This is a genomic window from Streptomyces sp. NPDC036815, assembly GCF_055609205.1.
In genome coordinates this window covers 1-54,951 of the sequence record NZ_JBVJPW010000018.1, presented here as the reverse complement: position 1 = coordinate 54,951, position 54,951 = coordinate 1, and the positions used below count along the sequence as shown (strand labels likewise).

Genomic DNA, 54,951 nt, shown 5'->3' with positions numbered 1-54,951 from the left:
TGAAGTCGGCGAGCATCGTGTCGGACTCGTCGTCGCTGCTGTTGACCGCCGCATCCAGGGAGACCGCGTTGTAGCCGTTGGACGCCTTCTGCGCCTCGGTGACCTCCGCGGGTTCCAGCTGCATCAGCTCGGCGAGCTCGGCCGTCGACGGCAGACGGCCCAGGCGGGTGCGCAGCTCCTCCGTGGCCTTGGACAGCTCTATGCGCGCCTCCTGCAGACGGCGCGGCACGTGCACGGCCCAGGAGGTGTCGCGGAAGAACCGCTTGATCTCACCGGTGATGTACGGGACGGCGAAGGAGGTGAATTCGACCTCCCGCGTCAGTTCGAACCTGTCGATCGCCTTGATCAGGCCGATGGTGCCGACCTGGACTATGTCTTCCATCTCCTGCTGGCCGCGGTGCTTGAACCGCGAGGCCGCGTACTGCACAAGGGAGAGGTTGATCTCGATCAGGCAGTTGCGTACGTACTGATACTCGGTCGTGCCCTCCTCGAGTTGGGTCAGGCGGTCGAACAACCGCTTGCCTACCTCTCGAGCATCCTTGGGTGCGATGGAAGAGGGATCCGTGTACGCACGCTCCACGAGATCCGCCTCAGCCTGGTTGCCCTGGGCCTGTTCCCGCGCCGCCACGGTGATCATTGAGTCCCACCCTTTCGAATTCGGACCTGCTTGCCATCCCCGTAGCGGCGCGGTTACCCGCGAAACGGCGGTGTATACCTGCAACTTGCAATGACTCTTCCGATCGCGGTGCGGATGTTTCCCTGACGGCTGAGTGGCCAGACGGACTGGCAGCACATGATGTCGACGCCAAGGAGCGTGAGCGGACGATGACCGCCAACGAGAAGGCCAAGGCGAAGTTCGAGCAGGCCACCGGCGCTGCCGCGCAGGCCGCCGGACGGGCCGTGGGCAACGAGAGCCTCGTGGCCAAGGGGCACGCCCAGCAGATGAAGGGCGACGCCCGCGAGGCCAAGGAGAAGACGAAGGACGTCGGCAAGCACTGACCGCGACACGACACACGCCGTTGGGGCGGCCCTGGTGAAGGGGCCGCCCCAACGGCGTGTGCGGCTACCCGGCGGCGAGGCCGAGTAAGGTTCAGTCATCGTGTTCACACATTACGGAAGGACCTGCATGGACGCCGAGCTCATACGTTCCTGGGTCGACGGGTGGGTCGTCTCGCGGGGAGCCGCGCCGCCGGTTGCCGAGCCCTGGGGCTTCACCGTCGACGTCGGGCTGATCGGGCACGTCACTCGGCACGTGCTGACCGACGCCGACGAGCCACTGGTCCGCAAACTGACGGAGACGGCCACCGCCCCCGGCACTTGGCTCAAGGTCTTCCTGCCGCAGCAGACCGTCGCCCCGTGGGTGGCGCCCGGCTGGCGCTTCGACGACGACGGCTACCTGATGTCGGCGCCACTGCACCCGACCGCCGTTGAGACCCCCGACGACTACCAGCTGCGTACATGGACGCGGGGCGGTGTCACGCGGGCGCTCGTCCTGACCAGGGACGGCGCGTTCGCCGCCCGTGGACAGGCCGCCGTACCGGGACCCGGGCGCACCGCGGTCTTCGACCAGATAGAGACCTCGGTGGCGCACCGCCGCAAGGGCCTCGGAAGCCTGGTCATGCGCGCGCTGGCGAACACCGTCGCCGCCGAGGGCTCCCCCACGGCCGTGCTCGGCGCGACGACCGAGGGCCGGGCGCTGTACGAGTCCCTGGGCTGGCGCACGCACGGCCCGCTGACCAGCCTGGTCCGTGAGGCCCCGCCGCAGGCCCCGTAGACACCACGGGCCCCCACCGACGTGCCCCCGACATCGCCGCCCGTCCGCCCGGCACTTAGGCTCGGTCGCCGTACCGCACGGACACGGGGGATGACATGAGCCAGGTGCTCTATACGGAACAATCGTGGAATCCGCTGGCGCGGACCGTCGAGCTGACGGAGGAACACCTGCGCCGTGGCGGCAGGGCCACGCCGCTGAGCGAGCTGAACCTGGCAGCCATGGCCGAGGCGTTCCAGCGCGGCCACTGGCTGGGCGGGGGCGGCTCGGAACGTCCGCTGGACCGCGTGACCGACGGCAGCGGCATCGTCCCGGTCACGCGCGTCACCGGCACCACTGTCCCCGTGAAGGTGCGCCGGGCGACCGCGTTCACCCAGGAACTCGGATCGTTGGCGGTACGGCACTGTGGCGGGCCCGCGCAGGTGAACGCGCTGGCCGAGCTGGCGCGGGCGCAGGACGTTCCGCTGTGGATGGCCCGACGGTACGCGGACGGGCCGGCAGGACAGGTGGCCGTGGCGGTGGACCGTCGGCTGGTGCGCGTGGACGTGTGGGGGCCGGGCGCTCCCCGCGTACGGATACGGGCGCCGCACGGTTTCCTGAGCAGCACCGCAGACCAGGCGCAGGGCCTGCGCATGACCGTCGGGGACGCGTCGGCCGTCCTCGTGTTGCAGAAGAAGAGGCTGCGCAAGTCCCGGAGCTATGTACGGGCACGGCTGCCCCAGGGCATCTGGGAGTTGCGGCGGGAGAACGGCAGGAGTTCCTGGCTGCTGCGCGACGAGCGGAGGGTCGCCCTGCTGCAACGGCCGCCGCGCCGCCCCGACCTCGTCCCCGGCACGGTACTGCTGCCCCTTGCGCCCGTGCGCCACGAGAGCCCGGACCCGCTGGACGCCGTCATGGCCCACGCCTTCGCGACCGCGTTCGGCCTGGGCGACACCACGGGCACGGCCCGCTTCCGACTCCAGCGCCCGCACGCCGGCGAGCCGGTCGCCGGTGACGACACCTGGGACCGCCCCTGGTTCAGCAATCTGGGCAGCGGCGGCGACGACAACGAACCGGGCGGCTCGGACGGCTGGGGCTCCGACGGAGGAGACGGGGGAGACGGCGGGGACGGGGGCGGCGACGGTGGCGGGGGAGACGGCGGCGGGGACTAGGGCGTTTCTCTCGGCTCCCCGCCGGGTTGGCCTGCGGAAGAGTTACCTGTTCCCGCCGACCGCCAACCGGTACTGCTCGTCGACCATGGCCACGAAGCGCTTCTTGCGTTTGGAGTGCGTGGCCTGCGCTATGCGTCCCCAACTCAGGTGGACCCTGGCCCAATAGGTGCGGCCCACTTCCCCTCTGAAGAACGTTTCCAGGCTGATGGCGAGTTCGGCCTCGCCCAGTTCCTTGAGGACGTACTGAGTCTGCCACCAGGTGACGATGAGATTGGCAAACATGACCTGGCGAGCCTGGTCGTCGGGGAGTTCGTTGCTCGGGCTCCCCTAACACGCCCGTAGAACCGGGTCGTTGAGGCTCAGCATCAGCAGCTCCCGATGTGAGGCGCGGATGCTTCCGTCCTGGGAGATGCGCGTCTGGCGGGACTGGTAGACCAGCGACACCAGAACGCCGACGAGGGCGGCGGCGGAGATGATCAGCGATAGCGAAGCCATGTATGGACGATGCCCATGAGGGGCGCCGCCCAGCCGACCCGGCGCTCGGCATCGCGGCCGCCGCGGCCGTACGAGCGCGGCGCTGCGCCTGGCTCTACGCGGCCGGTGCCGCCAGGCGGAAGCCCACGCCGATCGCTGCGAGGTCCGGCTCGTAGGCGCCGTGCCGACGGGCGCACCGGGCCAGGTCCCGGTCGTGGCGGAAGGCGCCGCCTCGGGTGACGTGCCGGTCGAAGGCCCAGTCCTCGGTGCGCGGCACCTCGGCGGGCGCGCCGGGGTAGGGGGCGTAGAGGGTGGAGGTCCACTCGTCGGTGTTGCCCGCCATGTCCAGCACCCCGAACGGGCTGGCCCCCGCAGGGAACGAGCCGACGGGCGTCGTGGTCCCGATCCCGAGGTCCACCAGATTGGCCAGCCCGGTCCGGTACTCCTCACCCCACGGGAACTCCCGGGCGTCGTCGCCCCGCGCGGCACGCTCCCATTCGTCCTCCGAGGGCAACCGCACCGCGACACCGAGCCGTTCCCCGAGCCACCCGCAGTAGGCCGTCGCCGCCTCCCAGGCGACTCCGACGACCGGATGGTCCGCAAGCCCCGTTGGGGCTGGCCGCCCGGTGGCCTCTGCGAAACGCGCCCACTGGCCGACCGTGACCGGCGTGCGGGCGATCCGGAACGCGGGGACATGGATCTCCGCGCGCGGTGCTTCCTTCACGTACCACTCCACCGGCACCCCGGTGTCCGCGTACCGGCGGGCCACGGCCGCCACTTCGTCGACCGGTGTCCCCCGACGCAGCACCCCGGCCGGAATGTCGACCCAGTTCACCTGCTCCACCTGTTCCGCCTGCTCCACCTGCATGGGTCTCCTTGGCTTGAGCGAACACCCAGAATGATCACTACGGAGCCCGGGGTGCGCGTCGGCCGATGGACCGATCTCCACAGCGACCTTGGACCCAGGGCCTTGGGCCACGGGGTGGCTGCGTACCGGCGTGGCGGCTATGGACGGTTGCCCGGCAGGGAGGCGGTCCGCATCGCGGTGCGGTGCACCAGGCCGTCCAGGATGAGGGTCAGACCGGCCTCGAATGCCGACTCGTGGTCGATCACCGGCATGTCCGCGGGCAGCTCCGTGTCGTCGCCGGAGGCAGCGTCCGCCTGTTCCTCCAGGACGCTGCCGACCGTGTAACGGCCCGCGGCCAGCATCGCCATCTGCGCGTCCCGCTCGGGCACTCCGGAGGCGACCAGGAAGTCCATCTTGCGGCGGATTCGATCGAGGTCGCTGACAGGGGTGCTGCCCGCGTGGAGGCGTGCGCCGTCCCGGCGCATCAGCAGGGTGCGCCGGAAGCTTCGCGTGTTGTCCAGGAACCAGTCACGCCAGTCGTCGTCGGGCGTCGGCAGCGGGGTGGCCGCATGCGGGGCCATCGCCGCCGCCGCCATGGCGGCGAGGAGGTCCTTCTTGGTGCGGAAGTACCAGTAGAGCGAGGGCTGTTCGACGCCCAGCCGCTGCGCCAGCCGCCGCGTACTGACCGCGTCGAGGCCGACCTCGTCGAGCAGGTCGAGCGCTCCGGAGACGACGATCTCGCGGTTCATCTTGGTCACGTTGACAAATCTATCACTGATAGATGACTCTGCCCCCGAAGGCGAATCATTCACTGATAGATTTTCGGGGTGATGGGCTGATGGGAATGGCCGACGGGTCCGGAGCGCGCTTACTGAGGGTCCTTGTCGCCGGTGGCGGGACAGCGGGCCAGGCGCTGGCCTTCTGGCTCACGCGGGGCGGCCACAAGGTGACCGTCATCGAACGCTTCCCGGCGCTGCGGGCCACCGGGGCGCAGGTCGACCTCCGGGGGCAGGGCATCGAGGCCGTCGAGCGGATGGGGCTTCTCGACGCCGTCCGCGGCAAGCTCGTGGACGAGGCGGGTGTTGCCTTTGTCGACGCGCGCGGCAGGGCCAAGGCGACGATCAGGGCCAACACCTCCGGCCGCGGTCGGCAGACCCTCACCTCCGAGTACGAGATCATGCGCGGCGATCTCGTACGCATCCTGCACGACGCCTCGAAGGACGACGCCGAGTACGTCTTTGGCGTGAGCGTGGACGGCTTCGAGCAGGACGAGCAGAGGGTCATCGCGCACTTCTCCAACGGCTCCTCCGGCGAGTTCGACCTTCTGGTCGGCGCGGACGGACAGGGATCGCGCATCCGCCGGGCGATCCTCCCCACGGACGTCGACCCGTACTGGCGGGTCGGCATCCACATGGCCTACTGGTTCATCCCGCGTGCGGCGTCCGACAGCAACATCCGGGACACCTACATGGTCCCGGGCGGCCGTCAGATCATGCGGCGCAGCCACAACCCGACCGAGACCCAGGTGTACTTCGTGCTGCGGGAGGAGTCCGAGGAGGTCTCGGCCATCCACCGGGAACCCGTCGAGCGCCAGCGGGAGTTCTGGGCGCGCAGGTTCCGCGACGCGGGCTGGCAGACCGAGCGCTTCATCGACGGGATGCGGGCGAGCCCCTTCTTCTACTCCCAGGAGATCGTCCAGGTCCGGACGGACACCTGGTCCAAGGGCCGCGTGGTCCTCGCCGGCGACGCCGCCCACTGCGCGTCCCCGTACAGCGGCATGGGCATCTCCGGCGGCCTGGTGGGCGCCCACGTCCTGGCGGGCGAGATCAACCGGCACCCGGGCGACATACCGACCGCGCTGGCGCACTACGACAGTGTGCTGCGGCCCTTCGTGAACGAGATCCAGGGCGAGGTGAAGCCGCGTCTCCTGCGCCTGGGCATGCCGATGACCCAGCGTGCGATCGACGCCTTCCAGACCGCCACCGCATTGGCCTGCTTCCTGCGCATCCCCGATCTCGCCGCGCGCTTCGCGAAGGAGGACCGCGGCGGCAGCTGGCGACTCCCCGAGAACCCGGCGCCGATCGGCGGCGTCTGACAGCGGCCGGGCGTGGGCAGAACGGGACACGGGACGATCGGCCCGAGGGAGGAATTCGGTATCCGTCAGGGCATTTGGTTGGCAGGCTTGAGCAATGAACTCCCGGCCCACCGACGAGAGTGGCTACTCCTGGCTCGGCGCTCCGATCGACGCCCGTTCTCTGTTTGCCCCGGAGCAGGCCGCGCTAATGGTCACGCTCCGGGGCCTTGCGTCCGGCGACGGGAGCAGAGACTCCGATACCGTCCGGGTATCGCCGCCCTCCCGTGCTGTCCGTCGTTACTGGGAGCGGTAGTACGTGCTCCCGCGGTCATCGCTGCTGACGCGCCGCAGGCCGTCTTCGCCCACCGGGGTCAGCGTCGAGGTTGTGCCGGGCCGGCACGAGGCGCGCGGTTTCGCCGAGGTCACCGTCGAACCGCTCATCACGATGGCACCGGCCTTGACCGATTCCAGCCGCGCTTCGAACACGCAGCGGTAAACGCCCCCGTCATCTGCCGTTCCGACCGCCAGCAAGGTCATCACGGGGTCGCCCACTTCGCCCTGTCGAATCACCATCCACCGGGTGTTGCGACCGAGGTCACTTTCGATCGTGCCCTTCCAAGTGCCGAGGTACTTCTTCGGTATCGCACCTGTTGGCGGCGCTTTGTCCGTCGGCGTTTCCGCGCCCGTCGGGGTCGCCGTGGGCGCGTCGTTCGCAGGCCCTTCCACGGCAACGTTCTCGTGGTAGACGTAGACACCGAAGGCGATGGCCATGATGGCGGCGGCCGAGGTCAGGACGAGTGTGCGGCGCGGCGGTCGTTCCCTGGCCAGGACGCGTCCCCTGCGCGGCGGCTGTCTCCTGACCCGGTAGTCCTCGGGCGCGCCGGGGGACCCCGCGGCGAGGGTGACCAGGGGGAGTTGCTCGGAACGTGAGTTCTCGCCCGCGCCCTTCACGTTCGTTTCCTGCGCCGGTGCTTCGGCTTTCGCCGCCGGGGGCAGACGGAACACGCGAACGCCGATGATCGCGGCAGCGGCTCGGCGCATCAACGTGAAGCCCTGTGCAAGAGGCCGGGTGCGGGCCCGACCCGGGCGGCGGTCGACTCCGATCGCGGCGGCGGCAGCGCGACGGAGCAGCGTGGGCCGGGTCATTCAGCGCCCCGCGGGCCTGTGGTCGGACGGCGGGGGGCGGCTTGCTCGTTCGGCGGCCCGCTCGCCGGTGGCTGGGCGGCCTGCGGTTGGGCGTCCGGTGACGGGGGGCGCTGCGGTGCGGCGGGGTCACCGATGACGATCTCCGCCAGTCGTGTGTGCTTGAGCTGGACGAGGATCAGGGGCGCCGACGCCCCGACGGCGAACGTCGCGACGCCACCGTTGACTTGCCCCCAGGCCGCCATGAGCACGGCCACCCCGGCGCCCATGAGGATGTGCACCACGGCTGCGATGCTCTGGCCCGCGACATCGTAGAACTCACCGAACGCGGGCGGCGACGCCCCGGCCTCGGAGTGCTCGGAGTGCCGGAACTCCTGTCGTCGCAGCAGCCATTCGGACATGCAGTCGTATGCGTGCACGACTCCACGCACCGCTCCGCCTGCCGCGCCGATCAGGAGCAGACTCGCAGTGTCCACGTGTCCTCAGCCCATGCGGAGAGTCTTGGACGGTCGACACAAAAGGCTACGGACCTCTTCATCACAAGAGAAGAGCACCAACGCACCAACCGAACCATGCAGGCCAAAGACCTCTGCCCAGAACTCCGCTGCAGGGCCTGCGCGCCGGGACCCCGTCGACGGCCGCCCGATGAGGCAGACACGGGTGGATCCGGTCCCGCGCCCGGCTGACGGCCTTGGCTGAAAAGCCGGAACCGGCCACGCCCGAAAAGGGCGTGGCCGGGACAAGCGAAATGGCCACGGTGCGGAGATGGCCATCAGTTTGCCGAGTTATCGGCGCCTATTTACCGGAGCCCTTGGCTCGTCACAGGATTTCGATGTCCTTCACCTTCGGCGGACGGTGCGGGAAGGTGATGTCGGTCCACCGGTTGACGCGCACGGAGTCGCCATTGGCGTCGTAGTAGATCAGGTCGTTGTTGCCCGTGGAGATGCGGTCGACCCACCAGTTGCCGAAGCCGGTCCGGCCCTTGTTGGCATAGCAGTCCACGCTCGAGCGGCCGTCACCGCTGTGCGACCAGATCTTTAAGAAGTTCTCGCCGCCACGGCATTCGACGTGGTCGATGGCGAAGGCGTTGCCGCTGGGCATCACCACGGTGAACGCGGCGGCCGCGGCGATCGCCACGGTCGCGGAGCGGGCGACCCTCTTGGTTTTCGACAGCACAAGTACTCCCTGATTTCGGGCCCGTACGTGGCCATTTGACGGCCATTTCCGGGAAACGTTTTGCGCTTGCACGATGACGATCCTGTAGGACGCCTGTACATGGCAATCTTTGAAATGCCGCACGACCGAAACGTGTCGCCCAATGTCCTGATCGGCGCCATTGGGGGTGTTTTGATGACCCTAAGGCCAAGATTTCGGGCAGAGCGGGCGAGAGGAGTGGGGCGCGCGCGTGTATCTGCAACTGTCCGGAGATGACGCGGTGGTGACCGGCCCGAGCCCCGGCATCGGTCTCACGAGGTCCTCGGCGCCTCGGTGGAGCCGTAGGCGCTCAGTTGGACACGCGGCGGGTGCCGGGTGCCGGGTGCCGGGGGCCGGGATGAGGGCGGTGAGCTGCCGCAACCGATGACCGGTACCACCCGCACCGTTTATCGGATTGGTAAAGAAGCCCCGCCGCGTCTGTTCTCGGCGACCTCACAGGCGCAAGGATCCCCCGTACTGATCGAATCTGCTCGAATCGATGTGCGGGAGGCCCCACTTGAGAAGGACCCCAGGGACCAGACGGACGGCGGTGCTCGGGTCGGCGGGTGCTCTTGTCGCGGCGACGCTCATAGCCGGGGCCGTCGCGGCTCCGGTGGCGAACGCCGATGCCGAGGCGGGTGGGAAGAGTGCCACCGCGTCCCGTTCCGGCAAGGACCGGGAGGCGCGCGGCGCCGCCCTCGCCGCTCAGCGTGCCGCGACGGCCGGCATCGACTGGCAGGACTGTCCAGCCGACTGGGGCCTTGAGAAGCCCATTCAGTGCGGCTGGGTCACCGTCCCGCTCGACTACGCCAAGCCGAACGGCAAGAAGATCAAGCTCGCCGTCGACCGCATCGGCAACACCGGCGGCAAGGAAGAGCGCCAGGGCGCCCTCGTCTACAACCCCGGCGGCCCCGGCGGCTCCGGTCTGCGCTTCCCGCGCCGCGTCACCACGAAGAACGAGATCTGGAAGAAGACCGCGAAGGCGTACGACTTCGTGGGCTTCGAGCCCCGTGGCGTCGGCCACTCCGCGCCCGTGTCCTGCGTCGACCCGCAGGAGTTCGTCAAGGCGCCCAAGCTCGACCCGATCCCCGACAGCGAGGCCGACAAGCGCGCCCAGCGCAAGCTCGCCGCCGAGTACGCGGACGGGTGCCAGGAGCGCAGCGGCCACCTCCTCCCGCACATGACGACGCCCAACACCGCTCGTGACATGGACGTCATCCGTGCCGCGCTCGGCGAGAAGAAGCTCAACTTCCTCGGCGTCTCCTACGGCACCTACCTGGGCGCCGTCTACAGCAACCTCTTCCCGTCCCACGTGCGCCGCATGGTCTTCGACTCCGTCGTGAACCCCTCGACGGACAAGATCTGGTACGAGGTCAACCTCGACCAGGACGTGGCCTTCGAGAAGCGCCTTGCCGACTGGATGAAGTGGGTCGCGAAGAACGACGCCTCCTTCCACCTCGGCACCACCTACGGCAAGGTCCGCGCCGCCTGGAACGAGCTGCGTGCCACCGCGAAGAAGCACCCCCTGAACGGTGTCGTCGGCCCGGCCGAGCTGAACGGGTACTTCCAGAACGCGCCGTACTACGACTCCTACTGGGTCGAGATCGCCACGAACTGGAGCAAGTACGTCGCCGGCGACCCGAAGCCGCTCATCGAGGCGGCCAGCCCCGACATGGCGGACAAGGCCGGCAACATCGCCCAGGAGAACAGCAACGCCGTCTACACCGCCGTCGAGTGCGCGGACGCCAAGTGGCCGCGCAGCTGGCGGAAGTGGGACCGGGACAACACCCGCATCCACCAGACGAGCCCCTTCCTCACCTGGGCCAACGCCTGGATGAACCTGCCGTGCGCGACCTGGTCGAGCAAGCAGCAGACCCCCCTGGAGATCCGTACGCACGACGGACTTCCGAAGACGCTGATCGTCCAGTCGACGCGTGACGCGGCCACGCCGTACCCGGGCGCCGTCGAACTGCACAAGCGCCTCAAGGGCTCCCGTCTGCTCACGGAGAAGGGCGCCGGTTCGCACGGTGTGACCGGCCTCGTGAACTCCTGCATCAACGACCGCGTGGACCGCTACCTGCTGTCCGGCAAGCTCGACGCCTCCGACACGACGTGCGGCCCGCACGCCACGCCGAAGCCGTAGGAACGTAGGGACCGGACGACACTCGCGGCCGACCGCGAGTGTCGTCAGGTCTCTGGCCCCATCAGGACGTGCGGCTCGCCAGCCACGCGTCCTCCGACGCGTAGTCGAAGAGGTCCGGGGACATCTTCGGGAACGCCTCGCGCCAGTCCCGCCCCTCCAGCCGCCCGACGAGCCAGCGGACGGTCTCGTCGAGGGAGTCGGTGTACGTCGTCACCGCGCGGTAGCCCAACTCCCGCTCCGCGGCCGACATGTCGTACACCACCGGGTGCGCCGAGGACCAGGGCGTGACGCCGACGTTCGGGGCGGGAGCCTCGCCCGGCACCGTCACCGTCTCGACCTCCACCCCCATCACGGAGTCGATCGCCGCACCGATCTCCGCCACCGTGGGAGCGTCCGGATCGCCCGCGTTGAGCACCCGGGAGCCGGGGCGCGCGCCCGCGAGCCGTACGAGCTCCGCGATGTTGTGGACGCTCACCGGGTGGAAGCGGCTCAGGCCCCCGTGCGCGAGGACCCGGGTCCGTCGGCCGTCCAGGTTCCGCTTCACGAAGTACAACTCACGCGGCCCGCGGCAGTGCGGTCCGTGGATCGCCCCGGCCCGCACCATCGTGACCGGCAGCCGCCCGCCGAGCGCGAGCAGCTCACGCTCCAGTGCGATCTTGCGGGTGCCGTACGTCGAGTCGCCGGGCGCCACCGTGCGATGGGTCTCCGGGATCGGCACGGGGTACCGGGGGAAGCCGTCGGGCTGGTCCTGGGTGTCGAAGCTGCGGCCCCGCTCGTCCTCGTACACCGCACCGCTGGAGATCACCACGGCCGACCCGATCCGGTCGGTGAGGGCGGCGTACTGCCGGGCGTGCGCCGCGGTGAAGGCGGCCACGTCGACCACCAGGTCCACGCCGTCGCCGAGTGCGTCGGCGAGTGCCGCGTCGTCCTCCCGGTCGAGGCGTACCTCTCGTACTTCCCCGGGCCACCGTTCGTCGCGGCCCGCTCCCCGCGACGCCGCCGTCACCGCCCAGCCGTCCTCGGCGAGCGCCCGCACGGCCGCCCGCCCGATCTGTCCTGTCGCACCGATCACCATCGCGTTCTTCATGATCGGACCGTACGGTCCCGCGGGCGGCCGCCGGAACGAAATCTGCTCCCGGCAGAGGAATCCGTGCGCGGCGGAGGACGCGTCAGCTCAGCGGCATCCTCGGAAACTTCCGCTGCTCCCTGGTGCCCGCCGCGGCCCGCTCGGCCTCCTCCGCCTTCACGACCGCCGCGTACTTGTCGACGTATTCCTGCCCGGAGAGCCCGAGGATCGCGTACATGATCTCGTCGGTGACCGCTCGCAGCACGGCCTTCTCGTTGTCCATGCCGACGTAACGGGAGAAGTCGAGGGGCTCGCCGAAGCGGATCGTCACCCGCTTCAGGTTCGGGAGCTTCTGGCCGGGCGGCTGCGCCTCGAACGTGCCGATCATGGCGCACGGGACCACCGGCACCTGGGCCTTGAGCGCCATCGCCGCGACGCCGACCTTCCCCTTGTACAGCCGCCCGTCGTGCGAGCGGGTGCCCTCCGGATAGATGCCGAGCAGCTCGCCCTTGCGCAGCACGCCGAGGCCCTCGCGGATCGCCGCCTGGCCCGCCTCCTTGCCGGAGCGGTCCACCGGGATCTGCCCCGCGCTGCGGAAGAACGCGGCGGTCAGCTGGCCCTTGATGCCGGGACCCGTGAAGTACTCGGCCTTCGCGAGGAAGGTGATGCGGCGCTTGATGATCGCGGGCATCAGGAAGTGATCCGAGAACGACAGATGATTGCCCGCGACGATCGCCGCTCCGTTGTCGGGCACATGCTCCAATCCCTCGATCCTGGGCCGGAACATCAGCCGGAGCAGCGGGCCGAGGATCACGTGCTTGAGCAGTAGGTAGAACATGGCTGCAGCCTTCCCCCTGGTCCCGGTGCCGACGCACAGTAGCCAATCGACAGCGCGGACGCGAGAGCCCGTTCGGACCCTTGCGTGCGCCCGTGCGGGGGACCGGTCGGCGCGGCGGCTCGACGAATGGCGCGCACGAGGGGTGCCCTGGCCTCTGCCCGGCGCCCCGACGCCCGCCACGGAACGTCACCGGCTCCCGGCAGCGCTGTCGGTAACGACAGAGCCACCGGCACCGGCTCGCCCGACGACACCCCACCCCGGAGGTCCCCATGCGCCCCTTCCCCCTCGCGGCCGCCACCCTGATCGCCCTCGGCGCCGCCCTCCCCGCCCAGGCGGCGGACGCGGCCCCGGCGCCCCGGCGCGGTCTGGTCCTCACCGTCTCGGGCGCCCAGAACACCTGGATCCGCGGGGTGCTGCTGCGCTGCGCGCCCGAGCCCTCCGGGCACCACCCGCGGGCGGCCGAGGCCTGTGCGGCGATCGATCGGGCGCGGGGTGACTTCGACGCGCTGCCGCGCGACCCGCACGCGTGCACGAAGGAGTTCGAGCCGGTCACCGCGACCGCCACCGGCACGTACGAGGGCCGGGCGGTCGGCTGGCACAAGACGTACCCGAACGTCTGCGCCCTGGATGCGGACACCGGTCACGTGTTCCGCTTCTGAGCGGCGCCACGGCCTGGATACGGGCCTTCCCGGCGGGCCTCAGGGAGTGCCGCGCGACAGGACCATGGCCAGGGTGATCAGACCGACCACCACCCAGCCGAACCACAGCCAGCCGTTGCTTCCGAGCGTCACTGTGTAGGCCGTCACCATGACCAGGCCTCCGATGGTGAACCCGCCCATGGTCTTCGTGGAACTGGGCATCGCACAGCCTCCTCCCGGCAGCCTGCGGCGACGTCGCGCCGAGACCGCGGTCCGAAGGCCATCGTGACCCGGGAGGACCCTCCCGCGCTAGCGTCCGCGAGCGGCCAGTGAGGCCAGATAGGCGTTGTACTCCTCGAGCTCCTTGTCGCCGTCCCGGTCCGCGGCACGGTCCTTGCGCCGTGCCTCACGGTCCTCGGAGCGCCGCCACTGGAAGAGCAGGGCCACCAGGACCACCACGGACGGGATCTCGCTGAAGGCCCACGCGATGCCGCCGGCCGCCTCCTGGTCGGAGAGCGCGTCGATGCCGAGCGAAGCGGGCGGGTGCATGTAGGTGCCGATCATCGGCTCGGTCGCCATCATCAGCGCGATGCCGAAGAACGCGTGGAACGGCATGCCCGCGAAGAGCTCCAGCATCCGGAAGATGTAGCCGGGCCGGTGCGGCCCCGGGTCGACGCCCATGATCGGCCAGAAGAAGACCAGGCCGACGGCGAGGAAGTGCACCATCATCCCGATGTGGCCCGCCTTGGAGCCCATCAAGGTGTCGAAGAGCGGCGTGAAGTACAGCGCGTACAGGCTCGCGATGAAGAGCGGGATCGTGAACGCGGGGTGCGTGATGATCTTGACGTACCGGCTCTGCAGCACCCAGAGGAGCCACTCGCGCGGGCCCTTGTGGCCGCGCGCCGCCACCGGCAGTGCCCGCAGCGCCAGTGTGATCGGCGCGCCGAGCAGCAGCAGGATCGGCGACAGCATGCTGATCACCATGTGCTGGGACATGTGCACGCTGAACATGACCATGCCGTAGTCGTTGAGCTTGGTGCACATGACGAGCAGCACGGTGAGAATGCCGAGCACGAACGAGATCGTGCGGCCCACCGGCCACTTGTCACCGCGCCGCACGAGCCGCGCCACGCCCCACCCGTACAGGGCGAGGGCCACCAGGCAGCCGATGAGGAAGAAGGGGTCGGCGGAGGGTTCCAGGCCTCGACCCAGCGTGAACGGCGGCAGATCCATGTTCATGCCGTGCCCGCTGTGATCCATCCAGTGGCTCCTGATTCGTGCGGATTGTGCGACGTGTGTCGGCACCAGAGTAGAACTGCCCCCGGCCGCTGACACGACCGGGGGCGAGTAGGACGACGGGCGACCCGGCTAGAGCACGCACTCCGCCTCGGCGTAGCGCTCCTCGGGCACGGTCTTCAGCGTCTCGACCGCCTCGGCCAGCGGCACCATCGTGATGTCCGTGCCGCGCAGCGCCGTCATCCGGCCGAACTCGCCGCGGTGCACGGCCTCGACCGCGTGCCACCCGAAGCGGGTCGCGAGGACGCGGTCGTACGCGGTGGGGGTGCCGCCGCGCTGGACGTGGCCGAGGATGACCGGCCGGGCCTCCTTGCCGAGGCGGTGCTCCAGTTCGAGGGAGAGCTGCCGGGCGATACCCGCGAACCGCTCGTGGCCGTAGATGTCCTTGGCGCCCACGTCGAACTCCATGGAGCCCGCACGGGGCTTGGCGCCCTCGGCGGCCACGACGATCGCGAACTTCTTGCCCGCCGAGAAGCGTTCGCCGACCTTCTTCGCCAGCTCCTCGATGTCGAAGGGGCGCTCCGGGACGACGATGGCGTGCGCGCCGGCGGCCATGCCCGAGTGCAGGGCGATCCAGCCGGTGTGCCGGCCCATGACCTCCACGATCAGGACGCGCTGGTGCGATTCCGCGGTGGTCTTGAGACGGTCGAGGGCCTCGGTGGCGACGCCGACGGCCGTGTCGAAGCCGAAGGTGACGTCGGTGACCGCGATGTCGTTGTCGATGGTCTTGGGCACCCCGACGATGGGCAGGCCCGCGTCGGAAAGCAGCCGGGCCGCCTTGAGGGTGCCCTCACCGCCGATCGGGATGATCGCGTCGAGGCCGAGTTCGGCGACGTGTCCCCGGGCGCGCTCCACACCGTCCCGCAGGTGTGCGGGCTGTACGCGCGAGGAGCCGAGAATCGTTCCGCCGCGGGCGAGGATGCCGCCCACCGCGTCGAGGTCGAGCTTGCGGTAGTCGCATTCCAGGAGGCCTTTCCAGCCGTCGTGGAAGCCGATGACCTCGTCACCGTGGTCCGCCACCGCGCGGTGCACGACGGAACGGATGACGGCGTTCAGGCCGGGGCAGTCGCCGCCGGAGGTCAGGACACCAATGCGCATGGCCCGGAATACCTTTGCAACGTGGGTCGATGACCGGACCACGTCGTCCGGCTGGATCCCCGCCACCCTATAGGCGGCGGGGGGCGGGGCCGCATCAGGCGTCCGAGGGCTGGACTGCCCCGCTCACATGTGCGGGCGGGGCGTCAGGCGGGCTCCGTGCCGGGGTGTTACGCGGGCTCCTTGGCGGCGGCGATGCGCTCGGCGCGCAGCGCCTCGTACCACCGGTCGTCCGTGGGCGGCAGCGCGTTCACGTCGAGGGCCAGCTTCAGGAGCAGGTCCGCGATGAGCGGGTTGCGGGCGAGGACGGGGCCGTGCATGTACGTACCGAAGACGGTGCCGTTGTACGCGCCCTCGGTGCCGTCGCCCGTGCCGTTGCCCCGGCCGAGCGTGACGCGCGCCAGCGGCCGCGCGGACGGGCCGATGTGCGTGATGCCCTGGTGGTTCTCGAAGCCGGTCAGCGGGGGCAGGCCCAGCTGCGGGTCGATGTCGCCCAGGACGTCGCCGACGCACCGGTCGCCCTCGCCGCGGGTGGAGACCACGTCGAGCAGGCCGAGGCCGGGCTCGCGCTGGCCGAGGTCGTTGATGAACTCGTTGCCGAGGATCTGGTAGCCGGCGCAGACCGAGAAGACGATCGCGCCGTTGCCCACGGCCCGCTGCAGGCCGCCGTCGCGGCGCAGCCGCTCGGCCGCGAGACGCTGCGGACGGTCCTCGCCGCCGCCGATCAGGTAGATGTCGCCGGAGGTCGGCACCGGCTGGTCGCTGCGCACGTCGTAGCGCTCGACCTGGAGTCCGCGCTGACGGGCGCGGCGCTCCACGACGAGGGCGTTGCCCTGGTCTCCGTACGTGCTCAGCAGGTCGGGATAGACCCACACCAGCCGCAGGCTGTTGTCGCTCATGCTCATGTCCTTATCCGGGCGGGTCAGTTGCCGACGCGGCGGCGCAGGTCCTGGAACGCGGTGTAGTTCGCGATGGTCTCGATGCGTCCGGGCGGGGCGAGCTGCACCGCTTCGTCGAGGCTCTCGCAGACCCGGAAGTCCAGGTTCGCGACCTCCAGGCGCACGGCGAGGTCCAGCTTGCGGTCGCCGAGCACGAAGATCGGGTGACCGGCGAGCCGGGTGTAGTCGACGTCCCACAGCCACGAGGTGTCCGTGCCGTCCGCGCCGCGGGCGTTGACGGACAGGATCACCGGGGTCGGCGGCGGGTCGATCAGCGAGAACGTCTCGAGCCAGCCCGCGGGGTTCTTCGCGAGGAGCAGGCGCAGGTCGCGGCCCTGGAACTGCACCACGTCGTAGCGTCCGGCGACGGCCTGCACCTGGTACATGCGTTCCAGAGCGACCTGCGGGGGCACTCCGAAGACGGCGGCGACGGCGGCCGACGACGCGGCGTTGGCCTTGTTCGCGCGGCCGGGCAGCTGGAGGTGGATCGGCCAGGCCGAGCCGTGCGGGTCGAGGACGTGGTCGCCGGAGAGCACCCAGCTGGGCGCCGGGCGGCGGAAGCCGCACTCGCCGCAGAACCAGTCGTCCCCGGGGCGCTGCATGACGCCACCGCAGGAGGGGCACGACCAGGCGTCGTCCTTCCACTCCTGGCCCGCGGCCACCCACACCACGTTCGGCGAGGAGGAGGCCGCCCAGACGACCAGCGGGTCGTCGGCGTTGGCGATGACCACGGCCTTGGAACCGGCCAGGCCCTCGCGCCAGTGCTCGGCGAGCATGCGGGTCTCCGCGGCGCGGTCCAGCTGGTCGCGCGAGAGGTTGAGCAGCGCGATCGCCTTGGGGTCGACGTCCCGGGCCACGCCCGCGAGGTACTTCTCGTCGACCTCGATCACACCGAACCGCGCGTCGGAGCCGCCCGCGAGGGCGGAGGTGATTCCGGCGGGCATGTTCGCGCCCAGCGCGTTCGAGACGACCGGGCCGCTGGCCCGCAGCGCCTCGGCGATCAGACGCGTGGTGGTCGTCTTGCCGTTGGTGGCCGACACGAGGACAACGTCCAGGTGCGTGGCGAGCCGTCCGAGCAGTTCGGGGTCGAGCCTGAGCGCGACCTTGCCGCCGATCACCGATCCGCTGCCGCGGCCCGCCGCGCGTGACACCGCCGCGGCCGCCTTGCCCGCCGTCACGGCCAGCTTGGCCCGCGGCGACAGCGGGTCCGTGTTGCCTGACATCTGTCGAGATCCTCCTTGCGTACGGCGCCGCGCCTGCCCCCGGCATCGATTCGTTGCTCAGCCTATCGAGATCCACTGGCAAGCCCGAATCACGGCACCACCTCGGCACCTCGCCGGTGCCGCTCCGTCCCCTGGACCGTACTCTTGCCGCCATGCGACACAGCACGATCCCGGGCGCCTCGGGGCGCGTACGACCTCTGACCCTGCTCGGTGACCCCGTGCTGCACGCGGCGTGTGAGGAGGTCACCGACTTCGGACCCGAACTGGCGGATCTCGTCGAGGACATGTTCGCGACGATGTACGCGGCACGGGGCGTGGGACTCGCCGCGAACCAGGTCGGCCTGGGCCTGCGGGTGTTCGTGTACGACTGCGAGGACGACGACGACGTCCGCCACCTCGGGCATGTGGTCAATCCGACGCTCGTCGAGGCCGATGGAGTGATCGTGCGGGGCCCGGAGGGGTGTCTGTCGCTGCCCGGTCTGGAGGCGGGCACGCCGCGCTTCGACCATGCCGTGGTCGAAGGCTTCGATCTGCGCGGGGAGCCGATCCGGGTGCACGGGACGGGCTGGTTCGCCCGCTGCCTGCAGCATGAGTACGACCACTTGGAGGGCGGCGTCTACACCGAGCGCGTCACGGGCTGGCGGCGCCGCAGGGTGCTGCGGGCCGCCGCCAGGGCCTCCTGGAACGTCTGAGATCCTGTCTTTGAACCGGGGTTCGAAGACAGGATCCGAGGTCAGAACCCGGGGCCGCCGACGCGATTGCCCGCCGCGGCGAGCCGGCCCCACAGCAGGTCGGCGAGGCTGCGCACCAACTGGGCCCGCGGGCACGGTCGTTCACCGAGCCACCAGTCTCCTGCCGCGTGCATCATGCCGACGATGCCGTGTCCCCACACGCGGGCCAGCTGCGCGCTCTCCGGGCCGAGGTCGACGCGTTCCTCGATGACCTCGGCGAGCTCCTCGCCGAGGCGCCGGAGCAGCGGGGCCGAGTGCAGGCCGACGTCGAAGCCCTGCTCGCCGGGGGAGGGGGCCTCCGACGGATGCATGAGGAAGCGGTAGACCTGGGGGCGTGCCTCGATCGCCGCGAGATAGGTGTCGAGGGTGGCCTCGACGCGCTCCCTGCGCTCGGCGGGGGCGTCGAGCGCGGCGCGCAGCGCTTCGAGGAGCGCGTCGGTGTGCCGCTTGGCGAGCGCGGCGTACAGCCCGCCCTTGTCGCCGAAGTGGCGGTAGAGGATCGGCTTGGTGATGCCCGCCTCGGCGGCGATGGCGTTCATCGACGCGCCGGGGCCGTCGCGGAGCACGACCCGGTCCGCGGCCTCGAGCAACTCGCGCCGTCGGTGCTCCGCGGACCGTTGCTGATCGGTCCGCTGCGTGGTCTCCATCGTTTCTCCCCGCCCGTGCTGTATCGGTGACGCACGCGCAACGTAACACCCGCCGGTCGGCGCGTATCGAACGGGCTGCCGGGAGTTGACATGGACTACTGGCCGGTAACAGACTGCGGTTACCGCAAGTAACGCCGCAGTTGATCGCAGGTCCTGGAGGGGTCATGGCCGAGTTCACCATGGAGCTCAACGACGAACAGAAGGAGGTCCGGGACTGGCTCCACGGGTTCGCCGCCGATGTGATCCGCCCCGCGGCCGCCGAGTGGGACGAGCGCGAAGAGACCCCGTGGCCCATCATCCAGGAAGCGGCGAAGCTCGGGATCTACTCGCTGGATTTCTATGCCCAGCAGTTCTTCGACCCCTCGGGCCTCGGCATCCCGATGGCGACCGAGGAGATCTTCTGGGGTGACGCGGGCATCGGCCTGTCCATCATGGGGACGGGTCTGGCCGCCGTCGGTGTGCTCGCCAACGGCACCGAGGAGCAGATCGGGACCTGGATCCCGCAGATGTACGGCGACGTGAACGACGTGAAGGTCGCCGCCTTCTGCTCCTCCGAGCCCGACGCCGGATCCGATGTGGCGGCCATGCGGACCCGCGCCGTCTACGACGAGGCCAAGGACGAGTGGGTCCTCAACGGCACGAAGACCTGGGCGACCAACGGCGGCATAGCTAACGTCCACGTCGTCGTGGCGGTCGTGGACCCGGAGCTCGGCTCCAAGGGGCACGCCTCCTTCATCGTCCCGCCCGCCACCCCCGGCCTGGCCCAGGGGCAGAAGTTCAAGAAGCACGGCATCCGCGCCTCGCACACCGCCGAGGTCGTCCTGGAGGACGTGCGCGTGCCCGGCCACTGTCTGCTGGGTGGCAAGGAGAAGCTGGACGAGCGCATGGCCCGCGCCCGGGAGCGCGCCAAGTCGGGGGGCGAGCGGGTGAAGAACGCCGCGATGGCCACGTTCGAGGCGTCCCGCCCGGCCGTCGGCGCCATGGCGGTGGGCACGGCCCGTGCCGCGTACGAAGAGGCACTCGAATACGCCAAGACGCGTACGCAGTTCGGCCGCCCGATCATCGACAACCAGGGCGTCGCCTTCCAGCTCGCCGACATGCGCACCCAGATCGACGCGGCCCGCCTCCTGGTGTGGCGCGCCTCCTGGATGGCCACCACCGGCAAGAAGTTCGAGTCGGCCGAGGGCTCCATGTCGAAGCTGTACGCGAGCGAGGTCGCCAAGAAGGTCACCGCGCAGGCCGTGCAGATCCTCGGCGGCAACGGCTTCACCCGCGAGTACCCCGTGGAGCGCATGCACCGCGACGCCGCGATCTACACGATCTTCGAGGGCACGAGCGAGATCCAGCGTCTCGTCATCGCGCGGACGCTGTCGGGGATGCCGATCCGCTGACGCCGCCCGCATCGCGAAACGCTCCGCGTGAAACATCCGCTCCCGCCCCTGTGGCGAGGGCGGATTTTCGCGTTCCGGGGCACTGGATGGATAGCTGGATAGACAGGTAAGTTTGCAAGTCTGCCTGCTCAAATCGTAGAGTGGCGACATGAGTGGACACCATGGCGACCCCACGCCGCAGGACATCGCCGCCGATCTCACGAACGTCGTCGGACGCCTGGTGCGACGGCTGCGCGGGGCTTCGCCCGGCAGCGGCCTCAGCCCCTCGCAGCGTTCCGTGCTCTCCCGGCTCGACCGCGAGGGCCCGGCGACCACCGCGGGCCTGGCGCGGGCGGAACTCGTGCGGCCGCAGTCGATGCGGATGACCGTGGGCGCGCTGGAGACCATGGAGCTGATCGGGCGGACCCCCGACCCGAACGACGGGCGGCAGTCCGTGCTCTCCCTGACCGACAAGGGCCGTCGCACCCTCGCCGCCGCGCGGGCCGCCAAGCAGGACTGGCTGGCGGAGGCCGTCGCCGACGAACTCGACCCGGCCGAGCGCCGCCGGCTCGCCGACGCGGTCGAGCTGCTGGAGCGACTGGTGCGCAAGTGAGGGCGATGAGGACCACGCCCGCCGCGCGGGCGGAGCAGGCAGGGGAGGAGCGGCCCGGTTTCGGCGCGCGGCTCACCGCGCCCCTGCTCCTCGGCTCCCTGCTCAACCCGCTCAACACCACGATGATCTCCACAGGCCTGGTGGCGATCGGCCACGACTTCGGCGTCGGCCCCGCCGACACCGCCTGGCTCGTCTCCGTGCTCTACCTCGCGAGCGCCGTCGCCCAGCCCGTCCTCGGCCGCCTCGCCGACAGCGTCGGACCGCGCCGCGTCTTCCTCGGCGGGCTCCTGGTCGTCGTCGCGTCCGGTCTCGTCGGGACGCTCGCCCCCGGCTTCGGCTGGCTCCTCGTCTCGCGGCTGCTGCTCGGCGTCGGCACGTCCGCCGCGTACCCGGCGGCGATGGCCGTCCTGCGCGCCGAGTCCGCGAGGCTCGGCCGGCCCACCCCGCGCCCCGTCCTCGCACGCCTCTCCTTCGCGGCGCTCGGCAGCGCGGCGGTCGGGCCGACGCTCGGCGGGCTCCTCGCCGCGACCGCGGGCTGGCGCGGCATCTTCGCCGCCAACGTGCCGGTTGCGCTCCTCGCGTACGGCAGCGCCCTGCGCTGGATCCCCCAGGACGCGCCGGGCACGGAGCGGGCGGGCCGGGGGAGTGCGGCCGGTGACGGTGACGGTGGCGAACAGGCCGAGGGCGGCGGCCGGTCCGGCACGCTCGATCCGCTCGGCATATTGCTCTTCACCGGCGCGCTCAGCTGCCTAGTCGTCTTCCTGCTCGACCTGCGCCACCCGATGTGGTGGCTGCTCGCCCCCGCGGTCCTGCTCGCCGCCGTGCTCACCGCGTGGGAGCTGCGCCACCCGAGCCCCTTCATCGACCTGCGCATGCTGGGCGCCCACCACGCGCTCGCCCGCACCTACCTGCGGCACGGACTGAGCTACCTCGTCGTGTACTGCGTGATGTACGGCTTCACCCAGTGGCTGGAAGAAGAGCGCGGCTACTCCTCGCTGCACACCGGTCTCGTCATGTTGCCGATGTCCCTTGCCGCGCTGGCCTGTTCGCTGATCGGGGCGCGCACGAAGGGCATCCGCGCACCGCTCACCGTCGCCGCGGTGCTCCTGGCCGTCGGCAGTGCGCTGCTGCTCGGCACGAACGATTCCACTCCGCTGGCCGTGCTGCTCCTGGCCGGTGCCTGTTTCGGCATCCCGCAAGGACTCATGGGCACCGGCAACCAGGCGGCCGTGCAGCAGTACGCGCCCGCCGACGCCATCGGGGCGGCGGCGGGCCTCCAGCGCACCGCCCAGTACCTCGGCGCCATCACGGCCTCCGGACTCATCGGCCTCGCCTACGGGCAGCGGGCCGACGACGGAGGGCTCCACCTCATGGCCACGGTCGGCGGCGCCCTGGCGCTGGCCCTCGTCGCCCTGACCGCCACGGACCGCGCACTGCGGACCCGCGACACCGATACAGGCAACACAGATACAGGCAGCAAAGCCACTCGCAGCCAAGTCACTCGCAGCACAGCCACCGGCAGAACAGCCACAGCCAAAACCGGTACAGAAAGGCACAACTCCCATGACCGCCACCGTCCTTGACCCCACCACCGCCCTCGTCCTCGTCGACCTCCAGAAGGGCATCACCGCCCTGCCCACCGCCCACCCCTCGCAGGAGATCGTCGACAGGGCCGCCGCGCTCGCCGACGCCTTCCGCGAGCGCGGTCTGCCCGTGGTCCTGGTACGGGTCACCGGCGGCGCCCCGGGCCGTACCGAGGCCCCCACGCGCGGCGGCGAGGTGCCCGCGGACTGGGCGGACCTCGTGCCCGAACTCCGGCAGGCCGACGGCGACATCGTCGTCACCAAGCAGCAGTGGGGCGCCTTCTACGGCACTGATCTCGACCTGCAGCTGCGCCGCAGGGGCGTCACCCAGGTCGTGGTCGCAGGCATCGCGACGAGCATCGGGGTGGAGTCGACCGCCCGCGCGGCGCACGAGCACGGCTACCACGTCACCGTCGCCGTGGACGCCGTGACCGACATGGACGCCGACGCCCACCGCAACAGCGTGGAGAAGATCTTCCCGAGGCTCGGCGAGACGGACACGGCGCAAGCCATCGCCGAGCTGCTCGGCTGAGCGGTCGCTCCCGGCACTCGGTCGGCGCGGTCCCGTCCTACGGGCGGTACACGTACGGCGTGGTCGTGCAGAGTGTGGCGAAGCCGAGCCGGTCAAGGATCGGGCGGCTGTCGTCCGAGGCGTCGACCTGCAGATAGCGGTAGCCGCGGGCGACCGCGATCCGGGCGCGGTGGGCCACCATCGCGCGGTAGATCCCCTTGCCGCGCCACTGCGGGTCGGTGCCTCCGCCCCAGAGGCCGGCGAAGTCGGTGCCCGGGCGGAACTCCATCCGCGCGCCGCACACCGGCCGGTCACCGGCCATGGCGACGACCGCGACGATCTCGTCCGGTGTCTCGGTGATCCGGTCGAGGACACGCCGGGCGAGGTGCTCGCTGAGCGCCGCGTCGTCCGCTCCGAAAGCCGCCAGGTGGGCCTCGGCCATGAGCCGCACGCCCGCCGCGTCGGTCACCGGGAGCAGCCGGATGCCGTCGGGCAGACCGGGGTCGTCGAGCAGGGTGTCGGCCTCGGCGACCATGACGGTCTCCAGCGGCTCGGCCTCGAACCCGGCGGCGACGAGCCGCTCGGCGAGGTCGGCGGGGCGGTCGTAGGAGTGCAGCTTCCACTCGAACTCCCGCCCGGCGTCGGTGTAGTGGCGCACCTGCGCCGCGATCACCGGGTCGGCCGTCGCCGTGTCGATGTCCGCCCACAGGACGCCGTTCCAGTCGTGGGCCGAGCCGGTCACGCGCACGACACCGCCGGTCCGCTCGACCCGCGTGCCCGCGCCCTCGCTCCCCGCGTCGTGTCGCAACTGCCGGTCGTACGCGGCCAGTACCGCTTCATGATTCATACGGTCACCTCAGCAGGGAGGCGGGAGGGCGGCAACGGGATTTCGGCGGAGGCGCAGGCTCTAGCCCTGGCTCCGCCAGTGGCAGCGCAGCGCCGCCGTGGCGAATCCGGGGCCGAAAGCGATGACCGCGCCGTCCGCGCCGTCGTCCGGCGGATCGGCGTGGGTGCGCTCCAGGACGCGCAGGATGCTCACGCCGCCGAGGTTGCCCTCGTGACTGAGGGTGTCGAGGGAGTGCCGTGCCGCGTGGTCGTCCAGGTGCAGGGCGGCCACGGTGTCGGCGATGATGCGGGTGCTGCCCGGGTGGAGGACGGCGAAGTCGAGGCGGCGCGGCCCGAGCCACTCCGCCAGGCGGGGCATGATGTCGGTGACCGCGGCCAGGACCTGCTTCGTGGAGTCGAAGTGGATGCCGTCGGCGGCCATCCGGCCGCGTTGCCGTTCGAGACTGTCCGGCAGCACGTACTCGAGGGTGTCGTCGATGGCGAGTCCGGGTCCCAGTGGCGTGTCGGTGACGACGGTCGCGGCGGCTCCGTCGCCGAACAGCGCCTTGTAGATCATCGACTCGATGCCGGTGTCGCTGTGGTGGTAGATGCTGGAGAGGACCTCGGCGGCCACCACGAGGACCTTGCTGCCCGGCCGTGCCGCGAGGAGGTCGGCGGCTCGGAGGAGGGCCTGCGCGCCGCCGGGGCAGGCCACCGAGGTGAGCGCGACGCGGCGCAGGTCGGGGCGGAGGCCGAGGCGCGAGACGAGGTGGATGTCCAGATTGGGGACGGCCCAGCTCGTGGTGTGCGTGGTGACGATCGCGTCGATGTCCGGTGCGGTGAGCCCGGCGGCGTCCAGGGCCCGGGTCGCGGCGCGCTCGGCCAGGGTGAGCGCGTCGTCGAAGGCGGTGCGGACACGCTCTTCGACGTCGGCCGTGCCGGCCACGGTGGCGGAGTGGAGGGGGCGCGTGAAATAGCGGGTCTGCACCCCGCAGTTGCCGATGACGCGGAGCAGCGCGCGCAAGCGTGGGTGCTCGGCGTGGTGCGCGCTCACGTCGTCGGCTATCTCGGCCGTGGTGACCTTGTGGTCACCGAGGACGGTGTGGGGGCTGAGTACGTGAGCAGTCATGGGGCGACTCCCCAGGAACGCAGAAGGGTGGGGTGTGGCCAAAGTACTTCACTGGGGCCGGAGTGCCCTGTCGAGTAGCGGCCTCTCGAGCGCCGTACCGTCGGATGTTCGTACGAGTGGACCGCGGTGACGTGCGGTGATGTGCGAAGGTGCGCGGAGATGAGGGCGGGACTCGTCGTTGGTCCGGGTGTCACCCAGAGCGCGGACCGCGGGTCGTACCGGGTCTCACTCGGAGCGGAGGCTGGGAGCGGGCGACTGGGTCCTGACCTCGCCGGGGTGGAACACCAGGATCATCAGCCGGGAGCCGGGCGCCGTCAGGGGCTGTGCCGCGCACATGGTGACCCAGCCCGGCCCCTCCGTGGCGTGCCGCAGCGGGCGCTCGTCACCGTCGGGGTGGGGGTGCGAGGTGCCCGCGGTGTAGAGGTCGGCGGTCTGCGGGTCGGCGAGGATCTCCTTCTCGATCTGCCGCAGGATGTCGTCGTCCGGCCTGGTGGCGAGCGCCGCGCGCAGTTGCGGCAGCACCATCGGCGCCCAGGCGTGGTGCCAGTTCATCAGGGTCTGGCGGCCGTGCGGGTCGAGGAGCATCCAGCGCAGGGTGTTGCCGGGAACCTTGCCGCCGGGGAACATGCTGGCGAACGCGGCGTTGTAGGCGAGCATTTCCCAGGAGGCGTCGGTCACGTATGCCATGTGCCCTATCCCGTCGACGGCCTCCTGCCAGACGCCGGGCACCTCCTTGCCGGAGGACAGGTGGAGCGGGCCGGGCGGGTCCTGCAGCAGGGCGTAACGGCAGAGGGACACCCACTCCTGTTCGTTGAGCCCGAAGAGGCGGGCGACGTCGCGGAGGAGCGAGGTCGGCGGGTTGGGATAATTGCCCGATTCGAGCCGGTGGTACGTACCGAACGTGCGGTGCAGCAACTGATCGACCTGGTGCTGGGACAGGCCGGGCGCTCGCCGGCCCTGGCCTGTCGGACGGGCGAAGCCGTGTGATTCCGGGGCTATGAGGGCGCGTCGTTCGCGGAGCAGAGCGCGGAGCGCCGTCTTGTTCATGGTGGGTAATCCCTCTTGGTGCACGCCGAGTTGGAGCGTGATCAGTCTAAATATTCACATCGGCTTTGGTAGTAAACATTGCCCGAAGAAAACGATCAGTCGCTCAGGCATGATGGAGCGTGCGGGGTCACCGACCTGCAGGTTTGATCGTCGGGCGGCACCCGTGTACAACAGCGGGGCATCTTGTCCGGGGCGTTTGAGAATGGCTGAAATTCCCCGGCATTGGGTACCCCCTAGGCCTATCGGGCCGCTGCGGGAAGCGTGTGGGACAACTGTTCGTATTCCGGTCTGCGTGGTCGGAATCAGAGCAGTGCGGGACCGCACGGCTCTTCTTCCCGCACCGGTTTCATAGGGCCACCGGCTGCGGTCGGTGCCGTCACTCGCCATTACGTAGCGGCCACGGTACCGACCGCCCGTGGTTGTTCCCGGGCGTTCACGTGGCCGTGATCTGCTCCTCCGCCCGCGCCAGGATCTCCGTGACCCGCAGGCCGAACCGCACGTCGCACGGATGCGACCGGCCGCTGTCCGCACACGCGGCGAGTTCGTCGACGGCCGTCTCGAACGCGCCGCCCGACTCCTCCCACGTCGGCAGCGCGACCGTCCCGCTCTCGCCGCGCAACTCCACAGTGAAACCAGCGCACTTGGCCGGAGCGGTGAGGCTCAGCGTCGCTGTGCTGGAGGCCCCGCCGGTGTGTCGCAGGATGAGATGGACCGTGTCCCCGGGGCCGGACGCCGCCGTCACCGCGGTCACGTCACCGAGTACGGGGATCAGCATCGACAGGGCGTGCGGGCCGACGTCCCACAGCCCACCCCGGCTCGCCCGCCACGGGGAGGCGACATCCGCACCGCCGTCCGCGGCGTAGAACGATCCGTACCAGTCGGCGCGACCGGTGAACCAGCCTCCCGTGGTGGCCTGTTCGGATACCCAGGCCGCACTGGCGGCGGCGTAGCGCAGCGTGAAGAAGACGACGGACGCCACCCCGGCGCGCTCGACCGCCGCCACCAGATCCCGCGCTCCCCGCGTCGTCGTCGCCACCGGCTTGTCGAGCAGCAGATGGCAGCCGGCCGCCGCGGCGCGCGCGGCGAGCGGCGCCTGTACATCGGGCGGGACCGCGAACGCCACGGCGTCACTCGCGGCGAACAGTTCGTCCACGTCCGGGAACGCCGTCGTGCCGTGTGCGGCGGCGAGCGAGGCCGCCGCCTCGGGGCGGCGCCCCCAGACACCGCTGAGGTCGACGCCGGGATGCCGGGCCAGCGCGGGGGCGTGCGTGGCGGTGGCCCAGGGGCCCGTGCCCACCAGGCCGATGCGGAGTCGGTTCATGGGCGGCAGTATGACCGACGCCGCCCCACATGGACCTGCCCGGCCGTAACCACCTTGTCCGGCGGGGCGGTTGACGGCCACCGCCCCGCCGGGCACCCGAGCGGGCGGCGGGCCGCACGCGCGCCGTGCGTATTCCGAATTCCTCGGGGTGAATACCCATTCACCCGCTATGGTGAATTCAAATTCACCTCGGACGGGCGGGGGACACGTCATGGGGCACGTTCCGATACCGGGCGACACGAGGGGCCTCCGCGCCCGTCTCGCCGTACCCGTCCTGGCCTTCGGCGGCATCCTCATGGCCGTCACCCAGACCGCGGTCGTCCCGCTGTTGCCGGATCTGCCCCGGCTGACGGGCAGTTCGGTCGGCGCCGTGTCCTGGCTGGTCACCGCGACCCTGCTGTCCGGAGCCGTCCTCACCCCCGTCCTCGGCCGGGCCGGCGACATGTACGGAAAGCGCCGCGTGCTGCTCATCGCCCTCGGCCTGATGGCCGGCGGATCGGTGCTCTGCGCGCTCACGTCCGACATCCGGCTGCTGATCGCGGCGCGCGCCCTGCAGGGCGCGTCCGCCGCGGTGGTGCCGCTGTCCATCAGCATTCTGCGCGACGAACTCCCGCCGCACCGCACGGCATCGGCGGTCGCCCTGATGAGCTCCACGGTCGGGATCGGTGCCGCGCTCGGCCTGCCGCTTGCCGCGCTCCTCGTGCAGTACGCGGACTGGCACATGATGTTCTGGGCGACCGCGGGGCTGAGCCTCTGCGGGCTTCTGCTCGCCCGGTGGGCCGTACGCGAGTCCCCGGTGCGTTCGCCGGGACGGTTCGACACCCGGGGCGCGCTGGGTCTCGCGGCCGGTCTGGTCTGTCTGCTGCTTGCAGTGTCCCAGGGTGGTCAGTGGGGGTGGGGGAGCGGGCCGGTCCTCGGGCTGTTCGCGGCCGCCCTCGGCATCCTCTCCCTGTGGTGGCGGATGCAACTGCGGTCCGAGCAGCCGTTGGTGGACCTGCGGCTCGCGTCCGGGCGGCGCGTGGCGCTGCCGCACGTGAGCGCGCTGCTGGCCGGATTCGCCTTCTACGCCAACTCCCTGGTGACCGCGCAGCTGGTGCAGGCGCCCGCCGGGACCGGCTACGGGCTGGAACTGTCGATCGTGGCGACCGGCCTGTGCCTGCTGCCCAACGGAGTGATCATGCTGGTCCTCTCGCCGCTGTCGGCCCGCGTCTCCACATCGCGCGGGCCCCGGGTGACCCTGGCCGTCGGCGCCGTCGTCATGGCGCTCGGGTACGCCGTACGGATCGCCGACAGCCGGGACCTCTGGGTGATCGTGCTGGGCGCCGCGGTGGTCTCGACCGGGACGACCTTCGCGTACTCGGCGCTGCCCACGCTGATCCTGCGGGCGGTGCCGGTCGCCCAGACCGCGTCCGCGAACGGGGTGAACGTCCTGATGCGCACCATCGGCCAGAGCGTCTCCAGCGCGGCGGTCGCCGCCGTGCTCGTCCGGCACACCTCGGCCGTGGAGGGCGTGCAGATCCCCACCCTGGGCGGCTACCGGCTCGCTTTCGCGATGGCCGGAACCGTGGCGCTCGTCGCGTGCGCCGCCGCCCTGGCCATACCCTCGGACCCGGCCACGGAGAGCGAGCGGGCGCCCGCCGGGCCCGGCGGGCCCGCCCAGGAATCGGCTCTGGAGGGACGGTGACCATGGCGGGATCGCACGGGTCCGCGGCGAGCGCGGCGCCTCGGGCCGAGCCGCCCCCCAATCCACCGCCGCCCGCCGCCCGCAGGGACGCGGAGGCGACCAAGGACGCCATCGTCCGCGCCGCCCGCCACCTCCTGGCCCGGCACGCGCACGGCGACATCACCCTCAGAGCGGTGGCCGAACGGGCAGGCGTGAGCGCTCCATTGATCCTGAAGTACTTCGGCAACAAGGATGCGCTGTTCTCCCGGGTCATGTCGTTCGACGCTGACGCGGAGGGGTTCCTCGACGCACCTCTGCCGGACCTCGGCCGCCACATGGTCCGCCAGCTGCTCACCGGTCAGGCCGAGCGCGGCGCCGACCCGATCCTGCGCATCGTCTTCGCCCCGCTCCACGGCGAGCAGGGCGACATCCTGCGCGCCAACTTCCGCACCCAGGTGGCCCAGCGGCTGAGCGAGCGGCTCGCGGGGCCGGACGCGGGGCTGCGGGCCGAGCTCGCCGTGGGCATGCTGCTCGGGCTCGGCGTGATGTACGGCATCGCCCGCGGCCCGCACGTGCGCGCCGCCGAGATCGACGAGATCACCGGCCGGTACGCACCGGCTGTGCAGGCTTTCCTGACGCCTCCGTAGACCATGCCGCCGGTGCGGCGGCCCGGCGGGTGCGGGCGCCGCGCCGCACGACCACCACGGCCGCGAGGCCGACGGCGAGTCCGGCCGCCGTCTGCGGGCCGAACGGCTCACCGAACATCAGGGCACCCCACAGGGCCGTCACCGGCGCCATGAGGAACATCAGCGTATTGACCTGGGTGACTCCCGAGCGGCGCAGGATCAGCCAGTACAGGCCGTAGCCCCCGAAGGTGGAGAGCGCCACCAGCCAGCCGATCGCCGCCCAGAAGGACGTCTTGGCGGGCGGCGTCGCGGCGCCGGACGCCAGCGCCAGCCCCGTGAAGACGACGGTACTCGTGACGCAGTGGACCGTCAGGGAGACGGAAGGGGCGACCGCGCGGATCGCGCGCCGGTCCAGGAACGTCGCGGCGACCAGCGAGAACATGCCGAGGAACGGCACCGCGTAGGCCCACCACGCGGCGTCGCCGCCGCCCGAGAAGTCGGCCGCGGTGACGATGACGACTCCGGTCACGCCGAGGCCGAGGCCGGCCCACTGGGTGCGCGAGACGCAGTGGCCGAGCAGCGGCCCGGCGAGGGCGCCCGCGACCAGGGGCTGGGTGCCGTCGATCAGGGCGGTGGTGCCGCTGGAGACGCCGAGCTGGATGGCGTAGTACACGGTGAGCAGGTAGCCGCTCTGCGACAGCGCTCCCACGGCCGCCTGCCGGCCCACGTCGCGCGCCGTCAGGCCCCGCCAGGAGGCGCGGGCCCACAGCAGCGCGACGAGCCCGAGGGCGACGGCCAGCGGCAGGAAGCGCCACATCAGCACGGTCACCGCGGACGCGCTGCCCGCGCCCAGTTTGGCGCCGATGAACCCGGAGCTCCAGGTCAGCACGAAGGCGATCGAGAGCGGGACGTTCATGGATTCCTCCCGTCGTGCGAGCCGCGCCCGAGAGGCGGGCGAGTAAACCGATCTGTCTACCTGGCAGGGAGTATACAGATCGGTTTACTATGGGGGCATGACTGAAGTGACCGAGAGTGGGCGCGGAACGGGCGGCGGTGGCGCGGTGCCGCGGCGCATTGCCATGACTCCGGGAGCGCGACGGGCCCTCGACGCCGCTGGGCGGCTCTTCTACGGGCGGGGCATCCATGCCGTCGGCGTGGATCTGATCGCCGCCGAGGCCGGGGTCACGAAGAAGACCCTCTACGACCGGTTCGGCTCCAAGGAGCAGATCGTCGTCGAGTACCTCGCCGACCGGGACGAGCGCTGGCGGGTGTTCCTCGCCCCGTACGTGGCGGCCGGGGCCACGCCGTCCGGCCAGGTCCTCGCGGTCTTCGACGCGGCGCGCGACTGGGCGCGGGGGCGGCTCGCCAAGGGGTGCGGGATGGTCAACGCGCACGCCGAGATCAGCGACCCCGCCCACCCCGCGTACGCGGTCATCACCGGCCAGAAGGCCTGGATGCTCGCCCTCTTCACCGGCCTCGCCGAGGAGATCGCGCCGAGCGGGGCGGCCCGGCTGGGCCGGACGCTGATGCTGCTGCACGAGGGCGGCCTGGTGGCGCACGGCCTGAACATCTTCCCCGGCGCCCTCGATCAGGCGCGTGCGGACGCGGAAGCGCTGCTGCGCGCCGCCGGGGAGCAGGGCCCGGGGGATCGTTGACAAGTCTTTGCCCGTGGCCGGAATGCTTCCTTCCGTGAGGCATGCCATCCCGTCGTCGGCCGAAGGGGTGGGGCTGGCCCCGGTCGTGGCCCGTCTGCCGGTCTTGGCAAAGAGCGGCTGAAACCGCCGGGGTCGACGCGTGCTCCGCGCCGCGGAGGGCGTTGACCGCATGCGTTCGCGGGAGCACGCTGCACAGGTAGGTGCTAGATACATCTAGTGCGGCGAGCGGAAGGAAAACGCATGTGCGGCATCACCGGCTGGGTCTCCTTCGACCGTGATCTGACGGCCGAGTCCACCACTCTGGACGCCATGACGGAGACGATGTCCTGCCGCGGCCCCGACGACCGCGGCACCTGGACCGGCGGTCCCGCCGCCCTCGGGCACCGACGGCTGGCGATCATCGACCTGCCCGGCGGGCGGCAGCCCATGACCGTCGAGACGCCGACCGGCACCGTCGCCCTGGTCTACTCCGGAGAGACGTACAACTACACCGAGCTCCGCCGCGAACTGGCCGCCCGCGGCCACCGTTTCACCACCGAGTCGGACACCGAAGTCGTGCTGCGCGGCTACCTCGAATGGGGCGAGGCCCTCGCCGAGCGGCTGAACGGCATGTACGCCTTCGCGATCTGGGACGCCCGTGACGACAGGCTCGTCATGATCCGCGACCGCATGGGCATCAAGCCCTTCTACTGCTACGAGACCTCCGACGGCGTCCTGTTCGGCTCCGAGCCCAAGGCGATCCTCGCCAACCCGCTGGCCCGCCGCCGCGTCACCCTGGACGGGCTGCGGGAGCTGTTCGCCACCGTCAAGACGCCCGGTCACGCCGTGTGGGACGGCATGCGCGAGGTCGAGCCCGGCACCGTCGTGACGGTCGACCGCTCGGGCCTGCGCCGCCAGGTCTACTGGACCCTGCGGACGCGGCCGCACACCGACGACCGCGACGCGTCCGTGGCGAAGGTGCGGGAGCTCCTGGAGGACATCGTGCGCCGCCAGCTCGTCTCGGACGTGCCGCGCTGCACGCTGCTCTCCGGCGGCCTCGACTCCTCGGCGATGACGGCGCTGGCGGCGCGGCAACTGGCGGAGGCGGGCGAGACGGTGCGCAGCTTCGCCGTCGACTTCGTCGGCCAGGCGGACAACTTCGTCGCCGACGAACTGCGCGGCACGCCCGACACCCCGTACGTGCACGACGTGGCGAAGTCGGCGGGCACCGAGCACCGCGACATCGTCCTGGACTCGTACGCCCTCGCCGACCCCGACGTGCGCGCCAAGATGATCCGCGCCCGGGACATCCCCATGGGGTTCGGCGACATGGACGCCTCCCTCTACCTGCTGTTCCGCGCCATCCGCGAGCACTCCACGGTCGCGCTCTCCGGGGAGTCCGCGGACGAGGTCTTCGGCGGCTACCTGCAGTTCTTCGACGAGGCGGCGCGCTCGGCCGACACCTTCCCCTGGCTGGTGAAGTTCGCCGACCACTTCGGCGACGACTCCGGGGTCCTGCGCCCCGAGCTGAAAGAAGCGCTCGACCTGCCCCGCTACGTCGAGGACAGCTACCGGCGGGCCGTCGCCGACATCCAGCGCCTGGACGGCGAGAGCGACTTCGAGTTCCGGATGCGGACGATCTGCTACCTGCACCTGACCCGGTTCGTGCGCATCCTGCTCGACCGCAAGGACCGCGCCAGCATGGCCGTCGGCCTCGAGGTGCGCGTGCCCTTCTGCGACCACCGTCTCGTGGAGTACGTGTACAACGCGCCCTGGTCGCTGAAGTCCTTCGACGGCAGGGAGAAGAGCCTGCTGCGCGAGGCGACGGCCGACGTACTGCCGCGGTCGGTCTACGACCGGGTGAAGAGCCCGTACCCCTCGACGCAGGACCCTCAGTACGCGGTCGCTCTCCAGAAGCACGTCAAAGACCTGCTCGCCCGGCCGGACCACCCGGTCTTCGCGCTGGTGGACCGGGAACGGGCGGAGCGGGCCGCCGAGCGCGAGGCTCCGCAGATCACCCAGGCCTCCCGGCGTGACCTGGAGCGGACGCTCGACCTGGCGCTCTGGCTCGACCTCTATGAGCCGGAGATCGTTCTCAGCTGAGCCCCCGGGACCTCACCGGCGGCGTCCGTCGTCCGACTCCGCTGAGGCCGCGATGGTGTCGAGGAACCGCTGGAGCGCGGGGGCCCCGTCCGGGCCGAGGCCGCGCTTGACCGGCGGGACGGCCGCTCCGCGCCGGCTGTCGGACGACTGGCACGGGCCGGGCCGTTCCTCGGTCCTGACGGTCACGGCGCGGCGGATGAACTCGGCTAACGGCATCCCGAGCTGATCCGCGTGGCGCAGGATCGCGGCGTACTCGTCGGGCGTGAACAAGACCTGCACAGGCTTGGCACCGTCCATGGACGCATGATGCCGCCCGGGCGTGTGTGGCGCGGTGCGGTTGGCATATTCGCCCTCGAAGGCGTGAAAACAGGGGAAGACGCCCTCATGAATGGAGTGTGGCCCCGACCGGACGGGGGAATCTCGGTCGGGACCACAACATGTTCAATAGTAAACCATGGGGCGGGGTGCCCAGGTGAAGGGCCCCCGGATGTGAGCCGTCTAACCCCGGGTGGGCGGGATCAAGGGCGAAGCCGAGTGGCGGTGTCGAGGTAGAAGGCGTCGATGCTCTGGACGGCCTGCTCGAATTCCTCGAGATTGACGGGCTTGGTCACGTACGCGTTGGCGTGGCTGCTGTAGGCGCCCGTCACGTCGTCCGGGGCGGCGGACGTGGTGAGGACCACGACGGGGATGGCGCACAGATTCTCATCGGTCTTGAGGACCTTCAGCAGGTCGCGACCGTTCATACGGGGCATGTTCAGATCCAGGACGATGAGGTCCGGCCGCGGGTTGCCCGGGTCCCGCAGGTGTTCGAGGGCGGCGACTCCGTCGGGGACCTGGACCAGGTTGCGGGCCCCCCGCTCGCAGAGTGCCTCCTGGATCAGCATGGCATCGGCGATGTCGTCCTCGACGAGCAGAACGTCGAAGGGACGGGCGGGGGTGGTCATCATCGGATGCTCCGTTGGTCGTTCGTTGGAGTTCGGTCGTTCGGTGGAGTACTGGAAAAGCCCCGGCCAGCGGCGCCGGGCACCCTGACGCGTCATGCCGCAGGCGGCACCGATCTGCGGATAGGCCGCGCCCGCGCGAGCGGCGGTCGCGGCCGCCTCGCGCTGGAGCCGCTCCGTGGCCCGCCGCGCCTGGTCCAACAGGTGGAGCAGTGCCAGAGCTCGCGCCGGGTCGTCCGACGCCGGGTCCGGCGGCCCGTCCAGCAGATGGTGTACAAGTTGCCGCGCAACATCGTCGACGGCCGCCTCCACGATGGCGGCCGTCTCCCGCGGACCGGTCCGCAGTACGAAGTCGTTGCCTGGCATACCCCGCACCCTAGGTGCCAAGTGCGGTCGCGACAACAACGGTTGTCGGCCTCTAGAGTGTCCTGGCCGCGATCGGGAGCGGCCGAACGATGGAGGAGTCCACAACGATGACCGGCGAGGAAAGACCGACGACCGCGCGTGGGCTTTCCGCGTGGACGACCCGGCGCTGGCTTCGGGTAGGCGTGGCGGCGTCCTTGGCGGTGCTGGCCCTGCTCGGGGCGGCCGGCGCGTGGGTCCTCGGCAGGAGCCAGACGATCAGCGACGACCTCGTGGACGTGCGGTCCCCCGCGGTGACCACCTCGATCCGCTTGGAGTCGGCCCTGCTCAACCAGGAGACGGGGATCCGCGGCTACGGGCTCACCGGCTCCTCGGAGTTCATCACCCCCTACGAGCAGGGGCTCGCCCGGCAGCGGGCGGAGAGCAGGCGCCTCTCCGACCTGATAGAGGGCGACTCGGCCAGGACGGCTGACCTGAAGGCCGTCGAGGCGGCCGTGGCGACGTGGCAGCGGAGGATCGCCCGCCCGATCGCCGCCGAGCCGTCCGGCGCCGCCTCGGACCTGGCCACCGAACGGGCGGCGGAGGGCAAGAAGACCTTCGACGCCGTACGGGCGGCGGTGAGCAGCCAGCAGAAGCATCTGCGCGCGGACCGCCTGCGGGCCAGAGACGACCTGATGGCCACACTGTCCCTGCGGAACTGGGTGTTCACCAGCATCGCGGTACTCATCCTCGTCCTCGCGGCACTGGTCTTCGAGGGGCTGCGGCGAGGCATCAACCGGCCGCTGGAGCAGCTCGGCACCGACGCCCGGCTCATCGCCGGCGGCGACTTCGAGCATCCCATCACCCCGACGGGACCCGCCGACCTGCGGCGGCTGAGCAGCGAGATCGACTTCATGCGCAGGCGGCTGGTGCGGGAACTGGCCTTCTCGGAGGAGGCTCGCCAGCGCCTGGACGCGCAGACAGCCGACCTCCAGCGCTCCAACGCCGAGCTGGAGCAGTTCGCCTACGTGGCCTCGCACGACCTGCAGGAACCGCTGCGCAAGGTCTCCAGCTTCACCCAACTGCTCCAGCGCCGCTACGGCGGACAGCTCGACGCGCGGGCCGACCAGTACATCGACTTCGCCGTCGACGGCGCGAACCGCATGCAGATCCTCATCAACGACCTGCTCGACTTTTCCCGGGTCGGACGGATGCACAACGCCCACCAGAGAGTCGACCTGGAGCAGGTCTTCGGGCAGACCCTGTCCGCACTGAGCGTCGGCATCGAGGAGTCGGGGGCCGAGATCACCCACGACCCGCTCCCGACCCTGGTCGCCGACCCCACGCAGATGGGCATGCTCTGGCAGAACCTCATCGGCAACGCGGTCAAGTTCCGCCGCCCCGGCACCGCGCCGCGCATCCACGTCACGGCGGCCCGCGAGGGCGAGCTGTGGGCCTTCACCGTCACCGACAACGGCATCGGCATCGAACCGGAGTACGCCGAGAAGGTCTTCGTGATCTTCCAGCGGCTGCACACCAAGGACGCCTACAGCGGCAGCGGCATCGGCCTCGCGATGTGCAAGAAGATCGTCGAGTTCCACGGCGGCACCATCTCCATCGACGCGGACCACCGCGGCGGGGCGCGCATCGTCTTCACCCTGGCACCCGAACCGGCGGAGGCTCCGGGCCTCTTCGAGCTGCCGGAGGCCAGCCGCTCCGACCTGGAGCAGGCACGATGAGCGCAGCCACCATGGCGGGCCCGCCCATGGCCGTCGAGGAGCCGTTGTTCCGCATCCTCCTCATCGAGGACGACGAGGGCGACGCCCTGCTGGTCGAGGAGCTCCTCCACGACACGGGACTGCGCTTCGAGCTGACCACGCGCACCACGCTGACCGAGGCCCGCACCGCACTGGCCACGGGGCCCGTCGACTGCATCCTCCTCGACCTGCACCTGCCGGACGTCTCGGGCATAGACGCGCTCGTCTCCGTCCGCGGCACGGCCCCCCACACCGCGGTGATCGTCCTGACCGGCATGTCGGAGGCCCGGGCCGGCGCTGAAGCGATGGCCGCGGGGGCCCAGGACTACCTCGTCAAGGGCAAGGTCGAGGCGGACCTGCTGCGCCGGACGGTGCGCTACGCCGTCTACCGGAGCAAGACCGAACGCGCCAACGCCGAAGCACAGGCCGCCGCGCTCCGGGCCGAGGAGAACGCCCGCCTGGAACGCGGCCTCCTGCCCCAGCCGATGCTCGACACCTCCACGGTGCGGGTGACCACGCGCTACCTGCCCGGCGCCGCCATGACCCTGCTCGGCGGGGACTTCCTCGACGTGGTCGAGGGGGACGACGGGCTGCTGCACGCCGTCGTCGGAGACGTCAGCGGTCACGGCCCCGACGCCGCCGCACTGGGGGTCTGCCTGCGCATCGCCTGGCGGTCCCTCATACTCGGCGGGCACCGCGGCGACGACCTCCTGCACCTGATGGAGCGCATCCTGATCGCCGAGCGCGGCAGCCACCCGCTCTTCGCCACCTGCACACTCCTCACCCTCGACCAGCACGCGGGTACGGTCACCCTGCACCTCGCCGGACACCACGAACCCCTCCTCACCACGGCCGGGGCGACCGAGCAGCTGACCGTCGCGCACGGCATCGCCCTGGGCATCGCTCCCGGCCTGCGCGGCTGGCCCTCCACCGTCGTCTCCCTGCCGCCCGAGGGAGCGCTGACCGTCTACACCGACGGCCTCACCGAAGGGCACAACGGAACGCGGGGCGATCGGCTCGGGGTGGAGAATCTGCTCGCCCTGATGGACAGCCTGCCGCCGACGGACCCGGCCGCCCACCTCGACCTCCTCATCAAGGAGACGAACGCCCTGAACGCCGGACGGCACTCCGACGACCTGGCCGTACTGCGCCTCGACTGGGGCGGCCGGTACCGGTCTTGACGGAGGCTGGCCTGGAGGAGTCCGACGCTGCGCGGTTCAGCGCACGAGCATGATCACTGAGGCCGTGACCCCCACCACGACGATGAACGCCCGCATCGCCACCGGCGGCAGCTTCCGGCCGAAGCGCGCGCCCACCAGGCCGCCCACCGTCGAACCGAGGGCGATCAGCCCGGCCGCCGTCCAGTCGATGTCCGAAACGACGATGAAGAGGATCGCGGCGACGCCGTTCACGAGGGAGGCGAGCACGTTCTTCGCGGCGTTCAGGCGCTGCAGGTCGTCCAGGAGGAAGGCGCCGAACAGGCCCATGAGCAGCACCCCTTGGGCGGCGCCGAAGTAGCCGCCGTAGATGCCCGTGGCGAGCACCCCGCACCACATCGGTATACCGCCGTCCTTCTTCCCGCCGTTCTCGCGTCCCATAAGCCTGCGGGCGAGTCGGGGCTGCAGCAGGACGAGCAGGCACGCGGTCAGGATGAGGACGGGGACCACCGCCTGGAAGGCGTCGGCGGGCAGCCGCAGCAGGAGTAGGGCGCCGGTCAGCCCGCCGATGAGGGAGGCCGTGCCGAACCGGACCAGCCGCCTGAACTGCCCCTTCATCTCCCGGCGGTAGCCGTACGCGGCACTCAGGGTGCCCGGCACCAGACCGAGGTTGTTGGACACGTTGGCGAGCACCGGCGGGAAGCCGAAGGCCAGCAGGGTGGGGAAGGTGATGAGGGTGCCCGACCCGACCACCGCGTTGAGTCCGCCGGCCGCGACACCGGCGGCTCCGACAGCCACCATTTCGAGCGCTTCCACACGTCACCTTTCCTGCCGCGTCACCGGGCCGCTCTCCGGGAGCCGTGGCCCCCGGGCCGACGCCCGTCGCCGGGCTGCCGCCCGCACTGGAAGCGATCTTGGTGCACGGTGAAAACCCAAGTCAATCCTAGGGTTTCCTTGCAACCCTCCAAGGTGCGGCTTTGATCCGCTCAGGAGGACAGCCTGGCGGCGCGGGTCCGCAGGTAGCGGGCCTCGGGGCGGCTGAGGGTGCCCTGGGCCGCCAACCGGTAGGCGGCGCGGGCGCCTTCGGTGTCGCCCGCCCTCTCCAGCAGATGGGCCCGCACGGCCGCCAGCCGGTAATGGCCCGTCAGGTGCCGCTCCAGCGCGACCAGTTGGTCGAGCCCGGCCTGTGGCCCGTACACCATCGCACAGGCGACGACCCGGCCGAGCGCGGCCATGGGTTCGGGGGTGCGGCGCACGAGGTGGTCGTACAGGGCGAGGATCTGGGGCCAGTCGGTGGCCTCCGCGCTCGGGGCCTCGTCGTGCAGGGCCGCGATCGCCGCCTGCAACGGGTAGACCCCCGGCGGGCCTTGGGAGAGCGCCTCCTCGACCAGGGCCGTTCCCTCGGCGATCGCCCTTCGGTCCCAGCGGCCGCGGTCCTGCTCGTCGAGCGGGATCAGCTCGCCGTGCGGCCCGGTCCGCGCGGCCGAGCGCGCCTCCGTGAGCAGCATCAGCGCCAACAGGCCGGTCACCGCCGCCTCGTGGGGGAGCAGGCGGCGCACGGAGCGTGTCAGGCGGATCGCCTCCCGGGCGAGGTCCGCGCGGTGCAGCGCGTCGCCGGCCGTGGCCGTGTATCCCTCGTTGAAGATCAGGTAGAGCGCCTGGAGGACGGCGGCGAGCCGCGCGTCGCGGTCCTCGGGGCCGGGCTGCCGGAACGGCGTGCCCCTGATCTTCCCCTTGGCCCTGCTGATGCGCTGGGCCATGGTCGCCTCCGGCACCAGATGCGCGCGGGCGATCTCCGCCGTGGTGAGGCCGCCGACGGCGCGCAGCGTCAGGGCGACCTGCGCGGCCGCGGTCAGCTCCGGGTGGCAGCACAGGAACAGCAGGGTGAGGGTGTCGTCGTCGGCCGGGGCGCGGCTCTCACCGGGTGGGGGAGCGGTGAAGGCGTCCCTGGGTGTGAGCAGCGCGGCGTCCTGCTCGCGCCGCCGCCGTGCCTCGTCGGCGCGCAGCTGGTCCGTCAGACGGCGCGAGGCGACCTTGATCAGCCAGCCCCGCGGATTGTCGGGCAGGCCCTGTTCCGGCCACTGCCGGGCCGCGGCGAGCAGCGCCTCCTGTACGGCGTCCTCGGCGGCGCCGAAGTGTCCGTACCGGCGTACGAGCGCGCCGAGGACCTGCGGGGCGTGCAGCCGCAGCAGGTCCTCGACCTCGGTCGTACGTCTCAACATTCGCCTGCCGAGGAGTCCTGGACGGGACGGATCACGACGGGCGGTTCGACGAGCCCCTCGGGTCCGGGGCACCGGGTGACGCGTCGGGCGATCTCTGTGACTCGTTCCAGGCTCTCGCAGTCGACCAGCCAGTACCCGGCGAGCACCTCCTTCGTCTCGCCGTAGGGGCCGTCGGTGATCACGGGCCTGCCGTCCTTGTCCGCGCTGACGAACCGGGTCTGCGCGGGCTCGGTGAGGCCTTGCGCGTCGACGAGCTCACCGGACTCGGCGAGGTCGTTGGTGATCTCGCCCATGTAGGCGAACATCGCCTGCAGTTCCTTCTCGCTCCAGGCCGGGCGGCCCGCGGAGGGCTTGCCCGTCATCGCCTCGTAGTCGGCCTGCGATCCCTGGACCATCACCAGATACTTCATGGCTTCGCTCCTCAGCTGCGCCGTCACCCCTCGTGGGCGACTTTCACAGGGGACGTCGGAGCGGACTGCGCGTTCTCGACAGCCCTCGGGAGGAAAGTTCCGGGACAGGGCGGCGTAAGGGACTGACACCACAAATCCTATCGACGGACGGCGCCGAACTCTTCCCGGCGGCGGGGTCAGCCGATGTGTACGGGGGCCGCGCCTTCGGTGCTCTCCTGCTTCCCGGCGGTGATGGCGAGCGCGGTGACGGCGAGGCCGGCCAGGAACATGATGCCCGCACCGACGAAGGCCAGGGTGTAGCCGTGGGTCAGCGCCTCGGCCGCCTTGGCCACCAGGCCGTGGTCCTCGGTGGCCAGGCCCCGGTAGAACGAGGCGGCCGCGTCGGGGAGCCGGTCGTTGGCCGCCGACGTGGAGACGGTGGCCAGCACGGCGAGGCCGAGGGCGCCGCCGATCTGCTGGGCGGTGTTCAGGAGCGCGGACGCGATGCCCGTCTCCTGGTCGTCGACGCCGCTGACCGCGCCCAGCGTCATCGGCACGAAGCCCATACCGAGGCCGAGCGCGGTCACGAACATCGCCGGCATCAGGTGCCCGGCGTAGGACGAGTCGGGGGTGAGCGTGGCGAACCAGAACATGCCCACGGCCGCCACCAGCAGACCGGGACCGGCGATGGCCCTGGGCGCGAGACGGGTGACCAGCTTGGCGCTGAGCGCGGCCGCGACACCCATGCCGAGGCTGAACGGCAGGTTGGCGAAGCCGGTCTTGACCGCGCTGTAGCCCAGGATCAACTGCATGTAGAGCGTGAGGAAGTAGAAGGTGGCCATCATGCCGGCGCCGATGAACAGCATCGTGGCGTACGACCCCGAGCGGTTGCGGTCCTTGAAGAGCCGCAGCGGCATCATCGGGTCCGCGGTGCGGCTCTGGACGATCAGGAAGGCGCTGAGCAGGACGACGGCGACGGCGAAGCAGGACAGGGTCAGGCTGTCGGTCCAGCCGTGCTCGCCACCGCGGGTGATCCCGTAGACGAGGGCTATGAGGCCACCGGTGCCGGTGATGGTGCCGGGCAGGTCGAGGCGGCCGCGGTGGCGTTCGGCCTCGACGAGCGTCCTGGTACCGGCGAGTACGGCCAGGCCGATGGGGATGTTCACGAAGAACACCCACCGCCAGTCGAGGGCGTCGGTGAGGACACCGCCGAGGAGCAGGCCGACGGTGGCGCCGATGCCGGCCATCGCGGCGTAGACGCCCATCGCCTTGTTGCGCGGCTTGCCCTCGGGGAAGGTCGTGGCGATCAGGGAGAGGGCGCTGGGCGCCGCGATCGCCGCGCCGACACCCTGCAGGATGCGGGCGCCGATGAGCAGGCCCTCGTTGGGGGCGAGGCCGCCGAGCAGAGAGGCCAGGGTGAACAGGGCGATGCCCACCTGGAACATCCGCCGCCTGCCGAAGAGGTCTCCCGCCCGGCCGCCGAGCAGCAGAAGGCCGCCGAAGGCCAGCGCGTAGGAGTTGACGATCCAGGCCAGGTTGGCGTCCGAGACGTCGAGGGCGGTCTGGATGCTGGGCAGGGCGATGTTGGTGATCGTGCCGTCGAGCACCACCATCAGCTGGGCCGCCGCGATCACGAAGAGGGCCAGGCCGAGGTGTCGGCCGCCGGTCGGGGCACCGGAGGCGTCCACCGGCGCGGGGGTGGTGACAGCTGTGCTGTCAGCAGACATGAAAGAACTCCAGAACGAGGCTTGGACACGTATCACCGGAATGGGAAGCAGGCATGGAAGAGCCGCTGCCATTTCGGTGTGAGGGGCCATGGCGAACCGCTGTGAAGAAGCGTGAAAGGACGGCCCGGCCCGGGACGAGAGGAAACCCTAACACCCAATAGTGGCTGGTAGATGCCTCGATTGAGGGGCCCTTATCGAAGTCGCCGACGGACTTGACTTTTCCCGGCTTTTCCTAGGCTACGACTTTCGTGGGCTTTATCGATTTCACTTGCATTCTCGTTCGAGTTGTGAGCAAAGAATGCGAATGGGGGGCGAAGTCGTGTCCACACTTTCGCTCTGGATGCAAGTCCGGAGGTGGGACGGGAGGGCGTAGGAGGCGCGGCCCGCAGGGGCGGCGTCGGCGGCTTCCCGCCGCGGGAGCGCTCGAAGGCGATGGCGCCGAAGGTCACCTCCAGCAGCGGCGAGGGGAGCTTCCTCGTCGAGCGCTGCGAGTCCTTCGCGCCGTGGCTGTGCAGGAACACAGCAGTCCTGTTCCGGTCAGGACCGGCCGGACCGGGCGCTCCCGCCACTCGGGCCACCGGGCGCGAGGTGGCCCGGGACCGTGGCGGGGCGCCCGGCGGGTGTCAGAAGTTGATCATATGGCCGGCCAGGCCGTGGACCGCTTCCTTGACGGCCTCGCCCAGCGTCGGGTGCGCGTGGACGTTGCGCGCCACCTCGTGGACGGTCAGGTCCCACTGCTGGGCCAGGGTGAGCTCGGGCAGCAGCTCGGTCACGTCCGGGCCGATCAGGTGGGCGCCGATGATCTCGCCGTACTTGTCGTCGCTGATGATCTTCACGAAGCCGACGGTGTCGCCGAGGCCGTGCGCCTTGCCGTTCGCCTGGAAGGGGAACTTCGCGACCTTGACGTCGAAGCCCTTCTCCCTGGCCTGCGCCTCGGTCCAGCCGAAGCTGGCGATCTGCGGCTGCGAGTAGGTCGCGCGCGGGATCATCGGGTAGTCGAGTTCCATCGTCTCGGCGTCCGCGAGCGTCTCCGCCGCCACGACGCCCATGGCCTCGGCGGTGTGCGCCAGCATCAGCTTCGCGGTGACGTCGCCGATGGCGTAGATGTGCGGGACGTTCGTGCGGCAGCGACCGTCGACGTCGATCGCGCCGCGCTCGGTGAGCGCCACGCCCGTCGCCTCCAGGCCGAAGCCGCCGACGTTCGGGGCGAAGCCGATGGCCTGCAGGACCTTGTCGGCCTCCAGGATCTGCTGCTTGCCGTCCTTGCCGGTGACGGTGACCCTGACCTGCTCGCCCGACTCGTCGATCGACTCCACGCGCGTGGAGGTCAGCACGTCGATGCCGAGCTTGCGGTACTGCTTGGCCAGCTCCTTGGAGACGTCCGCGTCCTCCAGCGGCGCGACCCGGTCGAGGAACTCGACGATCGTGACCTTCACGCCGTAGTTGTGCAGGACGTACGCGAACTCGATGCCGATCGCGCCCGCGCCCGCGATGACGATGGAGCGCGGCAGGGTGTCGGCGAGGATCTGCTCCTCGTACGTCACCACGCGCTCGCTGCGGCTCGTGCCGGGCAGCAGGCGGGGGGTGGCGCCGGTGGCGATGATGCAGTGGTCGAAGCCGATCGTGGCGGTCGTGCCGTCGGACTTAGCCACCTGCAGGGTGTTGGCGTCCAGGAACGTGCCGCGGCCGTCGAACTCCGTGATGCCGTTCTTCTTCATCAGGAAGTGGACGCCCTTGACCCGGCCGTCCGCGACCGTACGGCTGCGGCTGAACGCCTCGCCGTAGTCGAAGGACACCTGCCCGTCGACCTTGATGCCGTACGTCTTCTGCTCGTGCGTGAAGAGATGGGCGAGCTCGGCGTTGCGCAGCAGCGCCTTGGTCGGGATGCAGCCGACGTTGAGGCAGACACCGCCCCAGCACTTCTCCTCGACGACTGCCACCCGCTTGCCCAGCTGGGCGGCGCGGATGGCGGCTACGTAGCCGCCGGGTCCTGCTCCGAGCACGACGACGTCGAAGCGGTCTTCCATGGGGGAGGTCCTCTCTGGGTGGTACGGATCCAGTGGTGCGGATGGCTCTCGGCACGATCATCCGCCATGTGGGCGCCCGGACGGGCAGCGGGTGGGGCACGCCACAGTCCGCACCGGAGACCCGGGCCGGAACGTCACCCATAGGGGTCGCCAACCGCCCGTACCCCTAAGTGTGTTGGAGATTCGACAGTTCGTTCACCCGGACGTGGATCACGGGCTAGTGTCGCGACCGGGAACACGTTCCGTAAATGCCACGGGAGAGGTGGAGAACGCACTGTGGAGAGTGAGAACCAGGCCGAGGCGATGTCCATTCCTTACGACGTCCCGACCTCCGCGCGAGGCTACGGCTGGATGCTGGGCGGCAAGGACAACTACGAGGTGGACCGGAAGTTCATGCTCTCCACCGTGCCCTCGTTCCCCGAGGTCGTCGACATCTGCCGACAGAATCGCGAATTCCTCTTCCGCGCGGTGCGCTATCTGACGCGTGAGGCGGGTATCCGCCAGTTCATCGACATGGGCTGCGGACTGCCCACCGACAACAACGTCCACCAGGTCGCCCAGCGCTTCGCCCCCGACGCCCGCGTCGTCTACGTGGACGTCGACCCGATCGTCCTCGCGCACGGCCGCGCCCTGCTCGCCGACGACTCCTCCACGACGGTCATCATGGGCGACATGCGCGACCAGGAGGCGATCCTGGACCACCCCGACGTGGCGCGCCTCATCGACTTCGACGAGCCGGTCGCCGTGCTCTTCCTCTCCGTGGGGCACCACCTCACCGACGCCGACGAGCCGTCCCGCATCCTGCGGACGATCATCGACCGCGCGGCGCCGGGCAGCCACGTGAGCTTCTCGCAGGTCGTCGCCGACGACCCCGAGCGCGGTGCGGCGATGACCGAGCACATCACCGGCGGCGGCGTGCCCTGGCAGACCCGCACGCCCACCGAAGTCGACGTCCTGCTCCAGGGATTGGAGCCCGTGGAGCCCGGCGTGGTGAACCTCGTCGACTGGCGCCCCGACCCCGACCAGCCGCCGCTCGCCCCGGTCGACCCCGACCTGGAGCCGTACCTCGGCGTGACCGCGTCCAGCAAGGGGATCTACGAGTACGGGGGAGTGCTGCGCAAACCGCGGGGCTGAGCCGGCGGAGAGGCGGCCGCCCCCGGGCGGTTGACCGGAAGCGGCCGCCACACCACAATGACGACCATGATCCAGCACCTGACCGCCGCGGTACGGACGTTCGACGTCCCCTGGCGGCGCGGGTGCGAGCGATCGGGCCGCTAGCTGTACGGAGTCCGCTCCGCCCGCCCGTTCCCGCACTCCGAAGGATCAGACCCCATGACTGCCGTACCGCAGTTCCCCGCTGCCCACTCCCTGCGCGAAGCCCGCATACCCGCCGACGGCATGTACGAGGGCCGCCGCACCCTGCGCCGCCTGCCCGAGGGCTGGCAGGAGCACCCCTACGAGCTCTTCGACATCGTGCCGCAGGGCCGCGTCATCGGCGCCGAGATCCGCGGCGTCGACCTCGCGCGCCCGCTGACGCCCGCCCTGCGCGACGAGCTCAACCGCGCCCTCCTGGAGTGGAAGGTCCTCTTCTTCCGCGGCGCCCGCATCACCTCCGAGCAACAGCGCGCCTTCGCCCTCAACTGGGGCGAACTGGAGACCAACCCGCTGCTCGCGCGCGGCTCGGCCGACGACGTCGTCCGCTTCGACAAGGGCGGCAGCGCCACCCCCACGTACGAAAACGTCTGGCACGCGGACGTCACCTTCCGCGAACGCCCCGCGCTCGGCGCGGTGTTGCAGCTGCACGAGGTGCCGCCGTTCGGCGGGGACACGATGTGGGCGGACATGGCGGCCGCCTATGACAACCTCCCCGACACCGTCAAGGCCCGCATCGACGACGCGCACGCGGTGCACGACTTCATCCCCGGCTTCACCCGGTTCTACGGTCCCGAGAAGCTCGCCCCGCTCCAGGACCGCTTCCCGCCGGTCACCCACCCCGTGGTGCGCACGCACCCGGAGACCGGGCGGCGGATGCTCTTCGTCAACACCTCCTTCACCACGCACATCGTGGGCATGGACCGCGAGGAGAGCGACCGCCTGCTCGGCTACCTCGTACGTCAGGCCCACGTGCCGGAGTACCAGGTGCGGTTCCACTGGCAGCAGGGCGACATCGCCTTCTGGGACAACCGCGCCACGCAGCACTACGCCGTCGACGACTACGCCCCGCACCGCCGGGTCGCGGAGCGCGTCGCCATCGCGGGCGACCGCCCCTACTGAGGCCACTGATCCCCGATGACACAGCCGCCCGAGGGCGCCCTCACCGGAATCAGGGTGCTCGATCTGTCCCGGGTACTCGCGGGCCCCTACTGCGCGCAGATGCTCGCCGACCACGGGGCGGACGTCATCAAGGTGGAGCCCCCGGCCGGTGACGAGACGCGCGGCTGGGGGCCGCCGTTCGTCTCGGCGGGCACCTCCGCGTACTACCAGAACCTCAACCGCGGCAAGAAGAACGTCGTGGTCGACCTCTCCCTGCCCGAGGGGCGGGACATCCTCGACACGCTGCTGTGCGAAACCGACGTCCTGGTCGAGAACTTCAAGGCGGGCACGCTCGCCAAGTGGGGCTACCCCGACGACGAGCTGAGGCGCCGGTTCCCCGCCCTCGTCCACTGCCGCGTCACCGGATTCGGCACCGACGGGCCGCTCGGCGGGCAGCCGGGCTACGACGCGGTGCTGCAGGCCTACGGCGGGCTGATGAGCGTCAACGGCGAGCCGGACGGGGCGCCCCTGCGCGTCGGGGTGCCGGTGGTCGACCAGGTGACCGGGATCCTCGCCTTCTCCGGCATCCTGCTCGCCCTGCACGAACGCCACCGCTCCGGCAGGGGCCAACTCGTCGACTGCACCCTCCTGGACACCGCGGTCAGCCTGCTCCACCCGCACTCGGCGTCGTGGCTCGCCGACGGCACCGTGCCGCGCCGCACCGGCTCCGCGCACCCCAGCATCGCCCCCTACGACTCGTTCACCGCCGCCGACGGACCACTCTTCGTCGCGGTCGGCAACGACCGGCAGTTCCGCGCTCTCACGGACGTACTCGACGTCCCTGCGCTCGCCGACGACCCGCGCTTCGCCACCAACCCGGACCGCGTCCGCCACCGCCACGAACTGCGCGCCGCCCTGGAAAAGGCCATCGCCACGCGCCCCCGCGCCGAACTCGCCGCGCTCCTCACGGCCCGCGGCGTCCCCGCCTCACCCGTCCACGACGTCGCCGAGGCACTGAGCACACCCCAGGTGCGCCACCGCGGCCTGGTCGTGGAGGAGGGCGACTACCGCGGTCTCGCCTCGCCCGTCTCCCTGGCCCGTACCCCGGCCCGGGTCCGGCCCGAGGTGCGGGGCGCGGGCGCGGACACGCGGGAGGTGCTCGCGGCAGGTGGCCTCGACGAGGAGGCGATCGACGGCCTGGTGCGGCGAGGGGTGGTGCGGTCCGCCGTGCCCCGGGACGACCCGTGATTGTCAGTGGCGGGTGCGAGGGTGAACGGCATGACACCACTGCGACTCACCGACATCGAGGCGGCGCTGCGGGACAGTTGGGGCGCGGACACCGCCGACCCCGGCTCCGGCGAGACCTGGCCGGCGGACAACCCGGAGCGGGACCAGTGCGGCGTCACCGCGCTCGTCCTGAACGATCTGCTGGGCGGCGAGCTGATACTCGGTGAGGTCCACGTAGGTGGTGAGCGGACGGGATACCACTGGTGGAACCGCCTGGCATCGGGGTTCGAGATCGACCTCACCCGCGGGCAGTTCCTGCCGGGCGAGACCGTGACGGACGGCGTTCCGATCGCCCGGCCCCCGAAGATCCGCCGCTGCCGCGAGGAGTACGAACTGCTGCGCACCCGGGTCCTTGACAGACTCGCCGAGCGGGGCCGGGACAGCCGGACGCCGGGCGCTCAGGCCACGTCGTGTGCGGCGGGGTGAAAACACTACGGCCCCCGGTGTCGCCCGACACCGGGGGCCGCCCCGCGTCCCGGCCGCCTTCCCCCACGAAAGGTCACCGGGACTCCCCTGAGTGTGGTTTCAGGGTCTGGTCCGTCAGAAGGACAGAGCTGCGCCCTCCTTGAGACCAGCCTTCATCTCACACTGGTTCGCGAACGTCTCGGACCAGCTGACGTGCTTGCCGTTCCAGACGCCGGTGACGGCGACCGTGACGGGCCGCCATTCCTTGGTACAGATGGCGTCGGTCGTGCTGCTGACCAGCATGTCGAACTGGCCGTTCACCTTGTTCAGTTCGGCACAGGCGGCCGCCGCCGCGGGGTGGCTTCCGGCCGGGCGCGGCGCGCAGGTGAGCGTCACGGCGCGCTCCACCGTGGCGGAGTCGGCGTCCTCGCCCTGGCCGACCGTGAACACCAGGACGGACGGCGCGTGGAGGCTCCTCGTCTTCGGGGCCTCGGCCTGCGCGGTGCCTGCTGTCGCGGCGAGGACGCAGGTCGCCGCGGCTGCGGCAGCTCCCACGGCCTTGAGGGTGCGACGCATGGTGAACTCTCCTTCGATCGATGCGGTTGGTGACTGCGCTGAGGAGTCTTGCCTGTGCGGAGAGTGAATGCCATGAGGATGGTCGATTTCCGGATGTGGCGGTCCGGTGAGCGGTTCCCGTACGGGCGTTCGGGCAGCTCAGGAGCGGTGGCGGGGGCCTCGTGCAGCCTGTCCAGCATGTGGACTTTCGGCATTGGTATAACGCAGAACCAACTTCTGACCTGCGTCAATGGAAAATTGGTTCTTACTTCGACGATCTGCATCGACCGGAAATCATCGCTGAAACCGCTGAAACCGCTGTGGATCGGCGTCGATGCCCTCGGTGTCGATGAGGACGAGGGTTGCCTCAGGGGTGACCCCCAGAAAGGCGCGGCGCTCAGTGCTGCCCGGGCCGGTGACGTCCCGAACCCCGAGGGGGGCCGGGTGGTGTCGGTCAGCCGCGGGAGAACGCCAGCACGGCGGCCAGGTTCATGGGCTGACGTGTCGACACATAGACATACGGCGCGCCTCCCCAGGAGTTCCGCAGCTCGATGCGGAGCGCGGTCGGGACGTAGGAGCGCAGGAGCAGCAGCGCGTACGGATTCGCCCTGACCGTGCGCCACTCGAAGGCCTCCCGCTCGTCGAGGATCTCCGTCGCGCCGAGCGCCTCGATGGGGATGGCGCGCTTGCCGATGACGAGGGTGCCCGGCGTGACGAGGATGCGCACGTTTCCGTGGGCGTGCACGAGCGCGGCGGAGACCGCGATACCGACCGCGGCCGCCGTCACCGCGACGATCACACCGAAGGGGAACGCCCCGATCCCCAGTCCGGCTCCGCCCAGCGCGACCAGTCCCCACCAGGAGCGGGGCACGCTGAGCCGCTCTTCGTAGATGTGCATGACCGCATCCTGGCAGGCAGGGCGGGCCCTGCCCACAGGGGGTTCCCGTGAGTGGTGCTTCATCTCCTGTGCCCCATCCGTCTCTTGCGGCGGCCGTGTGCCGAGAGGCAACTCCTGACCATCGATTCCCGTCATCGAAGAAGTAGGCGGGGCGCACGAGTTCGACCGTGCGCCCCGATGTGAGCGATGACGAGGAGGACCACGTTGAGAGGTGTCGCACGTGTGGCGACCACGGCCTTGGCGGTGTTCGCGCTCGCGGCGGTCTCGCCGGGCGCAGCGCATGCCGGGCCGACCGCCGATCCGCCGATACCCGCGCCACCCCCCGTACCCGCGTCGGCGGGGGACGACGGCAAGGGCCTGCCCCAGGGGTGGCGGCTGGCGGGTGAGGGCGCCGGGAAACAACTCGTGTGGGCCTCGCCCGACCCCGTCCCCATGGGGGACGCGCGAGTGGAGTTCTACTCCGGGGACAAGCTCCTCGGCCGGCCCGTGGCCGCGCAGGACCGGCGCTCGTTCCGGCTGCCGCTGCACGGCGCGCGCCTGGGCTCCGGCAAACAACTGAAGGTCCTTGCCGCCGGGCGCCGCCTGGACGAGGCCGGTGCCGAGGCGAAGACGCGCGGCCCGCGGTCCGCTCCGGCCGTGCGGCCCGCGACACCGCCCGCGAACGAGGTCGACCCCGGAAAGCCGGGCCGCTACCGCACCGTCACCGGCGAGTACAAGCTCACGTCGGTACGGCTGCCCGGCTTCCCCGCCCCGGTGGAGATGCGGGCCAACGTGGTCGGCCCCGTCGACGCGCCGGGGAAGCGGCCGCTGGCCCTCTTCCTGCACGGCCGCCACTACACCTGTTACGGCGCCGGGGACGGTCAGGGGATGGGATGGCCCTGCACGGGAGGCACGAAACCGGTGCCGAGCCACGCGGGTTACCTGCGGGCCCAGAAGCTCCTCGCCTCGCAGGGGTACGTCACCGTGTCCATCGCCGCCAACGGCATCAACGGCCAGGACGACGTTGCCGAGGACGGTGGCGCGCAGGCCCGCTCCTCACTGGTGCGGCTCCACCTCGCCCGCTGGGCACAGTGGGCCGACAAGCGGTCCACCGCTCCGGCCGCGGTGCGCGCCGTCGCGCCGGCCGACCTGTCCCGCGTCCTGCTCGTCGGACACTCGCGGGGCGGCGAAGGCGTGAACCGCGCCGCCCTCGACAGCCTGTACCGGCCGCCCGCCGACCAGGACGGATACCGCGGACCGGTCCGCTGGAAGATACGCGGCAACGTCCTGATAGGCCCCACCGTCTTCGGACAGAACCCGGCCCCCGACGTACCTTCCATGACGATCCTGCCCGGCTGCGACGGAGACGTCTCCGACCTGCAGGGCGAGATCTACGTCGACGGGACGCGCGGTGTCAGCCGCGGCACCGCCCTGCACAGCGCGGTGTACATGGTCGGCGCCAACCACAACTTCTTCAACAGCGAGTGGACCCCGGGCCAGTCGACGGCGCCCGCCGAGGACGACTTCTTCTCCGACGGGCCGAACGACCCGGTCTGCTCGAAGGGCACCAGGACGCGGCTGACCGCTCCCCAGCAGCAGACCGCGGGAGCCACCTACATAGCCGCGGCGGCCCGGCTGTTCGTCGCGGGCGACGACCGGGTGCGCCCCCTTCTCGACGGCTCCGACCGGCGTGCCCCCTCGGCGGGTCCCGCCCGGGTGCTGACCCACGCCGTCGGCGCACACCGCACGCAGGCCCTGCTGCCGGACTCCAGGACCAAGGTCAAGGGCGCCCGGCTGTGCGACCAGGTGCCCGGGAATCCGGCGCGCGGCTGCCTCTCGCCCCGGACGGCCGGGTCGTCACCGCACTTCGCCCGCTGGGAGGTCGCCCCCGAGCCGGGCCGGGACGCCGTGGCCATGCGCTGGTCGCGGCCGGGCTCGCCGGTGCGGGTGAGCCCCGCACGCCCGGTCTCCCTCGCGGGCGCCAAGCAGGTCGCGCTGCGCGTGATCGTGCCGCCCAACACCACCGGGACCCGCTTCGACGTGTCCCTCGTCGACGCCTCGGGCAAGCGGGCCGCGCTCGGCCGGCTCAGGGTCGACGGGCTGCCGGGCAGCGACCGGACCTCTTCCTACTGGGGGCGTGAGGTGCGGGTGCCGCTCTCGGCGCCGGTCCGCGACAAGCTGGACCTCAAGCACGTGAAGACCCTCGAACTCACCCCGCGCACCGCCTCCGGCAAGGCGTGGCTGATGGACGCCTGGGGCTGGCGCCCGGGCACGCCCGCGGTGAAGCCGGCCGAGCTGCCGCGCGTCGACGTCGGCCGCCTGACCGTCGAGGAGGGCGACTCCGGAGTGCGCACCTACCGCGTGCCGGTGTCCGTCTCGGGCAAGGGCAGCGGGAAGATACGGGTGTTCGCGCTCGACCCGGTCGCGGGCGAGACCGAGCACCGGACGGTGACGGTACGCCCGGGGGACCGCGTCGACATCCCGTTCGAGGTGCGCGGCAACACCCGCTACGGCCACGACGTCGCATACGACGCGCTGGTCAAGGCGGTGCGGGGCGCGGTGATCGGCTCCCACCGAGGCGGGGTGACGGCGCGGAACGATGACCCCATGCCGAAGGTCACCCTCGAACCCGTCAAGGACCGGGTCACCGAGGGCAAGCCGCTGATCTGGCGGATGTCACTGTCCGAGCCGGTGGACGTGGACGTGATGGCGAGCTTCGTCTTCCAGCCGGTCGACGGCGGCAAGGAGTTGTCCACGCTGGATGTGGACCCGCGCTGGGTGAAGGAGAAGTTCGGCGTCTCGCCGCGCCCGGAGCGGCCGCTGTCGCAGATGGTCAAGGAGGAGGGCCTGTTCCTCACCGTGGCCGCTGGTGAGAAGAGCACGGAGGTACGCGTGCCCACCGTCAAGGACACGGTGCGCGAACCGGACGAGTCCTTGAAGGCCCGGCTCTCCGTGTACGACGAGCGCTGGGAGCCGCAGCCGGGCCCGGTGGTCACCGGGACGGTGCGCGACGCCTCGTAGCGCGTCGCCGAGCGTGGCCGGTTCGGCGGGAGTGCCCGCCGAACCGGCCGTCGCGGGCCCCGGACGACTCAACCGGCGAGCCGGTCCACCGCCAGGGCGTACGCCCGGTCGAGTGCGTCGGCTTCGGCGCAGGGGACGTCCGGGCGCACGCCCGTACCTTCCCAGTTGGCCCCCGATACGGGATTGACGGCCCGGCCCACCGGGACCGTGACCTCCAGATGCGGATGCACGGTCCAGCCGTCGCACGGATGCGCCCCGCCGCGGGTCGCCTCCCCGACGACGACGGCCCGCCCCAACTGCTGCAGGTCGTAGCCGAGTTCCTCGGCCGCCGAGAAGGTGCGCCCGCTGGTGAGTAGGTAGAGCGGCTTGCTGCCGCCGAAGCGCGGGCCCGGAACGTGCGCGGAACTCCAGGACTGTTCGACGCGCTCCCCGCTGCGCCAGTGCATCGTGTTGAGATGGGTGCGCTCGTCCAGCAGATGGCCGCACACGAAGGCGACCGTGTCCGGGTCTCCGCCGGTGTTCCCGCGCAGATCGATGATGAGGGCGTCGGCCTTCGCGACCAGGGTGAGCGCGGCGCCGAGCGGCTCGGCGGCCCAGGCCAGCGGGAACAGGGCCGGAGCCAGTTCGAGCAGAGCGACCCGCTTGCCCGCCAGCAGCTCCACCCGCGGCACGCCGCCCAGCGAGGAGTCGAACTTGGCGCGCATCGTCGCCAGGACAGCGGCACCCTGCTCCGCGGGGACCGGCTCGGCGTGGTGCTTGAGGCGCAGGTGCGGGTCGCCGTTGAGGGACTGCAGGTCGGCCGTGACCAGCAGGGCCAGCTCGGCGGGGGCGGTGACGTCGTACGCACCCTCGGCCAGCCGGCGTCGCAGCAGCGCGGCGATCTGTTCGGCGGTCTCGGGGAACACGTAGTGCTCCAGGAGGAGTCGGGCGGTCTCCTCGACGACGGGGACAACCCCGAGCTGCTCTGCGGCAGGGGTTCCGGCGGACGGGGCAGGGGGCACGGCGGGCGAGGCGGTTGTCATGGCAGGGGAGTAGACCAGCCCTCTTCCCAAAGCGTCAAGAACATTGGACACTTGACGCATGTCCGAGCAGCACCAGCAGTCCCCGCCCGATGTGGTCCTCGAGATCGAGTCACCCGAGCAGCACGCCGCGCTGGCCCACCCCCTGCGGCAGCGTCTGCTCTTCACGCTCGGCCATCGCCCCGCCACCATCAGCCAGTTGGCGGCGACCCTGGCCACGGGCAAGGGCAACGTGGCCCACCACCTGAAGGTCCTGCGCACCGCCGGGCTCGTGCACGTCGCCGAGACCCGCAAGGTCAGGGGCGGCACGGAGCAGTACTACCAGCGGGCGGCCCGGCGCATGGACGTCGCAGAACCCCGGGCCGAGGGGACCGCCGCGATGCTCGGCGCCGTGGCCCAGGAGTTGGCGCGCTCACCGCAGACGGCCCTGTCCCTGCGCCATGTGCGGCTGAGCCCCGACAAGGCACGTGAACTGGCGGAAACCCTCGCCCGGTTGGTCGACGAGGCCGAGGAGGACGAGGGTGAACAGCCGGTGCACGGCGTGCTGGTGGCGCTGTACGAGCATGTGCGGCCACCGGGCACCGACTGACGAGGCGCGTCCCGTGCCGTCGGTGCTGCCGATAACTCGTCGCTCCCCGCCGACGGAGTTCGTAGGGTGCTCCCATCTCCGCACCAGGATCTCGCGCATCCCTCCCCGCGCCCCGTCCCGAGCTCCAGCTTCTTCGCCCCGATCACGCGGCCGCGCTGCTCTCCTTCGAGGAGGCGAACCGTGCCTACTTCGCCGTGACGGTCCCCGACCGCGGCGACGCCTACTTCCGCGACTTCGACGCGCGCCACCGCGCACTCCTCGACGAGCAGGCCGCGGGCGTCTGCCGCTTCCACGTGCTGGTCGGCGACGGGGGAGAGGTCGTCGGGAGGGTCAACCTGCTCGACCTGGCGGACGGCTGCGCGGAGCTCGGTTACCGGATCGCGGAGAAGGCGGCGGGCCAGGGGCTCGCCACCTGGGCCGTCCGGCAGGTCTGCCACCTCGCCGTCACCGCGTACGGGCTGACCTCGCTGCGCGCCGCGACGACGCACGACAACCCGGGCTCACGGGCCGTGCTCACCCGCGTCGGCTTCGTGCTGGTCGGTGACGTGCGGCTGAGCGGCGTGCCGGGGACCCGCTTCGCCCTGACGCTCTGACGCCCGTTCCAGGAAGCGGAGGAGTTCGACGGGGAAGGGCAGGACGAGGGTGGAGTTCTTCTCGGCGGCGACGGCCACCACGGTCTGCAGGAGGCG

52 protein-coding genes and 3 pseudogenes (1 of these 55 only partly in view) are annotated in these 54,951 nt (G+C 70.9%); 24 read left to right on the top strand and 31 right to left on the bottom strand.

The window, feature by feature from the left end:
* Nucleotides 1-637, bottom strand: the 5' portion of a protein-coding gene (locus ACZ69I_RS29255) for a SigB/SigF/SigG family RNA polymerase sigma factor (RefSeq protein ID WP_467681201.1). Its footprint begins 227 nt before the window's first position; the window shows 637 of its 864 coding nt (coding positions 1-637); the start codon lies at nt 635-637; its stop codon lies off the left edge, out of view.
* Nucleotides 638-825: 188 nt separating this feature from the next.
* Here ACZ69I_RS29255 and ACZ69I_RS29250 point away from each other — a divergent pair, with 188 nt between their 5' ends.
* The 3 genes from ACZ69I_RS29250 (at nt 826) to ACZ69I_RS29240 (ending at nt 2,922) form a co-directional block, all read left to right on the top strand.
* A complete protein-coding gene (locus ACZ69I_RS29250; RefSeq protein WP_361729685.1) occupies nt 826-999 on the top strand; it encodes a CsbD family protein in 174 nt (57 codons plus the stop codon).
* A 127-nt stretch (nt 1,000-1,126) separates the two neighbouring features.
* Nucleotides 1,127-1,774: a GNAT family N-acetyltransferase gene (locus ACZ69I_RS29245; protein ID WP_467681198.1), complete on the top strand. Its 648-nt coding sequence runs from the start codon at nt 1,127-1,129 to the stop codon at nt 1,772-1,774.
* Nucleotides 1,775-1,869: 95 nt separating this feature from the next.
* Complete coding sequence (locus tag ACZ69I_RS29240) at nt 1,870-2,922, top strand: hypothetical protein (RefSeq protein ID WP_467681196.1); 1,053 nt, start codon at nt 1,870-1,872, stop codon at nt 2,920-2,922.
* 42 nt (nt 2,923-2,964) lie between these two features.
* Here the strand turns inward: ACZ69I_RS29240 and ACZ69I_RS29235 are convergent.
* From ACZ69I_RS29235 to ACZ69I_RS29225, 3 genes and pseudogenes are all read right to left on the bottom strand, one after another.
* Nucleotides 2,965-3,417, bottom strand: a pseudogene (locus ACZ69I_RS29235) (DUF6082 family protein).
* Nucleotides 3,418-3,511: 94 nt separating this feature from the next.
* Nucleotides 3,512-4,264, bottom strand: a complete 753-nt coding sequence (locus tag ACZ69I_RS29230; RefSeq protein WP_467681194.1) for a formylglycine-generating enzyme family protein — start codon at nt 4,262-4,264, stop codon at nt 3,512-3,514.
* A 137-nt stretch (nt 4,265-4,401) separates the two neighbouring features.
* On the bottom strand, nt 4,402-4,992 hold the full coding sequence (locus ACZ69I_RS29225; protein ID WP_467681406.1) for a TetR/AcrR family transcriptional regulator C-terminal domain-containing protein: 591 nt from the start codon (nt 4,990-4,992) through the stop codon (nt 4,402-4,404).
* A 95-nt stretch (nt 4,993-5,087) separates the two neighbouring features.
* Between ACZ69I_RS29225 and ACZ69I_RS29220 the strand changes: the two genes are divergently transcribed.
* Entirely contained in the window at nt 5,088-6,338 is a 1,251-nt protein-coding gene (locus tag ACZ69I_RS29220; protein WP_470835589.1) for an FAD-dependent monooxygenase, read from the top strand.
* Nucleotides 6,339-6,614: 276 nt separating this feature from the next.
* Here the strand turns inward: ACZ69I_RS29220 and ACZ69I_RS29215 are convergent, their stop codons facing one another.
* The 3 genes from ACZ69I_RS29215 to ACZ69I_RS29205 all read right to left on the bottom strand — a co-directional run bounded on the left by ACZ69I_RS29215 (nt 6,615) and on the right by ACZ69I_RS29205 (nt 8,636).
* On the bottom strand, nt 6,615-7,463 hold the full coding sequence (locus ACZ69I_RS29215; protein ID WP_467681190.1) for a hypothetical protein: 849 nt from the start codon (nt 7,461-7,463) through the stop codon (nt 6,615-6,617).
* On the bottom strand, nt 7,460-7,936 hold the full coding sequence (locus ACZ69I_RS29210) for a hypothetical protein (protein WP_467681188.1): 477 nt from the start codon (nt 7,934-7,936) through the stop codon (nt 7,460-7,462). The genes ACZ69I_RS29215 and ACZ69I_RS29210 overlap by 4 nt, the downstream gene beginning before the upstream one ends.
* A gap of 343 nt (nt 7,937-8,279) precedes the next feature.
* Nucleotides 8,280-8,636, bottom strand: a complete 357-nt coding sequence (locus ACZ69I_RS29205; protein ID WP_389720715.1) for a beta/gamma crystallin domain-containing protein — start codon at nt 8,634-8,636, stop codon at nt 8,280-8,282.
* 535 nt (nt 8,637-9,171) lie between these two features.
* On the opposite strand from ACZ69I_RS29205, the gene ACZ69I_RS29200 reads away from it, so the two are divergent.
* A complete protein-coding gene (locus ACZ69I_RS29200; protein ID WP_470835587.1) occupies nt 9,172-10,797 on the top strand; it encodes an alpha/beta hydrolase in 1,626 nt (541 codons plus the stop codon).
* Nucleotides 10,798-10,858: 61 nt separating this feature from the next.
* Here ACZ69I_RS29200 and ACZ69I_RS29195 read toward each other — a convergent pair whose 3' ends face one another.
* Nucleotides 10,859-11,884, bottom strand: a complete 1,026-nt coding sequence (locus ACZ69I_RS29195; RefSeq protein WP_470835586.1) for an NAD-dependent epimerase/dehydratase family protein — start codon at nt 11,882-11,884, stop codon at nt 10,859-10,861.
* An 82-nt stretch (nt 11,885-11,966) separates the two neighbouring features.
* Nucleotides 11,967-12,701, bottom strand: a complete 735-nt coding sequence (locus ACZ69I_RS29190) for a lysophospholipid acyltransferase family protein (protein WP_470835584.1) — start codon at nt 12,699-12,701, stop codon at nt 11,967-11,969.
* A 269-nt stretch (nt 12,702-12,970) separates the two neighbouring features.
* Here ACZ69I_RS29190 and ACZ69I_RS29185 point away from each other — a divergent pair, with 269 nt between their 5' ends.
* Nucleotides 12,971-13,360, top strand: coding sequence for an SSI family serine proteinase inhibitor (locus ACZ69I_RS29185; protein ID WP_467681179.1), 390 nt, complete (start codon nt 12,971-12,973; stop codon nt 13,358-13,360).
* 39 nt (nt 13,361-13,399) lie between these two features.
* Here ACZ69I_RS29185 and ACZ69I_RS29180 read toward each other — a convergent pair whose 3' ends face one another.
* The 5 genes from ACZ69I_RS29180 to ACZ69I_RS29160 all read right to left on the bottom strand — a co-directional run bounded on the left by ACZ69I_RS29180 (nt 13,400) and on the right by ACZ69I_RS29160 (nt 17,891).
* Entirely contained in the window at nt 13,400-13,561 is a 162-nt protein-coding gene (locus tag ACZ69I_RS29180; RefSeq protein ID WP_467681177.1) for a hypothetical protein, read from the bottom strand.
* A gap of 87 nt (nt 13,562-13,648) precedes the next feature.
* Complete coding sequence (locus ACZ69I_RS29175) at nt 13,649-14,599, bottom strand: cytochrome c oxidase assembly protein (RefSeq protein WP_467681175.1); 951 nt, start codon at nt 14,597-14,599, stop codon at nt 13,649-13,651.
* 108 nt (nt 14,600-14,707) lie between these two features.
* Nucleotides 14,708-15,733: a 6-phosphofructokinase gene (locus ACZ69I_RS29170; RefSeq protein ID WP_470835583.1), complete on the bottom strand. Its 1,026-nt coding sequence runs from the start codon at nt 15,731-15,733 to the stop codon at nt 14,708-14,710.
* 167 nt (nt 15,734-15,900) lie between these two features.
* Nucleotides 15,901-16,629, bottom strand: coding sequence for a type 1 glutamine amidotransferase (locus tag ACZ69I_RS29165; RefSeq protein ID WP_467681171.1), 729 nt, complete (start codon nt 16,627-16,629; stop codon nt 15,901-15,903).
* 23 nt (nt 16,630-16,652) lie between these two features.
* On the bottom strand, nt 16,653-17,891 hold the full coding sequence (locus ACZ69I_RS29160) for a MurT ligase domain-containing protein (RefSeq protein WP_355806916.1): 1,239 nt from the start codon (nt 17,889-17,891) through the stop codon (nt 16,653-16,655).
* 152 nt (nt 17,892-18,043) lie between these two features.
* On the opposite strand from ACZ69I_RS29160, the gene def reads away from it, so the two are divergent.
* Nucleotides 18,044-18,583, top strand: coding sequence for a peptide deformylase (def, locus tag ACZ69I_RS29155; protein WP_470835582.1), 540 nt, complete (start codon nt 18,044-18,046; stop codon nt 18,581-18,583).
* A gap of 41 nt (nt 18,584-18,624) precedes the next feature.
* On the opposite strand, the gene ACZ69I_RS29150 is transcribed toward def, so the two are convergent.
* Nucleotides 18,625-19,269 (bottom strand): TetR/AcrR family transcriptional regulator, encoded by a 645-nt coding sequence (locus ACZ69I_RS29150; RefSeq protein ID WP_150164114.1) that lies wholly within the window; start codon nt 19,267-19,269, stop codon nt 18,625-18,627.
* Between the two features lie 164 nt (nt 19,270-19,433).
* On the opposite strand from ACZ69I_RS29150, the gene ACZ69I_RS29145 reads away from it, so the two are divergent.
* The 4 genes from ACZ69I_RS29145 (at nt 19,434) to ACZ69I_RS29130 (ending at nt 23,367) form a co-directional block, all read left to right on the top strand.
* Nucleotides 19,434-20,660 (top strand): acyl-CoA dehydrogenase family protein, encoded by a 1,227-nt coding sequence (locus tag ACZ69I_RS29145; protein ID WP_470835581.1) that lies wholly within the window; start codon nt 19,434-19,436, stop codon nt 20,658-20,660.
* A gap of 148 nt (nt 20,661-20,808) precedes the next feature.
* The gene (locus ACZ69I_RS29140) at nt 20,809-21,252 is read left to right on the top strand and encodes a MarR family winged helix-turn-helix transcriptional regulator (protein ID WP_470835580.1); all 444 of its coding nucleotides are present in this window, start codon (nt 20,809-20,811) and stop codon (nt 21,250-21,252) included.
* A 5-nt stretch (nt 21,253-21,257) separates the two neighbouring features.
* Entirely contained in the window at nt 21,258-22,835 is a 1,578-nt protein-coding gene (locus ACZ69I_RS29135; RefSeq protein WP_470835579.1) for an MFS transporter, read from the top strand.
* On the top strand, nt 22,816-23,367 hold the full coding sequence (locus tag ACZ69I_RS29130) for an isochorismatase family protein (protein ID WP_467681160.1): 552 nt from the start codon (nt 22,816-22,818) through the stop codon (nt 23,365-23,367). The genes ACZ69I_RS29135 and ACZ69I_RS29130 overlap by 20 nt, the downstream gene beginning before the upstream one ends.
* 37 nt (nt 23,368-23,404) lie before the next feature.
* Here ACZ69I_RS29130 and ACZ69I_RS29125 read toward each other — a convergent pair whose 3' ends face one another.
* From ACZ69I_RS29125 to ACZ69I_RS29110, 4 genes are all read right to left on the bottom strand, one after another.
* Nucleotides 23,405-24,193, bottom strand: a complete 789-nt coding sequence (locus ACZ69I_RS29125) for a GNAT family N-acetyltransferase (RefSeq protein WP_467681158.1) — start codon at nt 24,191-24,193, stop codon at nt 23,405-23,407.
* Between the two features lie 60 nt (nt 24,194-24,253).
* On the bottom strand, nt 24,254-25,300 hold the full coding sequence (locus ACZ69I_RS29120; RefSeq protein WP_470835577.1) for a PhlD: 1,047 nt from the start codon (nt 25,298-25,300) through the stop codon (nt 24,254-24,256).
* Between the two features lie 225 nt (nt 25,301-25,525).
* Entirely contained in the window at nt 25,526-26,347 is an 822-nt protein-coding gene (locus ACZ69I_RS29115) for an MmyB family transcriptional regulator (RefSeq protein ID WP_467681154.1), read from the bottom strand.
* 433 nt (nt 26,348-26,780) lie between these two features.
* Complete coding sequence (locus ACZ69I_RS29110; protein WP_470835576.1) at nt 26,781-27,668, bottom strand: Gfo/Idh/MocA family protein; 888 nt, start codon at nt 27,666-27,668, stop codon at nt 26,781-26,783.
* 211 nt (nt 27,669-27,879) lie between these two features.
* Here ACZ69I_RS29110 and ACZ69I_RS29105 point away from each other — a divergent pair, with 211 nt between their 5' ends.
* Together ACZ69I_RS29105 and ACZ69I_RS29100 are read left to right on the top strand one after the other, a co-directional pair.
* The gene (locus tag ACZ69I_RS29105; protein ID WP_467681150.1) at nt 27,880-29,352 is read left to right on the top strand and encodes an MFS transporter; all 1,473 of its coding nucleotides are present in this window, start codon (nt 27,880-27,882) and stop codon (nt 29,350-29,352) included.
* Between the two features lie 2 nt (nt 29,353-29,354).
* The gene (locus ACZ69I_RS29100; protein ID WP_467681148.1) at nt 29,355-29,978 is read left to right on the top strand and encodes a TetR/AcrR family transcriptional regulator; all 624 of its coding nucleotides are present in this window, start codon (nt 29,355-29,357) and stop codon (nt 29,976-29,978) included.
* Here ACZ69I_RS29100 and ACZ69I_RS29095 read toward each other — a convergent pair.
* Nucleotides 29,929-30,873, bottom strand: coding sequence for a DMT family transporter (locus ACZ69I_RS29095; protein WP_470835574.1), 945 nt, complete (start codon nt 30,871-30,873; stop codon nt 29,929-29,931). The genes ACZ69I_RS29100 and ACZ69I_RS29095 overlap by 50 nt on opposite strands.
* Nucleotides 30,874-31,036: 163 nt before the next feature.
* Between ACZ69I_RS29095 and ACZ69I_RS29090 the strand changes: the two genes are divergently transcribed.
* Both ACZ69I_RS29090 and asnB read left to right on the top strand, forming a co-directional pair.
* Complete coding sequence (locus ACZ69I_RS29090) at nt 31,037-31,612, top strand: TetR/AcrR family transcriptional regulator (RefSeq protein ID WP_470835688.1); 576 nt, start codon at nt 31,037-31,039, stop codon at nt 31,610-31,612.
* Nucleotides 31,613-31,852: 240 nt separating this feature from the next.
* Nucleotides 31,853-33,694, top strand: a complete 1,842-nt coding sequence (asnB, locus tag ACZ69I_RS29085) for an asparagine synthase (glutamine-hydrolyzing) (protein WP_470835573.1) — start codon at nt 31,853-31,855, stop codon at nt 33,692-33,694.
* Between the two features lie 12 nt (nt 33,695-33,706).
* On the opposite strand, the gene ACZ69I_RS29080 is transcribed toward asnB, so the two are convergent.
* Nucleotides 33,707-33,991 carry a plasmid mobilization protein gene (locus ACZ69I_RS29080; RefSeq protein ID WP_467681142.1) on the bottom strand — a complete coding sequence of 95 codons (285 nt, stop codon included), beginning with the start codon at nt 33,989-33,991 and terminating at the stop codon, nt 33,707-33,709.
* A gap of 221 nt (nt 33,992-34,212) precedes the next feature.
* Nucleotides 34,213-35,001: a response regulator gene (locus ACZ69I_RS29075; RefSeq protein WP_467681140.1), complete on the bottom strand. Its 789-nt coding sequence runs from the start codon at nt 34,999-35,001 to the stop codon at nt 34,213-34,215.
* 107 nt (nt 35,002-35,108) lie between these two features.
* Here ACZ69I_RS29075 and ACZ69I_RS29070 point away from each other — a divergent pair, with 107 nt between their 5' ends.
* Nucleotides 35,109-36,716 (top strand): sensor histidine kinase, encoded by a 1,608-nt coding sequence (locus ACZ69I_RS29070; protein ID WP_467681138.1) that lies wholly within the window; start codon nt 35,109-35,111, stop codon nt 36,714-36,716.
* On the top strand, nt 36,713-37,915 hold the full coding sequence (locus tag ACZ69I_RS29065; RefSeq protein WP_467681136.1) for a SpoIIE family protein phosphatase: 1,203 nt from the start codon (nt 36,713-36,715) through the stop codon (nt 37,913-37,915). Before ACZ69I_RS29070 ends, ACZ69I_RS29065 begins: the two co-directional genes overlap by 4 nt.
* A 36-nt stretch (nt 37,916-37,951) precedes the next feature.
* On the opposite strand, the gene ACZ69I_RS29060 is transcribed toward ACZ69I_RS29065, so the two are convergent.
* The 5 genes from ACZ69I_RS29060 to lpdA form a co-directional block, all read right to left on the bottom strand.
* Nucleotides 37,952-38,707 (bottom strand): sulfite exporter TauE/SafE family protein, encoded by a 756-nt coding sequence (locus ACZ69I_RS29060; RefSeq protein WP_470835571.1) that lies wholly within the window; start codon nt 38,705-38,707, stop codon nt 37,952-37,954.
* Nucleotides 38,708-38,877: 170 nt separating this feature from the next.
* Complete coding sequence (locus ACZ69I_RS29055; protein WP_470835570.1) at nt 38,878-40,113, bottom strand: RNA polymerase sigma factor; 1,236 nt, start codon at nt 40,111-40,113, stop codon at nt 38,878-38,880.
* On the bottom strand, nt 40,107-40,523 hold the full coding sequence (locus ACZ69I_RS29050) for a YciI family protein (protein ID WP_467681130.1): 417 nt from the start codon (nt 40,521-40,523) through the stop codon (nt 40,107-40,109). The genes ACZ69I_RS29055 and ACZ69I_RS29050 overlap by 7 nt, the downstream gene beginning before the upstream one ends.
* A 176-nt stretch (nt 40,524-40,699) precedes the next feature.
* Nucleotides 40,700-42,229, bottom strand: coding sequence for an MFS transporter (locus ACZ69I_RS29045; protein WP_470835569.1), 1,530 nt, complete (start codon nt 42,227-42,229; stop codon nt 40,700-40,702).
* Nucleotides 42,230-42,852: 623 nt separating this feature from the next.
* Entirely contained in the window at nt 42,853-44,256 is a 1,404-nt protein-coding gene (lpdA, locus tag ACZ69I_RS29040; RefSeq protein ID WP_470835568.1) for a dihydrolipoyl dehydrogenase, read from the bottom strand.
* Nucleotides 44,257-44,532: 276 nt separating this feature from the next.
* Between lpdA and ACZ69I_RS29035 the strand changes: the two genes are divergently transcribed.
* From ACZ69I_RS29035 to ACZ69I_RS29020, 4 genes are all read left to right on the top strand, one after another.
* The gene (locus ACZ69I_RS29035) at nt 44,533-45,390 is read left to right on the top strand and encodes an SAM-dependent methyltransferase (RefSeq protein WP_470835567.1); all 858 of its coding nucleotides are present in this window, start codon (nt 44,533-44,535) and stop codon (nt 45,388-45,390) included.
* Nucleotides 45,391-45,654: 264 nt separating this feature from the next.
* Nucleotides 45,655-46,530: a TauD/TfdA dioxygenase family protein gene (locus tag ACZ69I_RS29030; protein ID WP_467681402.1), complete on the top strand. Its 876-nt coding sequence runs from the start codon at nt 45,655-45,657 to the stop codon at nt 46,528-46,530.
* Nucleotides 46,531-46,545: 15 nt separating this feature from the next.
* Nucleotides 46,546-47,757 carry a CaiB/BaiF CoA transferase family protein gene (locus ACZ69I_RS29025; protein ID WP_467681122.1) on the top strand — a complete coding sequence of 404 codons (1,212 nt, stop codon included), beginning with the start codon at nt 46,546-46,548 and terminating at the stop codon, nt 47,755-47,757.
* Between the two features lie 30 nt (nt 47,758-47,787).
* On the top strand, nt 47,788-48,222 hold the full coding sequence (locus tag ACZ69I_RS29020; protein WP_470835565.1) for a YunG family protein: 435 nt from the start codon (nt 47,788-47,790) through the stop codon (nt 48,220-48,222).
* A gap of 114 nt (nt 48,223-48,336) precedes the next feature.
* On the opposite strand, the gene ACZ69I_RS29015 is transcribed toward ACZ69I_RS29020, so the two are convergent.
* Together ACZ69I_RS29015 and ACZ69I_RS29010 are read right to left on the bottom strand one after the other, a co-directional pair.
* Complete coding sequence (locus tag ACZ69I_RS29015; protein ID WP_467681118.1) at nt 48,337-48,777, bottom strand: subtilase-type protease inhibitor; 441 nt, start codon at nt 48,775-48,777, stop codon at nt 48,337-48,339.
* Between the two features lie 433 nt (nt 48,778-49,210).
* Nucleotides 49,211-49,654, bottom strand: a complete 444-nt coding sequence (locus tag ACZ69I_RS29010; protein WP_467681116.1) for a DUF3093 family protein — start codon at nt 49,652-49,654, stop codon at nt 49,211-49,213.
* Between the two features lie 186 nt (nt 49,655-49,840).
* Between ACZ69I_RS29010 and ACZ69I_RS29005 the strand changes: the two genes are divergently transcribed.
* Nucleotides 49,841-52,654: an alpha/beta hydrolase gene (locus ACZ69I_RS29005; RefSeq protein ID WP_470835563.1), complete on the top strand. Its 2,814-nt coding sequence runs from the start codon at nt 49,841-49,843 to the stop codon at nt 52,652-52,654.
* Between the two features lie 68 nt (nt 52,655-52,722).
* On the opposite strand, the gene ACZ69I_RS29000 is transcribed toward ACZ69I_RS29005, so the two are convergent.
* Nucleotides 52,723-53,676, bottom strand: coding sequence for a S41 family peptidase (locus ACZ69I_RS29000; RefSeq protein WP_467681112.1), 954 nt, complete (start codon nt 53,674-53,676; stop codon nt 52,723-52,725).
* A gap of 58 nt (nt 53,677-53,734) precedes the next feature.
* Here ACZ69I_RS29000 and ACZ69I_RS28995 point away from each other — a divergent pair, with 58 nt between their 5' ends.
* Nucleotides 53,735-54,262, top strand: coding sequence for an ArsR/SmtB family transcription factor (locus tag ACZ69I_RS28995; protein WP_467681110.1), 528 nt, complete (start codon nt 53,735-53,737; stop codon nt 54,260-54,262).
* A gap of 74 nt (nt 54,263-54,336) precedes the next feature.
* Nucleotides 54,337-54,735: pseudogene (locus tag ACZ69I_RS28990) on the top strand (GNAT family N-acetyltransferase); the annotation flags it as partial.
* A gap of 27 nt (nt 54,736-54,762) precedes the next feature.
* Here the strand turns inward: ACZ69I_RS28990 and ACZ69I_RS28985 are convergent.
* A pseudogene (locus ACZ69I_RS28985) lies at nt 54,763-54,951 on the bottom strand (slipin family protein); the annotation flags it as partial.

Excerpts from the sequence above, each read along its gene's own strand:
- ACZ69I_RS29250 (WP_361729685.1), top strand. The coding sequence starts at position 826 with ATGACCGCCAACGAGAAGGCCAAGGCGAAGTTCGAGCAGGCCACCGGC.
- ACZ69I_RS29245 (WP_467681198.1), top strand. The coding sequence starts at position 1,127 with ATGGACGCCGAGCTCATACGTTCCTGGGTCGACGGGTGGGTCGTCTCG.
- ACZ69I_RS29240 (WP_467681196.1), top strand. The coding sequence starts at position 1,870 with ATGAGCCAGGTGCTCTATACGGAACAATCGTGGAATCCGCTGGCGCGG.
- ACZ69I_RS29230 (WP_467681194.1), bottom strand. The coding sequence starts at position 4,264 with ATGCAGGTGGAGCAGGCGGAACAGGTGGAGCAGGTGAACTGGGTCGAC.
- ACZ69I_RS29225 (WP_467681406.1), bottom strand. The coding sequence starts at position 4,992 with ATGAACCGCGAGATCGTCGTCTCCGGAGCGCTCGACCTGCTCGACGAG.
- ACZ69I_RS29220 (WP_470835589.1), top strand. The coding sequence starts at position 5,088 with ATGGCCGACGGGTCCGGAGCGCGCTTACTGAGGGTCCTTGTCGCCGGT.
- ACZ69I_RS29215 (WP_467681190.1), bottom strand. The coding sequence starts at position 7,463 with ATGACCCGGCCCACGCTGCTCCGTCGCGCTGCCGCCGCCGCGATCGGA.
- ACZ69I_RS29195 (WP_470835586.1), bottom strand. The coding sequence starts at position 11,884 with ATGAAGAACGCGATGGTGATCGGTGCGACAGGACAGATCGGGCGGGCG.
- ACZ69I_RS29190 (WP_470835584.1), bottom strand. The coding sequence starts at position 12,701 with ATGTTCTACCTACTGCTCAAGCACGTGATCCTCGGCCCGCTGCTCCGG.
- ACZ69I_RS29185 (WP_467681179.1), top strand. The coding sequence starts at position 12,971 with ATGCGCCCCTTCCCCCTCGCGGCCGCCACCCTGATCGCCCTCGGCGCC.
- ACZ69I_RS29180 (WP_467681177.1), bottom strand. The coding sequence starts at position 13,561 with ATGCCCAGTTCCACGAAGACCATGGGCGGGTTCACCATCGGAGGCCTG.
- ACZ69I_RS29175 (WP_467681175.1), bottom strand. The coding sequence starts at position 14,599 with ATGGATCACAGCGGGCACGGCATGAACATGGATCTGCCGCCGTTCACG.
- ACZ69I_RS29170 (WP_470835583.1), bottom strand. The coding sequence starts at position 15,733 with ATGCGCATTGGTGTCCTGACCTCCGGCGGCGACTGCCCCGGCCTGAAC.
- ACZ69I_RS29165 (WP_467681171.1), bottom strand. The coding sequence starts at position 16,629 with ATGAGCGACAACAGCCTGCGGCTGGTGTGGGTCTATCCCGACCTGCTG.
- ACZ69I_RS29160 (WP_355806916.1), bottom strand. The coding sequence starts at position 17,891 with ATGTCAGGCAACACGGACCCGCTGTCGCCGCGGGCCAAGCTGGCCGTG.
- def (WP_470835582.1), top strand. The coding sequence starts at position 18,044 with ATGCGACACAGCACGATCCCGGGCGCCTCGGGGCGCGTACGACCTCTG.
- ACZ69I_RS29150 (WP_150164114.1), bottom strand. The coding sequence starts at position 19,269 with ATGGAGACCACGCAGCGGACCGATCAGCAACGGTCCGCGGAGCACCGA.
- ACZ69I_RS29145 (WP_470835581.1), top strand. The coding sequence starts at position 19,434 with ATGGCCGAGTTCACCATGGAGCTCAACGACGAACAGAAGGAGGTCCGG.
- ACZ69I_RS29140 (WP_470835580.1), top strand. The coding sequence starts at position 20,809 with ATGAGTGGACACCATGGCGACCCCACGCCGCAGGACATCGCCGCCGAT.
- ACZ69I_RS29135 (WP_470835579.1), top strand. The coding sequence starts at position 21,258 with ATGAGGACCACGCCCGCCGCGCGGGCGGAGCAGGCAGGGGAGGAGCGG.
- ACZ69I_RS29130 (WP_467681160.1), top strand. The coding sequence starts at position 22,816 with ATGACCGCCACCGTCCTTGACCCCACCACCGCCCTCGTCCTCGTCGAC.
- ACZ69I_RS29125 (WP_467681158.1), bottom strand. The coding sequence starts at position 24,193 with ATGAATCATGAAGCGGTACTGGCCGCGTACGACCGGCAGTTGCGACAC.
- ACZ69I_RS29120 (WP_470835577.1), bottom strand. The coding sequence starts at position 25,300 with ATGACTGCTCACGTACTCAGCCCCCACACCGTCCTCGGTGACCACAAG.
- ACZ69I_RS29115 (WP_467681154.1), bottom strand. The coding sequence starts at position 26,347 with ATGAACAAGACGGCGCTCCGCGCTCTGCTCCGCGAACGACGCGCCCTC.
- ACZ69I_RS29110 (WP_470835576.1), bottom strand. The coding sequence starts at position 27,668 with ATGAACCGACTCCGCATCGGCCTGGTGGGCACGGGCCCCTGGGCCACC.
- ACZ69I_RS29105 (WP_467681150.1), top strand. The coding sequence starts at position 27,880 with ATGGGGCACGTTCCGATACCGGGCGACACGAGGGGCCTCCGCGCCCGT.
- ACZ69I_RS29100 (WP_467681148.1), top strand. The coding sequence starts at position 29,355 with ATGGCGGGATCGCACGGGTCCGCGGCGAGCGCGGCGCCTCGGGCCGAG.
- ACZ69I_RS29095 (WP_470835574.1), bottom strand. The coding sequence starts at position 30,873 with ATGAACGTCCCGCTCTCGATCGCCTTCGTGCTGACCTGGAGCTCCGGG.
- ACZ69I_RS29090 (WP_470835688.1), top strand. The coding sequence starts at position 31,037 with ATGACTCCGGGAGCGCGACGGGCCCTCGACGCCGCTGGGCGGCTCTTC.
- asnB (WP_470835573.1), top strand. The coding sequence starts at position 31,853 with ATGTGCGGCATCACCGGCTGGGTCTCCTTCGACCGTGATCTGACGGCC.
- ACZ69I_RS29080 (WP_467681142.1), bottom strand. The coding sequence starts at position 33,991 with ATGGACGGTGCCAAGCCTGTGCAGGTCTTGTTCACGCCCGACGAGTAC.
- ACZ69I_RS29075 (WP_467681140.1), bottom strand. The coding sequence starts at position 35,001 with ATGCCAGGCAACGACTTCGTACTGCGGACCGGTCCGCGGGAGACGGCC.
- ACZ69I_RS29070 (WP_467681138.1), top strand. The coding sequence starts at position 35,109 with ATGACCGGCGAGGAAAGACCGACGACCGCGCGTGGGCTTTCCGCGTGG.
- ACZ69I_RS29065 (WP_467681136.1), top strand. The coding sequence starts at position 36,713 with ATGAGCGCAGCCACCATGGCGGGCCCGCCCATGGCCGTCGAGGAGCCG.
- ACZ69I_RS29055 (WP_470835570.1), bottom strand. The coding sequence starts at position 40,113 with ATGTTGAGACGTACGACCGAGGTCGAGGACCTGCTGCGGCTGCACGCC.
- ACZ69I_RS29050 (WP_467681130.1), bottom strand. The coding sequence starts at position 40,523 with ATGAAGTATCTGGTGATGGTCCAGGGATCGCAGGCCGACTACGAGGCG.
- ACZ69I_RS29045 (WP_470835569.1), bottom strand. The coding sequence starts at position 42,229 with ATGTCTGCTGACAGCACAGCTGTCACCACCCCCGCGCCGGTGGACGCC.
- lpdA (WP_470835568.1), bottom strand. The coding sequence starts at position 44,256 with ATGGAAGACCGCTTCGACGTCGTCGTGCTCGGAGCAGGACCCGGCGGC.
- ACZ69I_RS29030 (WP_467681402.1), top strand. The coding sequence starts at position 45,655 with ATGTACGAGGGCCGCCGCACCCTGCGCCGCCTGCCCGAGGGCTGGCAG.
- ACZ69I_RS29025 (WP_467681122.1), top strand. The coding sequence starts at position 46,546 with ATGACACAGCCGCCCGAGGGCGCCCTCACCGGAATCAGGGTGCTCGAT.
- ACZ69I_RS29020 (WP_470835565.1), top strand. The coding sequence starts at position 47,788 with ATGACACCACTGCGACTCACCGACATCGAGGCGGCGCTGCGGGACAGT.
- ACZ69I_RS29015 (WP_467681118.1), bottom strand. The coding sequence starts at position 48,777 with ATGCGTCGCACCCTCAAGGCCGTGGGAGCTGCCGCAGCCGCGGCGACC.
- ACZ69I_RS29010 (WP_467681116.1), bottom strand. The coding sequence starts at position 49,654 with ATGCACATCTACGAAGAGCGGCTCAGCGTGCCCCGCTCCTGGTGGGGA.
- ACZ69I_RS29005 (WP_470835563.1), top strand. The coding sequence starts at position 49,841 with ATGACGAGGAGGACCACGTTGAGAGGTGTCGCACGTGTGGCGACCACG.
- ACZ69I_RS29000 (WP_467681112.1), bottom strand. The coding sequence starts at position 53,676 with ATGACAACCGCCTCGCCCGCCGTGCCCCCTGCCCCGTCCGCCGGAACC.
- ACZ69I_RS28995 (WP_467681110.1), top strand. The coding sequence starts at position 53,735 with ATGTCCGAGCAGCACCAGCAGTCCCCGCCCGATGTGGTCCTCGAGATC.